General features: G+C 63.8%; 39 protein-coding genes, 1 tRNA gene and 1 pseudogene. 9 read left to right on the forward strand and 32 right to left on the reverse strand.

Going from position 1 to position 41,637, the window contains the following annotated elements; all coding sequences use genetic code 11:
* The 8 genes and pseudogenes from AX692_RS16865 to AX692_RS16895 form a co-directional block, all read right to left on the reverse strand.
* Nucleotides 1-181, reverse strand: a pseudogene (locus tag AX692_RS16865) (lytic transglycosylase domain-containing protein); the annotation flags it as partial.
* Complete coding sequence (locus AX692_RS16870) at nucleotides 169-690, reverse strand: S26 family signal peptidase (protein ID WP_017499958.1); 522 nt, start codon at nucleotides 688-690, stop codon at nucleotides 169-171. The gene AX692_RS16870 and the pseudogene AX692_RS16865, both read right to left, overlap by 13 nt.
* Complete coding sequence (locus AX692_RS19290) at nucleotides 683-994, reverse strand: helix-turn-helix domain-containing protein (protein WP_081095412.1); 312 nt, start codon at nucleotides 992-994, stop codon at nucleotides 683-685. Before AX692_RS19290 ends, AX692_RS16870 begins: the two co-directional genes overlap by 8 nt.
* A gap of 30 nt (nucleotides 995-1,024) precedes the next feature.
* Complete coding sequence (locus AX692_RS16875) at nucleotides 1,025-1,906, reverse strand: phytanoyl-CoA dioxygenase family protein (protein ID WP_017499960.1); 882 nt, start codon at nucleotides 1,904-1,906, stop codon at nucleotides 1,025-1,027.
* 5 nt (nucleotides 1,907-1,911) lie between these two features.
* Nucleotides 1,912-2,526: an acyl-homoserine-lactone synthase gene (locus AX692_RS16880; protein WP_017499961.1), complete on the reverse strand. Its 615-nt coding sequence runs from the start codon at nucleotides 2,524-2,526 to the stop codon at nucleotides 1,912-1,914.
* A gap of 92 nt (nucleotides 2,527-2,618) precedes the next feature.
* A complete protein-coding gene (locus AX692_RS16885; RefSeq protein ID WP_017499962.1) occupies nucleotides 2,619-3,365 on the reverse strand; it encodes a LuxR family transcriptional regulator in 747 nt (248 codons plus the stop codon).
* An 86-nt stretch (nucleotides 3,366-3,451) separates the two neighbouring features.
* Entirely contained in the window at nucleotides 3,452-3,778 is a 327-nt protein-coding gene (locus AX692_RS19295; protein ID WP_017499963.1) for a helix-turn-helix domain-containing protein, read from the reverse strand.
* 487 nt (nucleotides 3,779-4,265) lie between these two features.
* Complete coding sequence (locus tag AX692_RS16895) at nucleotides 4,266-5,411, reverse strand: CaiB/BaiF CoA transferase family protein (RefSeq protein WP_026108913.1); 1,146 nt, start codon at nucleotides 5,409-5,411, stop codon at nucleotides 4,266-4,268.
* A gap of 32 nt (nucleotides 5,412-5,443) precedes the next feature.
* On the opposite strand from AX692_RS16895, the gene AX692_RS16900 reads away from it, so the two are divergent.
* Nucleotides 5,444-6,493: a LysR family transcriptional regulator gene (locus AX692_RS16900; RefSeq protein ID WP_230959508.1), complete on the forward strand. Its 1,050-nt coding sequence runs from the start codon at nucleotides 5,444-5,446 to the stop codon at nucleotides 6,491-6,493.
* A 164-nt stretch (nucleotides 6,494-6,657) separates the two neighbouring features.
* On the opposite strand, the gene AX692_RS20625 is transcribed toward AX692_RS16900, so the two are convergent.
* The 18 genes from AX692_RS20625 to AX692_RS16980 all read right to left on the reverse strand — a co-directional run bounded on the left by AX692_RS20625 (nucleotide 6,658) and on the right by AX692_RS16980 (nucleotide 27,434).
* The gene (locus AX692_RS20625; protein WP_230959507.1) at nucleotides 6,658-7,683 is read right to left on the reverse strand and encodes a TonB-dependent receptor; all 1,026 of its coding nucleotides are present in this window, start codon (nucleotides 7,681-7,683) and stop codon (nucleotides 6,658-6,660) included.
* A 30-nt stretch (nucleotides 7,684-7,713) separates the two neighbouring features.
* Nucleotides 7,714-8,805: a TonB-dependent receptor plug domain-containing protein gene (locus tag AX692_RS20630; RefSeq protein WP_230959506.1), complete on the reverse strand. Its 1,092-nt coding sequence runs from the start codon at nucleotides 8,803-8,805 to the stop codon at nucleotides 7,714-7,716.
* 197 nt (nucleotides 8,806-9,002) lie between these two features.
* Nucleotides 9,003-9,905, reverse strand: a complete 903-nt coding sequence (locus AX692_RS16910; protein ID WP_011415065.1) for an SDR family oxidoreductase — start codon at nucleotides 9,903-9,905, stop codon at nucleotides 9,003-9,005.
* A 105-nt stretch (nucleotides 9,906-10,010) separates the two neighbouring features.
* Entirely contained in the window at nucleotides 10,011-11,156 is a 1,146-nt protein-coding gene (locus AX692_RS16915; RefSeq protein WP_011415064.1) for an acyl-CoA dehydrogenase family protein, read from the reverse strand.
* Nucleotides 11,157-11,193: 37 nt separating this feature from the next.
* Nucleotides 11,194-12,432, reverse strand: coding sequence for a thiolase family protein (locus tag AX692_RS16920; RefSeq protein ID WP_066542498.1), 1,239 nt, complete (start codon nucleotides 12,430-12,432; stop codon nucleotides 11,194-11,196).
* A 43-nt stretch (nucleotides 12,433-12,475) separates the two neighbouring features.
* Complete coding sequence (locus tag AX692_RS16925; protein WP_054525391.1) at nucleotides 12,476-13,270, reverse strand: enoyl-CoA hydratase/isomerase family protein; 795 nt, start codon at nucleotides 13,268-13,270, stop codon at nucleotides 12,476-12,478.
* Between the two features lie 66 nt (nucleotides 13,271-13,336).
* On the reverse strand, nucleotides 13,337-14,881 hold the full coding sequence (locus tag AX692_RS16930) for a class I adenylate-forming enzyme family protein (RefSeq protein ID WP_081095413.1): 1,545 nt from the start codon (nucleotides 14,879-14,881) through the stop codon (nucleotides 13,337-13,339).
* A gap of 129 nt (nucleotides 14,882-15,010) precedes the next feature.
* A complete protein-coding gene (locus AX692_RS16935) occupies nucleotides 15,011-16,645 on the reverse strand; it encodes a GMC family oxidoreductase (protein WP_081095414.1) in 1,635 nt (544 codons plus the stop codon).
* A 76-nt stretch (nucleotides 16,646-16,721) separates the two neighbouring features.
* Nucleotides 16,722-18,146 carry an aldehyde dehydrogenase family protein gene (locus AX692_RS16940; RefSeq protein ID WP_157228455.1) on the reverse strand — a complete coding sequence of 475 codons (1,425 nt, stop codon included), beginning with the start codon at nucleotides 18,144-18,146 and terminating at the stop codon, nucleotides 16,722-16,724.
* Nucleotide 18,147: 1 nt separating this feature from the next.
* Nucleotides 18,148-18,291, reverse strand: a complete 144-nt coding sequence (locus AX692_RS20340; protein WP_168196078.1) for a hypothetical protein — start codon at nucleotides 18,289-18,291, stop codon at nucleotides 18,148-18,150.
* 86 nt (nucleotides 18,292-18,377) lie between these two features.
* Nucleotides 18,378-20,921, reverse strand: a complete 2,544-nt coding sequence (locus AX692_RS16945) for a TonB-dependent receptor (protein WP_066114294.1) — start codon at nucleotides 20,919-20,921, stop codon at nucleotides 18,378-18,380.
* Nucleotides 20,922-21,425: 504 nt separating this feature from the next.
* Nucleotides 21,426-22,751 (reverse strand): tyrosine-type recombinase/integrase, encoded by a 1,326-nt coding sequence (locus tag AX692_RS16950; protein ID WP_081095415.1) that lies wholly within the window; start codon nucleotides 22,749-22,751, stop codon nucleotides 21,426-21,428.
* 190 nt (nucleotides 22,752-22,941) lie between these two features.
* Nucleotides 22,942-23,018, reverse strand: a tRNA-Met gene (locus AX692_RS16955).
* A gap of 109 nt (nucleotides 23,019-23,127) precedes the next feature.
* A complete protein-coding gene (locus AX692_RS16960; RefSeq protein WP_230959505.1) occupies nucleotides 23,128-23,706 on the reverse strand; it encodes a 2'-5' RNA ligase family protein in 579 nt (192 codons plus the stop codon).
* Nucleotides 23,670-24,635 carry an endolytic transglycosylase MltG gene (gene mltG / locus AX692_RS16965; RefSeq protein ID WP_073974837.1) on the reverse strand — a complete coding sequence of 322 codons (966 nt, stop codon included), beginning with the start codon at nucleotides 24,633-24,635 and terminating at the stop codon, nucleotides 23,670-23,672. The genes AX692_RS16960 and mltG overlap by 37 nt, the downstream gene beginning before the upstream one ends.
* Before the next feature lie 4 nt (nucleotides 24,636-24,639).
* Complete coding sequence (gene fabF, locus AX692_RS16970) at nucleotides 24,640-25,899, reverse strand: beta-ketoacyl-ACP synthase II (protein ID WP_073974838.1); 1,260 nt, start codon at nucleotides 25,897-25,899, stop codon at nucleotides 24,640-24,642.
* A 229-nt stretch (nucleotides 25,900-26,128) separates the two neighbouring features.
* Nucleotides 26,129-26,365 (reverse strand): acyl carrier protein, encoded by a 237-nt coding sequence (locus AX692_RS16975; protein ID WP_017666217.1) that lies wholly within the window; start codon nucleotides 26,363-26,365, stop codon nucleotides 26,129-26,131.
* A gap of 82 nt (nucleotides 26,366-26,447) precedes the next feature.
* Complete coding sequence (locus AX692_RS16980) at nucleotides 26,448-27,434, reverse strand: tetratricopeptide repeat protein (protein WP_073976970.1); 987 nt, start codon at nucleotides 27,432-27,434, stop codon at nucleotides 26,448-26,450.
* Between the two features lie 124 nt (nucleotides 27,435-27,558).
* Here AX692_RS16980 and AX692_RS16985 point away from each other — a divergent pair, with 124 nt between their 5' ends.
* Entirely contained in the window at nucleotides 27,559-28,578 is a 1,020-nt protein-coding gene (locus AX692_RS16985) for a histone deacetylase family protein (RefSeq protein ID WP_073974840.1), read from the forward strand.
* 11 nt (nucleotides 28,579-28,589) lie between these two features.
* Here AX692_RS16985 and aspS read toward each other — a convergent pair whose 3' ends face one another.
* Nucleotides 28,590-30,383: an aspartate--tRNA ligase gene (gene aspS / locus AX692_RS16990; RefSeq protein WP_073974841.1), complete on the reverse strand. Its 1,794-nt coding sequence runs from the start codon at nucleotides 30,381-30,383 to the stop codon at nucleotides 28,590-28,592.
* 186 nt (nucleotides 30,384-30,569) lie between these two features.
* Between aspS and rnd the strand changes: the two genes are divergently transcribed.
* Nucleotides 30,570-31,784, forward strand: a complete 1,215-nt coding sequence (gene rnd / locus AX692_RS16995; RefSeq protein WP_073974842.1) for a ribonuclease D — start codon at nucleotides 30,570-30,572, stop codon at nucleotides 31,782-31,784.
* A 10-nt stretch (nucleotides 31,785-31,794) separates the two neighbouring features.
* Entirely contained in the window at nucleotides 31,795-32,691 is an 897-nt protein-coding gene (locus AX692_RS17000; protein ID WP_073974851.1) for a hydrogen peroxide-inducible genes activator, read from the forward strand.
* A gap of 6 nt (nucleotides 32,692-32,697) precedes the next feature.
* On the opposite strand, the gene AX692_RS17005 is transcribed toward AX692_RS17000, so the two are convergent.
* Nucleotides 32,698-33,036, reverse strand: coding sequence for a hypothetical protein (locus tag AX692_RS17005; protein ID WP_073974843.1), 339 nt, complete (start codon nucleotides 33,034-33,036; stop codon nucleotides 32,698-32,700).
* 73 nt (nucleotides 33,037-33,109) lie between these two features.
* The gene (gene pgsA, locus AX692_RS17010; RefSeq protein ID WP_073974844.1) at nucleotides 33,110-33,718 is read right to left on the reverse strand and encodes a CDP-diacylglycerol--glycerol-3-phosphate 3-phosphatidyltransferase; all 609 of its coding nucleotides are present in this window, start codon (nucleotides 33,716-33,718) and stop codon (nucleotides 33,110-33,112) included.
* A 169-nt stretch (nucleotides 33,719-33,887) separates the two neighbouring features.
* Between pgsA and AX692_RS17015 the strand changes: the two genes are divergently transcribed.
* The gene (locus tag AX692_RS17015) at nucleotides 33,888-35,207 is read left to right on the forward strand and encodes an MFS transporter (protein WP_073974845.1); all 1,320 of its coding nucleotides are present in this window, start codon (nucleotides 33,888-33,890) and stop codon (nucleotides 35,205-35,207) included.
* A gap of 7 nt (nucleotides 35,208-35,214) precedes the next feature.
* Here the strand turns inward: AX692_RS17015 and AX692_RS17020 are convergent, their stop codons facing one another.
* Nucleotides 35,215-35,406 (reverse strand): hypothetical protein, encoded by a 192-nt coding sequence (locus AX692_RS17020; RefSeq protein ID WP_073974846.1) that lies wholly within the window; start codon nucleotides 35,404-35,406, stop codon nucleotides 35,215-35,217.
* A gap of 159 nt (nucleotides 35,407-35,565) precedes the next feature.
* On the opposite strand from AX692_RS17020, the gene AX692_RS17025 reads away from it, so the two are divergent.
* Entirely contained in the window at nucleotides 35,566-37,245 is a 1,680-nt protein-coding gene (locus AX692_RS17025; RefSeq protein WP_073974847.1) for a thiamine pyrophosphate-binding protein, read from the forward strand.
* Nucleotides 37,246-37,309: 64 nt separating this feature from the next.
* Here the strand turns inward: AX692_RS17025 and AX692_RS17030 are convergent, their stop codons facing one another.
* Both AX692_RS17030 and AX692_RS17035 read right to left on the reverse strand, forming a co-directional pair.
* Nucleotides 37,310-37,477 carry a general stress protein CsbD gene (locus AX692_RS17030; protein ID WP_073974848.1) on the reverse strand — a complete coding sequence of 56 codons (168 nt, stop codon included), beginning with the start codon at nucleotides 37,475-37,477 and terminating at the stop codon, nucleotides 37,310-37,312.
* 119 nt (nucleotides 37,478-37,596) lie between these two features.
* A complete protein-coding gene (locus AX692_RS17035) occupies nucleotides 37,597-38,004 on the reverse strand; it encodes an EVE domain-containing protein (RefSeq protein WP_073974849.1) in 408 nt (135 codons plus the stop codon).
* Nucleotides 38,005-38,186: 182 nt separating this feature from the next.
* On the opposite strand from AX692_RS17035, the gene AX692_RS17040 reads away from it, so the two are divergent.
* From AX692_RS17040 to AX692_RS17050, 3 genes are all read left to right on the forward strand, one after another.
* The gene (locus AX692_RS17040; RefSeq protein ID WP_073974852.1) at nucleotides 38,187-39,848 is read left to right on the forward strand and encodes a putative bifunctional diguanylate cyclase/phosphodiesterase; all 1,662 of its coding nucleotides are present in this window, start codon (nucleotides 38,187-38,189) and stop codon (nucleotides 39,846-39,848) included.
* A gap of 78 nt (nucleotides 39,849-39,926) precedes the next feature.
* Nucleotides 39,927-40,733 carry a diaminopimelate epimerase gene (gene dapF, locus AX692_RS17045; protein ID WP_073974853.1) on the forward strand — a complete coding sequence of 269 codons (807 nt, stop codon included), beginning with the start codon at nucleotides 39,927-39,929 and terminating at the stop codon, nucleotides 40,731-40,733.
* A gap of 32 nt (nucleotides 40,734-40,765) precedes the next feature.
* Nucleotides 40,766-41,637: radical SAM protein (locus AX692_RS17050; RefSeq protein WP_230960986.1), on the forward strand; the 872-nt coding region annotated here is incomplete at its 3' end.

Here is a 41,637-nt window from a genome sequence, read left to right on the forward strand (position 1 = left end):
CGTCCAGCACCGTGCGCCCGCCGCTCTCGGCGCGCATGACGCGCTCGATCCATTCTACCGGCACGCCGAAACGCGCCGAGGCTGCCTCGATATAGGGCCGCCAGTGAACGACCGACTGCGCGTCAGCCGGTGCCGCCGCCAGCAGCGCCAGGGCGGTGATGGCGACCCTCAGCCCAGCCACAGCAGTCGCACCTCGCCGATGACGTCGCCGCGCGATGTCGGTCCGAAATAACGCCCATCGAACGAATCCGGGCTGTCCATCAGCAGGAACAATGCGCCCGAACGCAACATCACGCAGCCATTCCACCACGGCATCGGACGGTCGCGGCCATCGGCTTCGCGGCGTTCGGCCACCGGGTGGCCGTTGACATAGATCTCCCGCCCGCGCGCACAGACGCGATCGCCGGGCGCGGCCGCGACGCGCTTGACCAGCGGGATATTGATCGGAATGTAGCGCCGCTCGGCGGCGAGCCGGCGCCAGCGGTCGGGCACCCGGACCAGCACCATGTCGCCCGATGCGATGTCCTGCCGTCCGCTGACGGCATAGAGACCGATCGGCGCGCTGGCCGATGCGTTCCAGACCAGCCACGGCGTTGGCGGCAGCGCGATCGTGGTCGCCAGCGCGGCCGCGCCGAGACCGATCAGCGCGGTGGGTTTAGCCGGCAGACGGGAGGGTAGCAGCCTAGCCATTGCCTCCCTCCCGCATGTTCGCGCGCGACCAGGCCTCGATATCGTCGATATGGTAGCGCCAGACGGTGCCATGCTTTCGGCACGGCGGGCCGCGCCGCTCCCGGCGCATCTTCTTGAGCGTGTCCCCCGCGAGACCGAGATGGAACGCGGCCTGCTTGGTTGTCAGAAACGGGCAATGCTCGCGTGCCCGCCGAGCGCGCTCCGCGGCCGACGACGCCGTGGCTCCACCGTCCACAGCGGATGAATCCGCCTCGATCCGTGTTCGCGCGCCGCCGCCTGCTTCGGGGTTTGGATCGTGTGTCATGAGTGCAGCGCCCGGTCCGACGAACCCGCGTTACCCGCCGATCAGGCCCGCACGCGCGGCTTCCTGTTCGGCGACATAGGCATCCAGCATGTCGGCCTGGCCGGGGAGCAGCGCGTCGATCGCAGGGAGGCCGTCGATATCGTCCCGGTGAAGCAGCACGGACGGGCACTGGCCTTCGACATTGCCGAGATTGGGGCGATGCTGGGCATAGCCGATGAGCGCGGCCAGATCGGGATCGAACGCTCGAGCGATGGCGGGCGGATAGACGAGATACTGATTCTCGAACGTCCGCAGCCATCCGAGGCAATAGGAGGTGATGACCGCGCGGCGCACATGATCGGACTGGTTAGCGCCGGCACCATGCAGGATCGATCCGAGGAACAGCAGCGCGGAGCCGGGTGGCATTTCGGCGGCGACCGGACGTGCATCGCCCGGTTGCGATGCCGCATCGTGATGGCTGCCCGGCCAGACCAGCGTCGCGCCACTCTCCAGCGTGAACGGATCGATCGGCCAGATGACGTTGATCTGATAGTGCATCCCGGTCTTGACGCCGCCCCAGAGATCCTGGTCGCGGTGCGGCACCTGCGCGAGCGCGCCGGGATGGATTTCGATCGCCTGGGTGAGGTTGAGAACGATACGATCGCACCATTCCCCGAGCACCGTTTCGGCGATACCGCGGATGATCGGGTGCAGCACAAGGCCGGCGATATGCCGTGAACGCCGCAACAACGCGCCAAAGCGCTTGGTGCGGGCTCCGTAGAATCCGCCTTCGCAAAAGGGCGTGGCGACGAAGCGCGGTGCGAGTTCGGCTTCGAGCGCGGTGATTAGCTCGGTCGGCACGGCGTTATCGACAATGACATAACCGTCGGCGAGCAGCATCGCGGCGAGGCGGGCGGGGTCGTGCATCGCCATTCCCTTCACGCGGCTCTTGCCGCCGCATCGGGAGTGATCGCACCCGGTACATAGATGCCGTTCGACGCCAGCAGCGCAGGCGTACCGGCGCAGATCTCGATGCGGAACGCTCCAAGGAACGCGCCATCGATGCGGCGCGCGGGGCCGAGCGGCGCTGCGCGCCAGCCCATCGCCAAAACCTCCTCGCGAAAAGCAGCGGTCACGACGCCGGTTAGCATGGTGATTCCGCTGCCGAGCGCATGATCGACCATCGCCGAGATGAGCCGGTTGCGGACACGCAGGCGTCCGGGGGCGCCCAATCGTTGCGGCAGGCAAAGTCGCGTAATCTCGCGAACCTGCTCCCCCCGGGGCGCATCGCACTCGCAGAGCGACGCGAAACGATCGGCGAGAAGATGTGCGCCCTCTGTCGATAGCAGCCGCATCGACCCCTGGTGAATGCAGCCATCGTCGGTGGCGATCAGATAGACCGCCTTGTCGCCGTCATAGCTGTCGATTTCATAGCGGCCGCCGACGACCGGAACATCCCAGCCCAGCAGATCGACGAACAGGGTCTTGCGGTCCTCGAACATCGAGGCGGCGCGCGCATCGGTAAGCGAGCACCCTTTGACAATATGGATCATGGCAGTAGCTCCCGTTCAAATTGAACAGTCGCGAAGGGAGCAGAGATGAAGGGCTCAAACAGTCGTCAATATTGAGGATGCGGCGATCCCGCTCAGAACCGCGGGACGATCTCCTCGATGCAGACGATTCCGCAGGCGAGCGCGATCGCCGGGAGCTGCGCGCGGGAATAGATTCCGAAATGTTCGCGCAGGTCACGCATGTAGGTGCGCACTGTCGTCGGGGCGATGTTCATCATGATCCCGATCTCGACGTCGCTCTTGCCCATCGCCGCCAAGCGAAAGCATTCGAGCCGCTTTGGGCTGAGATGGGGTAATTTCAGCGGGCGCGCCGGAAAGCCGTGCAAGCGCCGCGCCTCGGTAAACGCCTCGCTCGCCATCAGCGTCGCGATCCGGCAGATATGCGATGGCGGCAATTGCCCGTCGCGCGTTGCGAACGTACAGCATCCGGGCGGCTCGCCGGCGACGCCAATCGGAACGGTGAGGCCGTTGCGCAGGCCATGACGCGCGGCTTCGCGCACGATGCGCGCCTGTCGCCGCGTGAAGCCGCCCAGCAGTCGCTCCATTTCGTGCCAGCAGAACGCCCGGCTTGTCGAGCGCGCCGCGAGCAAGGCGGGATCGTCGCGGTAATAGCCTTCGGCGACGAAAACGTCGCCCCAGCTCTGGAAATTGTCCATGCGGAAATATCGCCCACCGGGCTGAAAGAAGGCCATGCTCTGGACGATCGCGAGCCATGGGAGGCCGAGCTGGCGTGCGGCGGCCTCGCTGCAACTGAACAGCTCGCGATCACTGTTCGCGCGCCTGGCCTGCTTAATATAGGCATCGAGGTCGCGAAACGGCACCGAGGGGCACTCCTTTCGACGCGCGCGTTGCGGGCGCGTCTATCGGGCGCGTGGTTCCAGCCCACGCGCGTGCAGCCCCCGATGATTTACTTGGTCTTGCTCGGCCGCCCCGTCGGCTTGTGCGGATGGCGCCGGAGCGTCACCGCCGGGCGCGCCAGTATCGCGCCGATTTCCAGTTCGTCGTCCGAAACGATCGAGATCGATATCCGGCCGGACAAGAGATAGACGGCATTAACGCCGAGTGCCTTCGCGAGCCGCTCCATTGCTTTCAGCGTCGGGCTCGACCGGCCATTTTCGATCGCACTCAGATAAGAGCTGCTCGTGCCCGCATCATGGGCGAGCGCTTCTTGCGTGATGCGCATCGCAAGCCGCAATTTCCTGAGATTCAAACTGAAGGACTTCGACGCATCCATAAGGGCGTAAGTTCACGCCCTGCGACCATTACTCCACACTGGATACAGGTTGGAGTTATTATCTATATTATTACGTTTTTACAAATATTTAAATGAGATTCCCGAACAACGCGCACTCAACTCTGATGCGGATTCTCAGGCGCGCCAAAAGACCGCATTCGGACGGTCGAATCGGTCGATGACCGAAGCCCTCACGCCAGGACATTGGCCGTGGACGCCGCAGTGGAAATCCCATCGGCGTCGTCACATCCGGGGCGAGCATTGATTTCAAGCGCCGAGCGAATCACGATGCGAACAACGTCCCGTGGACACGTCCGCAATCGCCGTTCCGGCGTGGCGTACAGGAATCATCGGATAGTTTGACGTGCCTGTGTGTCGTTGTCTCCTTTGATTTGAATGCAGCGCAGCGAAGCGGAGCGTCGCATTGGTTCATAGTTATGAAATCACCGTTCGTGTCGGGCCGCTGGCCGCCCACCATGCCAACCGACTACTCGCAACAGTCGGTTCTGGCGGTAATCCCGCAGCGGTCCGGTTTGCTCCAGCCCCGCCGAATTGTACTCGGATCTTCATGATGCAGCGGGATCGGTCCGGGGATCGGTAGTGACGAGCCCGAAAAACGTGGCGCCGGCATTGCCTGGAGGATATTGTCGATCTCCCGATAGACGCCTCGCGCTGCCATATGAGGATGGCGCGCCGCTTCGTCCGGATCAAGCACGGGGGCAAAGCAGGCATCGCTGCCTTCCAGCAGTGTGCGCCATTCTTCCCGTGTCCGCATGGCGAATATCTCGCTAAAACGCTGCTTGAGCTCGGGCCAGGCATCACGATCATAGCCGTCGTCAAAACTGCTATCGCCGGCCAACCCCAGCTTTTTGCAAAGCAGCGCATAGAACTTGGGCTCGAGTGATCCGACTGAGATGAAATTCCCGTCGGCGCACCGATAGGTCGAGTACCAGTGAGGGCCGTCAAGGATGCTGCAGCCGCGTATGCTGGCAACCTGGCCGGCGGCCTTCAGGCTCAGGAGCAAGTTCATCATGTGAGCGCTCCCATCGACGATCGCGGCGTCAACCACTTGCCCATTCCCGGTATCCCGCGCGTGCATTGCCGCTGCGAGGACGCCGATGGCCAAATAGAGCGCTCCACCCCCAATATCGCCTACCAGGCTTGGCGGCGCCATTGGCGGTTCACCGGGATGCCCAGCATACCAAAGGGCTCCTGACAGCGCGATATAGTTGATGTCATGGCCGGCCGCTTGGGCGAGAGGTCCCTGCTGCCCCCAACCCGTCATGCGACCGAATACAAGGCGGGGGTTACGCGCTAGGCAAACCTCGGGACCAAGGCCGAGCCTCTCCATCACCCCAGGCCGCATGCCTTCGATCAGTACATCGCCCCTTTGGACGAGATCCAGGACATGCGCGACGCCTTCGGGGGACTTCAGATCCAAGGCAATTACACGTTTCCCGCGGTTCACAATGGCGCCGCTGCCAAGATCGATATTTTCGGAGTTAGGGCTTACGCGTTCAATGACGACGACATCGGCGCCAAGGTCGGCCAACAGCATTCCGCAAAACGGCGCCGGGCCGATGCCCGCAATTTCGAGTATTTTGAGGCCTGCAAGCGGACCAGTTTTCGTCATTCAGGCATACCTGCGTCTGAGACCTTGGCGCTTTGATCCAGGCCGTTTCGCCGCTCCAGATTTCGAGACGGGTTGCAGTCGTGCTGGGCGGCAGTGTCGAAAGTAAGATTGGCAAAATGACCTTGATTCGCCTAATTCATTCTCTGGAGCAATTATTCCTGTGGGGCATGTCCATGCTCGATTCTCGCCTCAAGCATGCCGTCGCGGTTGGTCAGCTTCGTTCCTTCTCCAGGGCAGCGGATGCGGTTGGTGTCACGCAGTCGTCGGTGACCAAGAGTGTCGCTGAACTCGAACGGCATCTTGGCTATTCCCTTTTCCATCGGACCTCACGGGGCGCGATGCCGACAGAGGAGGGACGCGAATTTATTGATCGCGCAGCGCGCTTGCTTGCCGACGCAGCTGAACTACTCGGAGATACAGCCCGCCGCGCCGACGCCTATGCGGGCCCGCTTCGAATCGGACTGTTCCCAGGGTCAATCGACTGGTTGCTCACCCAACCTCTGGTTTCTTTGCTGCGGCGCCATCCGGCAGTGCGCGTCGAAGTCGTTTCGGGCAACAGCGAAAGGGGCGTGCGACTCCTGTCGCGCGGCGATATCGATGTCGCCTTTGGACTTGAAGCGGCCTTTGCACGCTGGCCGGAATTCAAGTGCGAGCGGGTCGCCTCGATCGAAATACTGCCTTTTGTGCGGAACAATCATCCCATTCTGGGGATAAACCCGACCAGCAAGGAGCCGCTGGTCCAGTTCGAATTCGTAGTGCCCTCATCTTCCGAACCCTACACATCGATCATTCAGCAGATGTACGAAAAAAGCGGTAAGCGTCCCGCTGACTGGATCCACATGACAGACTATTTTCAATTGGTTCGACGGATCGTTGCCACATCCGATGCTATCGGGATGGTTGCAAAACAGTTCACCGAGAACTCATGGTTTCGCGCCAATTTCGTGGCCTTGGAGGGAATCGGTTTATTCGATCCATTGACGCTTTGTTATGCTGTGCGTAGCCGCTGGCAGGTAAAACCGGCTGGCCGTGCGCTCGTCAGCCTTGTTCGTCAGGCATGGCGCACCGCATCATCGGATTAACGGCAAGGGGGCGGGGTGCGATCGGAAATCCGCTGCATCCGTCGCGATCAGCTAGAGCATTTCGCGCAGAAGTGGGAACCGGCTTTCCGGCAGGAAATGCTCTAGCAAATTGATCTTGGGCATTTTCCGAGTTGGCGGGTGATTCCACTCGCCTCGAAAATGGCCTAGAAGCTAATCGCCACTTCTCCGCCGATGACGCGCCCCCTGTTTAGCGGTGAAAGGCTTGCACCCGTGCCCCCGAAGGCCGCCGGCAAAGGTGTATCGCCGCCAATCGTCACCTCATTCAGGAGGTTTCGGCCATAGATGGAGAAGCGCCAGTGCTTGTTGTCGGTCGCCAATGTGAGGCTCGCATCGAGCATATCGGCGCCCTGAAGGAAGCCGACGTTGTTGTCGGTGAATGCCGCCTTGTCGCGATGCGTGAAGCTGACACGCGCCGTTGCTGTCCCCAATTCGCCAAGCTGCTGATCATAAGTCAGCCCCACGCCATAGGTCCATGGCGACAGCCTTGGCAATTTGAGCGCACGATCCACATCGTTGATGACGCCATCACCGCTGAGGTCGAACTGGACGTTGCGATACTGGCCATTCACGTAGCCGAGCTGACCCGAAATCACGAGGTTGGACAAAAGAAAAAACTGCCCCTCGGCCTCGACGCCTTTGATTGTGGCGTCGGCGGTGTTCCGTATGACCTGGCTGACGCCAAGCGGTCCGGGCAGGTTGATCTCGCGCTGCAGGTCCTTCATGCGATTGTAGAAGGCCGCCAGGTTGATCCGGTGGCGCCCGAATTGCTTCTTGGCGCCGAGTTCGAAACTGTCCTGGGTCTCTTGATTGAATGGCCCCGGCGGCACAGCGGGATCGGTGTTGCGCAAATTATATCCGCCGCTGCGGAACCCGCGCGTGTAAAGGCCATAAATCTGCGTGTCGTCATCCGGCTTCCACTGAAGGCCGATTTTCGGCGTAAACCCTCGCCATTTTGCCGCGTCGGCGAAATTGGTTGCACAGATCAGCGTGTCTAGATTGCAACCATTTGCGCGTAAGGCCGAGACCCGAACGGCTTTGCGTTCCCAACTATACCGCGCGCCGAGATTCAAGGTCAGCGTATCGGTGAAATGCCAGTCGGTCGAAGCAAAAATGCCCCATGTTGTCTGGTCTTGCGTACCCCCACCGGAAACGATCCGAGCACCGCCCAAAAGATTCCGCAGCTCGGCGTAACGAAGATCCTAGGAAAAATAGTATAGACCGGTTGTCAATTCGACGTCACCGAACCTTCCGGCATAACGAAGTTCGTCGCTGAGTTGATCCTGGTCGATTTCGAAAAAGGCATGAAAGAAGGACTGTGGTGTTCCATCGATATCAGCGCCCGCGGAGGATCGGAATTTCCGATAGCCAGCGATGTTGGTGAAGACGCCTTCGCCCAGACCGACATCGATGTTGGTTTCCACGATCGCCTGGTCCCATTTGGCATCATAGAAACCTGGGAAATTGATCGAAAACCTGAAGCTGTCGCGGGGAAACAGCGCGTGACTCTGGACAGGGGCTCCATCGCTTTCGACATCGCCATGCTCATAGCGGAGATCCATTCGGAAGCGGTCGCCACCCTTGAGCGAAAGTGCCGGGCGAATGATAAGGTCATGTGATTTACCGAAGCTGCGATTGTCGAAGCGGTTGCGAAACCAGCCATTGTCGTCGCTGTAGTAGACGGCCAATTTGGCAGCCAAAACGTCATCGACGATAGGTCCGGTAACCGTGCCGCTTACGGTCTTTTTCAGTCCCGTTTCAATGGATAGCTTGGCTTTGGCTCCAAAATCGAAGCTGGGCCGCGTGGTCCGCACAACCACGGCACCGCCGGTAACGTTGCGACCGAAAAGCAAGCCTTGCGGTCCACGCAGAACTTCGATCCCCTCAAGGTCGAAGTTGTCCAGCACGACACCAGCGTTGATGCCGAGGTAAATACCGTCAGTGAAAACGCCTACGGTGGGGTCGATCGATGGGATCGTGCTGTTGATGCCGAGGCCCCGGATAGTGAAATTGGCATAGCCCGGTGCCGTACCCACATCCTCGAGCTGGACGTTGGGAACGTCGTAGCTCAGACTTTGAAGATTCTGGACGAACTTGGCATCCAGCTGCGCTTCACCAAAAGCCGTGACCGCCATCGGTACTTTCTGCACGCTTTCGCCATAGCCCTTTTTGGTGGCGGTAACGACAATGTCCTCAGCCAGCGCTTCCGTGGCGCTCCCGGTTTGGTCGTTCGCCTGGGGCGTTGCTTCCTGGGCAAATGCTGTTCCCGAGCACAACAACGCGGCAGAAGCCAATAGACATCCTCTCATGGCTGATCCTCTCTTCCCAGGAGATATTGTGTAGTTCATGCCGTTTGGCGGCATTTGAGGGCCGTCGTCCAATTCAATTCGCTGCAGAACTATTCCTGCTGCTCATCGATATCTGGCGGCAGCACGACGCCATCGGCAGCCCGACGGCCGCTCAAAAATATCATGGTAATTCATCGGGTTGATTACGCTCTCAGCGCCCGTTCTACCGCCTCAAGGCTGTCATTCAGCCCGAGCGGGTGCTCGGCATCCGTGAAGTCGACAATTCTACCCCAGTGCCGGGCGACATCATCGAGCGTGAACGCCCTGTCCGCTCCGAAGGCGTGCCCAAGCGCGCGCTCCCACCTAAGCTTGGCGATATAGCCGGCTCCAACTTCAAAAAGCCCTTTGGTTTCGCTGCAATTCTCGTGCGCAAGCCAACCGACCAATGGACTGATCGCTTCCGCTCTGAGATTGGCGAGAAACTCTTGTGGAAAGGCAGTCGCGGTCATACGCGATGCGGCGATTGGGGCGATCGTATTAACCTGGATGTTTCTGGACCGCCCCTCCTCCGCCAGCGCGTTCGCAAGCCCCAATATTCCGAGCTTGGCTGCGGCATAGTTGGCCTGACCGAAGTTGCCGTAGATTGCGGCTGCAGACGTGGTCATGACGATGCGGCCATAGCCCTTGTCGCGCAGTATCGGCCATGCTGCCTGCGTCACTGCCCGCGTCCCATTCAGATGGACCCGCTGAAGCAGTGTCCAGTCTTCGTCGGTCATTTTGTGGAAGCTCACATCGCGCAGGATGCCGGCATTGTTGATGACGACGTCAACGGTTCCGAAGTTGTCAACCGCGGCTTGGATGATCAGCGCGCCCTCCTCGACCGACGCATAATTTGCCACCGCCTGACCGCCCGTGGCTCGAATTTCGTCGACCACATTGTCAGCGGCTGTGGAGCAGCTGCCGCTCCCTTTCTCGTCGCCACCCAGATCATTCACCACCACCTTGGCTCCGCGCCCGCCAAACATCAGCGCGTACTGGCGCCCAAGTCCGCCTCCGGCTCCGGTCACAACCACTACCCTGCCATCGAAACGAAGCTCTTCGTCCATCGCTTGTCTGCCTCTTTTACCTGAGCGACGCATCTGCGCATTTGATCCTGTGCGAGTCAGGCACGCGGCTCCATTTCCGTCGACGCTGTCGTTTTCGTCTGAGCCTTACCGAAAGGCTTGAATGCCGGTCAGGGCGCGCGAAACAACAAGCTTTTGAATCTCCGTCGTGCCATCGGGGATGGGGCAAATGATCGCCTCACGCACCAGCCGCTCAACGATGAATTCGCGGGTGACGCCGTTGCCGCCATGGATCTGAAGCGCATCGCGCGTCGCTTCGATCGCCATTTCGGTGGCGTACCACTTGGCCATCGAGCATTCCGTCTCTGCGCGCGTGCCCGCCTGGACGAGGGATATTGCCCGGTGCGTCAACAGACGGGCTGCGTCGATCTTGGTCGCCATGATGGCGATCTTGTCGGCGATCAGCTGATGGCCGGCGATCTTCTTGCCATGCTGCGCGCGATCGCGAGCGTACGCGATCGCCTCATCCATTGCTCGCCGTGCGATGCCGATACTCCACATCGCCATATGGCAGCGGGCAATCTCGAACACTTGCAACGTATTGCGCAATCCATCGCCGACCCGGCCGATCGTGTTTGCCACCGGTACGCGGCATTCGGTCAGGAATATCTGTGCAGTCGATTGGCCGTTGAGCGCCATCTTCTGGATATCGCGCACCTCATACTCACTCTCGTCACGATCGACCAGGATGTGAGTGACTTCATTTTCGCCAGTCTTGCACGTACAGATGAAGATGTCCGAGTAGGCTCCGTTGGTGATCCAGGTCTTTTCGCCATTGATGACCCAGAAATCGCCGTCTCGTACGGCGCGTGTCTTGATGGCGGCGACGTCCGAGCCGACATCGGGCTCCGAGATGCCGAGCGAAACGAACTTCTCGGCCGCGACGAGGTCGGCAAGATAGCGTTGCTTGATCGTCTCCGGGGCGAAGCGGCGGATGAGTTCTGCGCCAACCGCGTTGATGAAGCCGGGTATGGCCACATCGAGCGAGGAATAGGCGATCTCCTCGAAAATGAGCAGATGAGTGAGCCATCCCATATCAAGCCCGCCCCATTGCTCCTGATGCGGTGCGGTAATATGGCCATAGCCGGTCAGTGCTTGAGTCCATTCCTTCATGAGCGGTTTGGGGATGAATCGCTCCCCATGCCGGCGGATTTCCGGCTCAAGCTTGTTGTCGAGAAAGCGGCGGACGGTTTCCACCGCCATGCGTTGTTCATCGGACAGCTCAAAGTTCATATCGTGACCCCGTGTTTCCCTAGGCGCGCTCTGACAACTACCGGCCCAGGATCGTGACGGCGACCACCGCCTCTTCCACCCCGATGAAACCTCCGCCGTTCTGCGCGATCGCGAACCGGGCATTCGGAACCTGTCGATCTTCCGCCTCGCCGCGCAATTGCAGCGCAAGCTCGTAGATTTGGCCGAGCCCGGTGGCGCCGATCGGATGTCCCTTGCATTCAAGCCCGCCCGACGTGTTTACCGGAATACGCCCACCCAGCGCCGTCTCACCGCGCTCTGCCGCGAGTCCGCCCTCGCCAGGCGGCGTCAGGCCGAGCGCCTCGATTTCAATGATCTCGCCAACCGCCGTGGCGTCATGCACCTCCGCGACGCCAATATCTTCTGGCCCCACGCCGGCCATCGCATAGGCCCGGTTCGCCGCAAGGCGGCTGACATGGTGGTCATAATCAAAGGGATCGCGCGCGGCGCCGGTTTGCAGCACAGACGCCAGGATTCTTAGCGCCCTGTCCGGGGCTGCCGACAGTTTGCGCCGACCGGCTTCGCTGCAGATGATCGCAGCGGCGGCGCCGTCGCTGATCGGGGAGCACATCGGCAGTGTGAACGGGTAAACGATCGGAGGCGCAGCGAGTACACTTTCGACGGTATATGGGAGGCGATACTGGGCAAGCAGATTGCGCGTCGAATGCATGTGATTTTTCGCCGAGACGGCCGCGATTTGCGCTTGCGTCGAGCCGTAGGTCTTCATGTGCGCGCGTGCCATCGCGGCGTATACATCCATGAAAACGCTGTAAGGCTGACTCGATGTCGTTCCTTCCGGAACATCGACGCCATTGCCCATGGCCAGCAGCTGCGCGCGGCCCGACTCGGTTTCATGCACGTCCCAAGCGCCATCGAATGCACTGAACATGAGCGCCTTGTCGGGCGAGTACATCTTCTCCGCGCCGAGCGCGAGTACGACATCCGCTGCCCCCGATCGAACATAGGCGGCGGCCATGTGCAAGGCCGTGGAAGCCGTCGCACATGCGTTTTCGACATTCACCACGGGAACGCTTGAGATGCCCATCGCTCGCGCCACGATTTCGCCGCGGATCATGTCCTGGCCCTCCATATGCCCCTGGACGCAATTGCCGAAGAAGATGGCTTCGACATCGCCGGCGGTGCATCCTGCGTCGGAAAAGGCCTGCGACGAAGCTTCGGCGCAGAGCATTTTCAGGCTCTTGTCGAACTGTTTTCCGAACGGGGTCATCCCAACCCCCATGACGAATATGTCGGTCATTCGTTGATCCATTCTTCCAATGTGTTCCGCATCCGATCAGGTCTCACCGGTCGGAAAAATCGGGCTTCCGCTTCTCCCGGAATGCCGCCAGTCCTTCGACAATGTCGTTGGACAAGGCGTAAGCAGCCATGGCTTCGAGTTCCTGACGCAGCCCGACTTCGAGCGAGCTATCCTGCGCAGCGCGGACTAGCTGCTTCATGTAGGCGAGCCCTGGCCGGCTCTTTTCTGCAAGAGATTCTACCAGCGCTTGCGCTGCCGCAATGAGATCCTCGGGAGCAACCAGTTGGGTCACGAGTCCGGCTTCCTTCATCTCGGCAGCCGAGATGGTCCCGCCGGTCATCATCAGATGTTTCGCACGCGCTTCGCCGATCTTCCTAGGGAGTCGAACCGACCCTCCACCGCCGGGCAACAGGCCGTAATTTGCATGGGCGTCGCCAAATCTGGCCGGGTGCGCGGCAATGACGAGATCACAGCACAACACCAGTTCCAAGCCGCCGGCGAGCGTAAGGCCGTTGACCGCCGCAATTATCGGAAGGCGCGACGTCTCGATCCTGTTAAAAGCCTGACCGAGCCGCGGCAGAAACAGATTTAAGCGTTCGGCGAGAGTTTGTCCGCCTGTTCCATCGCCAATTGCGAGCAGATCCGCGCCAGCGCAAAACGCCCGTCCGGCGCCGGTAAGAATGCAAGCGCGCACCGTCGCATCTGCTTCCGCTGCCTCGATCGCTGCGGCGAGTTCCTCGGCCAAAGCCAACGACAGACTGTTCAACGCTGCCGGCCGGTTGAGGGTCACCCAAAGCGCTGGGCCGCGTTGCTCAACCAGGATGTATTCATAGTCCATTGCAGTCTCCCGCGCGCCGGCAGGCGGTCACCGGAATAGAGGATGTGGCTAGGATGGCTGCGTCGGTCATGCCCCCGAAATGCGCCGGTCCTGGCCCGCCCAATAGGGCTCTCGAAGCTTTGAACGAAGCACCTTTCCGACATTGCTCAACGGCAGTGGCTCGGCGGTAAAAACGACCTTGCTTGGCTTTTTTGCGGAGCCCAGACGCTGGCGCACCAAATCTATTATCTCGGTCTCCGTGATTTGTGCTCCGGGCTTGACACGCACCATTGCAAGCGGCGTTTCACCCCATTTTTCATGGGGCACGCCAAAGACCGCGACCTCGAGTACACCGGGATGGTCGGCAATTACGTTTTCGATTTCGGTGGGATAGATATTGAAGCCGCCTGACACGATCATGTCGTTGTTGCGATCGAGCAGATACAAAAATCCGTTTGTGTCGATCATGCCGACATCGCCGGTTTTGACCCAGCCATCTTCCATGCGCCGGGCGGTTTCCTCCGGATCGTTCCAGAATTCCTCCATCTGGCCATTTTCGAACCGTGCGACGATCTCGCCGGGCTCGTTTGGTCCCAGCACCTTTCCGTCCTCGTTACGGATTTCGATATCGGCGCCACTCATGGGACGTCCGACCGCCCGAATTGGGGCAGAACCTTCAAATTCGCCGAACCACTCGTTGGGCCCCATAGACGCGATGGGCAGGATTTCGGTCTGTCCATAGGCCGAATGAAGAACATGATTCCCGAATATCTGGCACGACTTGCGAAGCGTCGGCTCGGAGATCGGCGCTGAAGCACTCAGCAGAAACTTCAAATTCGGAAAGTGGCGGCCATATGCCCCGTCGTGATGCACTATGGCATTGAGCATGGTGGGGGCTACAAAGGCATGGCTGATCCGTTCCTGCTCGAGAGTGTCAAGAAAGGACGCTGGATCGAAGCCGTCCATCATCACGTTGCGGGCGCCGCAATACCAGGCCGGCACGAACAGGAAGCCCGATGCATGGGACAACGGGCCGACATGCAGAATGGCATCCCCTGGAGCCACTTGGGGGCCGATGCTCAAAAATGCGGCGGAGATCGTCATCCATGAACGGTGCCGATAGGCAACGCCCTTGGGTTTGCCCGTCGTGCCGCCGGTGTGGCGGATGACACAATAGTCCTCCGGCGCGACGACGGGATCGGGATCCCGGTCCGAGGCTGTCGCCAACCAATTCTCATAGTTGTGATCGCGGATAATGATCCGCTCAAGCGTCGGAGCTTGGGCATCCAGCCCCGCCAACTCCGAAGCCAATGCCTCATCGACCAGCGCCAACCGAGATCCGGTACTCGCGATCATATGGGCGTGCGCTTCACATCGGTTGCGCGCATAGAGAGGAACACGCGTATAGTTTCCAATGGCAGCCGCCAGTATGATGTCGGCGGCCTCGATGGAGTTCTTCTCCAGCGTAGCAATCCGGTCACCCGGTTGAAGGCCGCACTCCGCAAGAGCATTTGCGAGCTTCACGCCGCGCAACCAGGCTTCCGAGAAAGTCAACCGCCTGTGGCCGTGAACGAGAGCCTCTTGCTGGGCGAAATAACGTGCGGCGCGACGTATTTGCGTACGGACGTCCATCAGCCGCGCTCCTCTAAGGCGCTCGCCCACAATGGCGCAGTCGACACATAATAAACTGACATGCGATAGGCCTCTCCGGACTTCTTTTCGTAAGCATCTGTGTCTGCAGCATTGATCCAATCGTCCAATTCAATATTCTGCGATGCTATTCTTGCTGCTCATATTATCGTGCCGGATCATGTCGGCGGCTTTCTCGCCGATCATGATGCAGGTTGCATTGGTGTTGCCGTTGACGATTGATGGCATGATCGAGGCATCGGCCACGCGGATATTTGCGAGGCCGTGAACGCGCAGGCGGTTGTCGACCACCGCCATCTCGTCGGTGCCCATCTTGCATGTTCCCACCGGATGATAAGCATGATTGGCTTCTGCCCGGATATAGGCGTCGATCTCTTCATCAGTTTCAAGGTAGCGGTCAGGATAGAGAGGCCGTTTCATCATCGCCTTCATGCGATCCGAATGCAGGATCTCCTGCACGACACGGAAGGCATTGCGCAACGTCTTGAGGTCGTCGGGATGACTCAAGAGATTGAGGTCTATCTTGGGATCGGATTCGGGGTTTGAGTCATGTAAGGCAACCCAGCCGCGGCTCTTTGGGCGCCCAATATTGAGAATGATCGTATAGCCCCATTTCGTCATCAGCTTGTAGTCGCGCGCATGGTCGCGATAGGCGAGCGGCACGACATGGACCTGGCAGTCCGCCCGGTTCTGCCCCGGCGCGGATCGCAAGAAACCGCCTGCAGCCGTGGGCGGCGATGCCAGCCAGCTTTTCCTTTGCGTGAGATACTGGAATAGGTCTCGCACGGTCTTGAGCGCGCCAACGACATTGAGTGCGATCCCGAGCCGCTTCTTCGACTGGTAGACCAGCATCAGGTCAGGATGGTCGTGAAGATTCTGGCCGACACCGGGAATATCATGAATCACTTCGATTCCATGCTTCTCCAACTCATCACGCGGTCCGATACCGGAAAGCATCAACAGTTGGGGCGAATTATAGGCGCCGCCGCTGACAATGACTTCCTTTTCGCACGGGATCGTCTTCAACTGCCCGTCCTGGGAATACTCGACTGCCACCGCGCGGTTGCCCTCAAACCTGATACGATGGACGCGGGCATGTACTTCGACGCGGAGGTTGCCGCGCCTGCCCATCACCGGATCAAGGTAACACGCCTTCACGCTGGCGCGCTTCCCGTCCTTCACGGTAAACTGATAGATGCCGACACCTTCCTGGCTGGCACCATTGAAGTCCGGATTGGCTGGATGGTCCAGTCCAGTCGCCGCCTCGATGAAAGCATCATAGACATCGAATTCGCGCTTGCCGTTGGATACGTGAAGCGGTCCCGACGAGCCGTGAAACTCATCCTCACCGCGCTCATTATTCTCAGCCTTGCGGAAATAGGGCAGGACATCGTTGTAACCCCAGCCGTCGTTGCCGAGTTCGGCCCAGTGGTCGAAATCCGACCGGTCGCCGCGGATATAGACCATCCCGTTCATACCGCTCGATCCACCCAGCATCTTCCCGCGCGGATTGTAGAGGCGGCGGTCGTTGAGCGCCTTTGAAGGGTCGGTGTTGAACCGCCAGTTGAGCGTATTGATCCGATAGTCTTGGATCAGCGCCGCAAAAGCGCCGGGCGTGGACACAAGCGGCGAGGTGCCTGGGCCGCCTGCCTCGAGCAGGCAAACGGTGACATCGGGGTCCTCGGACAACCGGCTGGCGATAACGCCGCCCGACGACCCACCTCCAATAATTACATAGTCAGCCATTTGCTTCCCTTGTCATTCGACCCATGCTGGCGACCCGGCGTCATGCAACATGCCAGCATCAACCGCCGCAGCCACGTCAGAGGATCTTTTCGAAGATGTTGAGTAGTCCTTCGGTCTTGCTCGAATAGGGTGGCAGAAGTTGACCAAGCAGGCTGAGTTTCGGCTGAGAGAACACCGGCTTGTAATGAGTGAAGCGCTCGAAACTGGCGACGCCGGTATAGGCACCGATGCCGCTCTGTCCGATGCCACCGAAAGGCAGCCGGCGCTGGAAGACGTGCATGACCGTGCCGTTGAGAGTCACGCCGCCAGCGTGCGTTTCGGAAATGATCTTGCGCCGTTCCTCACTTTCGTCGCCAAAATAATAGAGCGCCAGCGGGCGCTCATGCCGGTTTACGTAGCGAATGAGCTCGTCTTCGGAGCGATATGGCATGATCGGCAGGATCGGTCCGAAAATCTCCTCCTGCATCATCGCCATGTCATCGGTAACGTCGAGAACCGCCAACGGCACGATCCGATGCCGTTCAGGAAGCGTTCCATCGCCGTTGTCCGAGAGGTTGAGCACCGTCGCGCCCTTGGCTTCGGCATCATCGAGCAAACCTTGGAGCCGCGCGAACTGTCGGTCATTGATGATACTGGTGAAATCGGGGTTGCTTGCCGCGTTGGGGTAGCATTTGGCAACCTGAGCGCGGAGTGCGGCGACGAAGCTTTCCATCTGATCGACATGGACGAAGGCATAGTCAGCGGCGATGCAGGTCTGGCCGGCGTTGAGCAGCTTGCCGAACACTAAGCTTTCACAGACTTGTGCAAGCGATGCACCCTTGCCCACGATGGCAGGGCATTTGCCGCCAAGTTCCAGAGTAACAGGTGTAAGGTTGGCAGCCGCCGCTTCATAGACTTTGCGGCCAACCGCGGGTGAACCGGTGAAGAGAATATGGTCGAAAGGTAGGGCCGTCATCGCCTGTGCCATGTCGGGCCCGCCCTGGACAATCGCGAATTCCTCTTCGGCGAAATACCGGCGCACAAGCCGCTCGCTGGCTTCGGCGGCGTTGGCGGAAACTTCGCTCGGCTTTGCGATCACGCGGTTGCCGGCCGCCAATGCACCGGCCGCGCCAACGAATATGGTGCCGAGCGGATAGTTCCACGTGCCGAGAACGCCCACCACACCTAGGGGCTGGGGGACCAGGCGCGATGAACCGGGAAGGCCGAAGATGTCAGTCTTCACCCGCCGCGGCCTCAGCCACGTCTTCAGATTGCGGCGCGCAAATTTAATTTCCGATATGCCAAGCATCAGGTCGAGCAGGATAGTCTCGTAGCGGGATCGAATGCCGAAATCGGCGGCAACGGCATCGACCAATTCGTCTCTGTGCTGCTCAAATATCCGGCCAAGGCGCCCGAGCAGGTCCATGCGTTCTTCGTAGCTGCGCGAAACCTGCTCACGCGTCCCTTCGCGTTGGGTCGCGAAAATTCGTTCCAGCTCAGTTCTGTTCCGAGACGCATCCACGTTAAATCGTCCGGAGGCGCGCTGGCCGCTCGGCGCTGCTCGCCTGGGCGGTGCTTTCAGCTGCGCCGATCTCAGTGATCACAGCGCGCTCGATTCTGTACGCCGTGCCGATGAATGAGGGACCGTTGCCGGTGGAACGCATCATGGATACTCCTCGGTCTGAAAGTCAGGTCGAAAAAATCGGGGGCAGCGGGCGGGAGAGGATGCCCGCCGCCCCCGTCGCAGCAGCGATCAGAACTTGACTGTCGCCTCGACGCCATAGGTCCGGGGGAAGCCGCGGTTCAGATAATCGAGCCCGAACACGTTGATGTTCAAGCCATAGGTGTAATAATATTCGTCGAACAGGTTCTTCGCCCACAGGCTGACCGACACATTCTCGCGTTCGTAGGTCAGCCTGCCATTGACCAGCCAATAGCTGGGATTGCCGCAGGAAATGTCGGGGCCGGCGAGCGTGATGTTCGATCCCGGCGGCGGCGCATCGCAGGGATCCTGGCCGTAATTGCCGAACGGATCGAAGAAATAGCGGCCGGTATAGGACGCATCGCCGCGCAGCGTGACCTTGTTCTTGCCATCATCCAGGACCGTCCAGTCAGATCCCAGGCGGAAGCTGAAGCGCGGCGCATTGGGAAAGGGATTGCCGTTGACGTTCAGCGTCGGACTGGACGGATCGGTCGGATCGATCACATTGCCCTTGTAGCGGCTGTTGAGATAGCTCAGCGACCCATCCAGCCGCAGCCGGCCGGTTGCCTGCCAGGTCAGCTCCGCCTCGCCGCCGAACAGCCGCCCGTCCGAACTGCGGGTGAAGGTGGTCGCGCCGACCACCTGGGTCACCTGATGGTTCGAATAATCGTAGTAGAAACCGGCCAGGTTCAGCTGCACCCGCCGGTCGAACAGCCGGGTCTTGAGGCCCAGCTCATAGGCGTTCACCTTTTCCGGCTGGATGTAATAGACCTGGTTGACGCCCTGATAGGCAAGGCCGTTGAAGCTGCCGCTGCGATAGCCGCGGCTGTACTGGGCATAGCCCAGGATATCGTCGGCAAAATCATAGCTGACATTGACCCGGCCGGTCAGCCGGTTGGCATCGCGCCGCTGTTCCAGCGGGGTAAGGTTCGGGTTGTACGGGTTGCTGTACGGGATCAGGTTGACCACCGGCGTGGCGCCGTCCAGCCCGTAGATGAACGTGCTGCCGTTCAGATAGTTGACCTCGTCCCAGGTATAGCGCGCGCCGACCGCGATGGTCAGCTTGTCGGTCGCCTTCCAGGTCACATCGCCATAGACGGCGATCGACGGCCGCTCGATATCGTAGCGCTGTTCGCCCAGGATCGGCGTGAAGGGCGGTGCCCCGGCACCGGCACAGGCCGCCGAGAACGCGCCGCCGGCGCCGCCATTGCCGGTATTGTTGATGGCGATGTCGGTCTGCAGCGCGACCAGCGAGCGCGCGTCGAGAAAGCCGTTCGGATTGATCTCCACCGGCGCGCAGAACCCGGCATCGCCCGGCTGAAGCGTCGGATCGAGCGCGAAGGCGGGCAGGAAGCGGATCGCATCGGGCGTGCCGATCGCGGCGTTGTTGAAATTCCCGGGCAGTCCGGCACCCAGCAACAGCGGACGGAGCACCCCGAAAAAGTCCGGATAGTTGACCGTCTTGACCTTGTCCCGGCCGTAGTAAAAGCCGCCGATAATGTCGAAGCTGTCATTGGTGTAGCTGAAGCGCAGGTCCTGGTTGAAATTCTTGCTGGTCGAGGTGAAGCCGATCGAGCACAGATCGGCGGGGCCACCGTCGCAATCGTCGGGATTGTTGATATAGTCGCCGGTGTCGAAGCCGGTGATCGACGTGATCGAAAAGGCGTCGGTCACATCCCAGTTGACGGTAAAGGCCACGCCCTGGGTCTTGCTGACATTGCGGCCGATCCGGTCGACCGCCACCTCGTCTTCGCCCAGCAACCGGCCGCCCAGGAACGGCTGCGGATCGAACCGCGAATAGCCCAGCGCGTCCTGGCGTCCCGCCAGCTGGCCGCCGGCATAGGGCGCGGTGCCCCAGGGATCGTCCTTGGCGGCGTACAGTTTCAGGTTGATGTCGACATCGGGATCGGGCTGCCAGCGGATCGAGAGGCGTCCGCCGATCGTGTCGGTGGTGCCCAGATCGCGTTCGTTGCCCGGCAGGACGTTGCGTTGCCAGCCGTCGCCCTCGGCAAACGTGCCGGCGATGCGGACGCCCAGCACGTCCGGCACCAGCGTCGCTTCGGCCGCACCCTGCAGCGTGAAAGTCTGGTAATTGCCATAGCCGGCGGTGACATAGCCGTTGGAATCGCGCAATTCGGGCTTGCGCGTGAAGAAGCTGATCGCGCCGCCGGTGGTGTTGCGGCCGTACAGCGTGCCCTGCGGACCACGCAGCACCTCGACCCGGTCGATATCGTACAGCTGCAGGCCATGACTGGCGCGGAAGCTTTGATAGACCTCGTCGACATAGACCCCGACCGGCGAAGCGGTCGATGCCGAAAATTCGTTCGCCACCGAAATCCCGCGCAGCGCGAAATTGGGCTGGGTGCGGCCATAGGGCGTGGTCACCTGCAGGCTGGGAATCGCGCCGACCAGATCGGAGGTTTCGGTGATGCCGCGCGATTGCAGGTCGGCGCCGCCGATCGCCGAGACCGCCGCCGGCACATCCTGCAAATTCTGTTCGCGCTTCTGCGCCGTGACGACGATTGTCTCAAGGCCACCTTCCTGCGCCTCGGGCTTTTCGCCCTGCGATGCAGCGTCCTGGGCATGTGCCGGCACTGCAAGCGCACACGCGATCGATAGCGCGGTGGCACAAAGCAAATTTGTCCTAAAGGCTGTGACCATGACTGTCCTCCCCACGGCATTTTTTGATTTGGCGCCATTTGCCGCGCCTTGGGGCTCATCGTCCAATTCAATTTGTTGGCGAACTATTCCTCCCACTCATTGATTAAGGACTGATGAGCCTGCACCGCTGACGCTTCGTGGCGACGCAAATAACCCCATATATTTCATTGAATTAGTCACGCTGAGCGCGTCCATCGGGACGGATGCGCGCGTTCTGCTCGCCCCAATCGAGCCCTTCCAGACGATGTATCGGCGTAATTGGCGGTCCCGGCGGTTTCCCTTGTCGAGTTGCAAGGGGAATCAGCTATGATGAGATGTAGTGAGATACGGTTTCTTGGAGTTCATTCTACTATTCGCGGATGCATCTAAGTAGCTGATATTTCTAACAACTATGGCAGAAAACCGCGCCTCTAAATCGGCGGTTCTGACTTTTGAGGCTCATCGCGAAGCCGCCCGAAGGGGGCGTTGCCAATACGGCTGTCTCTGGTCGCTTGGTGGCAGGTGCTGGATGGGAGCGGAACAGCGCATGAATTGTGAGAACTCGATAGGATTCTTCTCGACATTCGACACTGCGGTTGCCGCGTCGATCACGTCGGCCCAGTCTTGGAGCATCCGCCTTCGCGGTGTGAGATAGAGCGCACTGTTGTAAGCGCCGCGCACCTCATCCTCGTCCTCGTGAGCGAGCGCCATCTCGATCCAATCCGGCTTGTAGCGTTCGGCTTCGTTCGCCCAGGTCGAGCCGAGCCCCCTAAACCCATGTACCGTCTGCCGATGGAGATACCCCATCCGATAACAGGCATAGATCATGGTGTTCTCGGAAATAGACTTTCCAGGCTTGGCTCCGGGAAAGAGGAACGCATCGTTCGTCGCCTGCAAGCGGCGCTGAACGATCATTGCGGCCTGGCGGGACAGCGGAACAAGATGCTCACGTTCCATCTTCATGCGCTCCGGCGACAGACGCCATAGCGGGTTCGGTCCATAGAGATCCTCGAACTCGTCCCTGGCCGCGAAGCGGGTTTCGCTGGTTCGGACCCATGTGAGCAAGGTGAACAGCAGCGCGTCACGGGTGATCTCGCGGCGGCGCGGCGTGTCCTCGCCGTCATAGGCGAAGATCGCTCGCACCAGCTTCGGAAACTCCGCGAGCGGCACGCGCGCCATGTGCCTGACGGGCGGCTTGGGCTTGAGCGCATCGTTGAGGCCGAGCGTCGGATCGATGGTCGCCCAGCCGCTCGCGATCGCGAAGCGATAGATCTGGCTGACGTTCTGCTTGAGGCGACGGGCGATATCGAGGGCGCCGCGCGCTTCGACCGCGCGGATCATCTCGAGAATCTCGGGCGGGTCGATTTCCGTGATCGGACGCTTCCCGATGACCGGAAAGACGTCGCGCTCCATCCGGTTGATGACGCGCAGGGCATGGGCCGAGTCCAGCCCTTCAATACGATTGGCGTGCCAGGCCCGCGCAATCTCTTCGAACAGCTTGAGCGCGGCCCTCTGCTTCTTCGCCCGCTTCCTGGCCTCGGCGGGGTCCTCACCCTGATCGAGCAGCCGCTTGGCTTCGGTCCGCTTCTCGCGGGCGATCGCCAGCGTGACGGTCGGATATTTGCCGAAGCTCAGCAGTTTTTCCTTGCCGTCGAAGCGGTATTTCAGGCGCCAGAGCTTCGATCCGTTCGGCTGGACGAGCAGGTGCAGGCCTTCTCCATCGGACAGCTTGTAGGGGCGCTGCCGCTTGGTGGCGTATTTGACCTCAAGTTCTTTCAAAGCCATCTGGGGGTATCGCCTGTTTTGGGGACAGCCGAAAAATACCCCCAAAATACCCCCAATCCAAATCGCCGTGGGTGGCCGCAGCCGGTCGCACCGGGACGCCGGCGTACGCAACGGGACGCGAAAAATATTTGATTTTCCTCGAAAAATGTCTGCCAGTGGCCTCAGTGGGTCACTGGTGGACAATCCGGGTTGGTAGCGGAGGAGGGACTCGAACCCCCGACACGCGGATTATGATTCCGCTGCTCTAACCGGCTGAGCTACTCCGCCCCATGGGGCAACCGGCGCTGGCGGGCCGGATCGGACACGGGTCTTCCCCGTGCGAGGCGCGCCATTAGGGCGGTGCGGGCGCGGGGTCAAGCCCCGTTGCAAGCGCGCCTCACAGCCGCGCGCGTCCGCGGAAGGCGCAGGTCTTGATCTCTTCCCACGGCCCTCCGCAATAGCGGTGCAGCGCGAGCGCGGGGAAGGTGAAGGCGCCCTTGGCGACCCACGGCGCAAGCAGCGCCGGGAGCGTTGCCTGGAGCGCGCGCGCCTCCTCCTTGGTCACCTTGTTCTGGATCGTGATGTGCGGGCGCGGCTCGTAAAGATCCTGAGTGGTGAGGCTGCCGCGGAAATGCTCGGCCACCCCCGCGCGCAGGGCGAGCAGCTGCGGTGCAGCGAGCGCGATCGCGGTGCCCTTGCCCAGATCCATCACCCCCTTCACCGCCCCCTCGGGCGCGGCGAATTCGGCGGCGAGCCGGGGGAGGTAGTTGCGCAGCTCCTCGAGCAGCGAGGGCGCGAAGGCGTGGAACAGCGTCACGTGCGCGTGGAGATGGTTCTTCTCGGACGGATAATGCGCGCGCCGGAGCCCTTCGGCGAAGGCCTGCAGATCGCGCGGCAGGACAGCGGTGAGGATGAAGGGCTGCGGAATCGCCCTACCCCCTACATCTCTCCCCGCTCGCGGCGGATCGCGTACCACTTGGCGACATTGGCATTGTGCTCGGCCAGCGTGTCGGCGAACCAGTGCCCCCCCGTTCCGTCGGCGACCATGAACAGCGCGGCCGTCGTCTCGGGGTTCATCACCGCCGCGATGCTGGCGCGGCCGGGGTTGGTGATCGGCCCCTCGGGCAGGCCCGTGCGGGTATAGGTGTTGTAGCCGTTGACCGCGGCGATCTCGGACTGGTTGATCCGGCGCCCGAGCGGCTTGCCCCTGGTGATCGGGTAGATGATCGTCGGGTCGGCCTGCAGCTTCATGCCGGTGCGCACGCGATTGGAATAGAGCCCGGCGACCATCCGGCGCTCCTCGGGCTTGCCGGTTTCCTTCTCGACGATCGAGGCGAGGATCAGCGCGTCGCGCATCGTGTCGACCGCGATGCCGGGGCTGCGCTTGGCCCATTCCTCGGCCAGCGCGCGGTCCATCGCCGCCTGCATCTGTTCGACCAGCTTGGCGCGCGGCTGGCCGCGCTCGAAGCTGTAAGTGTCGGGCAGGATCGAGCCTTCGGGCGGCACCGGGATCTCGCCTGTGAGCAGTTCCTCGCCCATCAGCCGTTCCCACACGAGGATCGAGGGCATGCCTTCGGGGATGGTGACGAAGCGGCGGATCACGTCGCCCGACTGGAAGGCGGCGAGGATGTCGCCCTGGCTCATGCCGGGGGTCAGCAGGAATTCGCCTGCCTGGATCGGCGCGTCTGATCCGAAAATGCGGGCCTGGAGCGTAAAGCCGGAGGCCGAGGTGATCAGCCCCTCGGCCTCGAGCTTGGCCGCGACCGTGCCGACCGAGGCGCCTGCGGGGATCGTGAAAGGCGTGTCCTTCGTGATCGTCGCCGATCCGAGGAAGGTCCACGCCAGCACCAGCCCCGCCGCGGCAAGGCCCAGCACCAGCAGCACGAGACCCCGCAGACGTGTCACGGTGTCAGCCCAGCTTCTGCATGATGATCGAGGCGTTGGTGCCGCCGAAGCCGAAGGAATTGTTGAGGACCGCACGCACTTCGCGCTTCTTCGCCACCAGCGGCACGAGGTCGATGCCTTCGGTGCCTTCGTCGGGATCGTGGAGGTTCAGCGTCGGCGGCACGATCCCGTCGCGCATCGCGAGGATGCAGAAGATCGCCTCGACCGCGCCCGCGCCGCCGAGCAGGTGGCCGATCGCGCTCTTGGTCGAGGACATCGACGCGCCGCCGAGATCATCGCCCAGCACGCGCTTGATCGCGGCGAGTTCGATGGTGTCGGCCATGGTCGAGGTGCCGTGGGCGTTGATGTAGTCGATGTCGCCCGGGCCGAGGCCGGCCTTCCTGAGCGCCATGCGCATCGCCAGTTCCGCGCCGCGGCCCTCGGGGTGCGGGGCGGTGACGTGGTAGGCATCGCCCGACAGGCCATAGCCGGTCACTTCGGCATAGATCTTGGCCCCGCGCGCCTTGGCCCGCTCGTATTCCTCGAGCACGAGCACGCCCGCGCCCTCGCCCATGACGAAGCCGTCACGGTTCCGGTCATAGGGGCGGCTGGCTTCCTTGGGCCGGTCGTTCATGCTCATGTTGAGCGCGCGCGCCTGGGCGAAGCCGGCGATGCCGAGCGGGTTGACGGTGCTTTCCGAGCCGCCCGCCAGCATGATGTCGGCATCGTCGGCCATGATCATCCGCGCCGCATCGCCGATCGAGTGCGCGCCGGTCGAGCAGGCGGTGACAACCGCGTGGTTGGGCCCCATGAAGCCGTACTTGATCTGCACCTGGCCGGTGATGAGGTTGATGAGGCGTCCGTGGACGAAGTGCGGGCTGACGCGCCCGGGCCCGCGTTCGTGGAGGTTGACGCTCTCGATCTCGATCCCCGGCAGGCCGCCTATCCCTGAACCGATCGAGCAGCCGGTGCGCTCCTTTTCGGCCTGGGTCATGTCGGTGAGGCCGGCATCTTCCAGCGCCTGCCCTGCGGCATCGATGCCGTAGACGATGAAGGGATCGACCTGGCGCTGCACCTTGTGATCGACACGCTTGTCGGGATCGAAGCCCCAGGGGTGATCCTTGGGCTTGACCTCGCAGGCGATGGTGCATTTCTGGTTCGAGGTGTCGAAGCGGGTGATCTGCCCCGCCCCGCTTTCACCGGCAATGAGGTTCGCCCAGGAGGTCTCGACGTCGCCACCAAGAGGGGTGACAAGACCAAGGCCGGTAACAACCACACGGCGCATTCGCATTCTCCGCAAGAGAGCCGGCTGCCTGCGACAGGAGGCCGGATCGTAAACAGGGGCCGGCACACCAGATGGCGCGGGGCTCCGAAATAGCAACAGGCCCAACCCCCGAAGGGCTGAGCCTGTTTAGGCCCTGATCCGTGCCTCGGCAAAGGGATTGCCGGAAAATCGACCCGCCTTTTCCCCCGAGGGACGGCAGGCAGGCGCGGACACCGGGGCGGCTTGGACCTTAGCCCTTGTGTTCTTCGATGTACTTGGTGGCGTCGCCGACCGTGGTGATCTTCTCGGCCGCATCGTCGGGGATTTCGACGCCGAATTCCTCTTCGAAGGCCATCACCAGCTCGACGATATCGAGGCTGTCCGCGCCGAGATCGTCGATGAAGCTCGCATCCTGGGTGACCTTGTCCGCCTCGACGCCGAGATGCTCGACGACAATCTTTGCCACCCGGTCGGCAGTATCGCTCATGGTATTCCCTCTTGAAACTGGGGTTAGATAAGTCGCCCCCGCCCTAATGAAGGGCTGCGCGATGCGCAAGTGGGCATGACGTTCAGCGTGGCTCGTCGCCGTAACGAATGGAAAGCTGCCGCTCGGCACGGCGGCGCGAGGCGATCCGGGCAAGGCCCTCCTGCGGCTCGAGCTTGCGCGGGCTGATCGCAAGGGCATCCTGATACAGGCGCTCCGCCGCCTCGAGATCGCCCTCCCCCTCCCGGCACAGGCCGATGTTGAAGAGGATGGTGACGCTTTGCGGGTTGTTCGGCTGCAAGGCCTCGAAGGCGCGGCAGGCCCCGGCAACGTCGTTCTTGGTGAGCTTGAGCGCGGCGCGGAAGGCGGTCTGGTCGGGCTTCGACATCCCCTCGCGGCTTTCGAGCACCCGGATCGTGTCATAGCGCTGGATCGGCGCGAGATCGATGCGCACCGCCTCGGCGAACTGGCGGGCGAGCTCCTCGGCCATCGAATCGACCGGGGGGCTGCCCTCCTCGTCCTTGCAGAAGCGGCGGCTGGTGACGAGCTGGTCGCCCTTGCCGTAGAGCAGCTCGCCCTCGCGCGAGACCAGCCGCACCTCAGGCCGCAAGGTCACCTCGCGGGCGCGGCAGGGGATGTCGACCTTCTTTTTCTCGATGCACTTGTCGCGTTCGTCCCGGGCGGCGCATTCCTCGACCTGCTTGGTGCCGTCGTCGCGGTCGCGCCACGAGAGCTCGGCGATGCCGCGCATGACCGCGTCCGCGTCGCCGCGATAGGCGGCCGGGTCCGCGTCGCGGTCATAGGTGTAGGTGGTGCCGCGCGGGGGCTCCGAGAAGGTCAGCTCGAACCACGGACGCCCCTCGATCACCGCCCCGCGCAGCGCGCTGTCGATGGCGAAGGCGAGCCGCTCGCCGCCGCGTCCGGCAAAGCCCGAGATGGCGATCGAGCGGGCGCGCGAGGGCGCGTCGGTGCCCGCGGCATAGATGCCCTCGACCGGCAGGGTCTCGGCCTGCACCCCGCCCGCGCAGCCCAGCCCTGCCAGACCCGTTCCGATCATCACCCAGAATCGCATTGCCGCCCCCTTGCCTCCCCTGCTCGACCGCCGATGTCGCAGCCTTCACCGCTGCAAACAACCAACATTCGTCGCCGTGCCGCGCATCTTGCCACGCCGGGCCAGCCCATGCCAAGCAGGCCCGATGCTGACCTTCGCCTCCCCGCGCCAGACGGCGCATGATCCGGCCCGCGAACTGATGAATGGCGGGTGGATGAACCATGCCGAAACGCCCGCGCGCTTCGCATCGATGCTCGCCGCCCTGCCCGGCGAGGCGCGCGCGCCGGCCGATCACGGCCTTGCTGCGATCCTTGCCGTGCACGATCCCGATTACGTCGCGTTCCTCGAGTGCGCGCACGCGCAGTGGCTGGCCGCCGGGCGCGAAGGCGATGCCATCGGCTATGCCTTCCCGGTGCGCGGGCGGCGGCCCCTCACCCTCGACCGGATCGACGCCAAGCTCGGCCGATACGGCTTCGATGCAGGCACGCCGATCACGGCGGGGTCGTGGGAGGCGGCCTATTGGGGCGCGCAGGCGGCACTGGGCGCGTTCGAAGCGGTCGCGGCGGGCGAGGTGCGGCAGGCCTTCGCGCTGTGCCGCCCGCCCGGGCACCATGCTGGGGCGGATTATTACGGCGGCTATTGCTACCTCAACAACGCCGCGATCGCCGCGCGGGCGGCGGCGTATCGGGGCATGGGGCCGGTGGCGGTGCTCGATGTCGACTACCACCACGGCAACGGCACGCAGGATATCTTCTACGAGGACGCGGAGGTGCTGTTCGTTTCGATCCACGCCGATCCCGTGATGGACTACCCCTATTACTGGGGCCACGCCGACGAACGCGGAGCGGGAGCAGGCAAAGGCGCGACGCTGAACCTGCCGCTGGCGCGCGGGACGATCTGGGCGGGGTATGAGCGCGCGCTCGGCACGGCGCTGGCGGCGGTCGCCGCCTTCGCTCCGCGCACGCTGATCGTCAGCTACGGCGCAGATACCTTCGCGACCGATCCGATCTCGCACTTCAGGCTCACGACCGATGACATGCACCGCATCGGCGCCGGGATCGCATCGCTGGCCCTGCCGACCGTCACGGTGATGGAGGGCGGCTACGATGTCGCGGCGCTGGGCCGCAACGTCGCCGCCTTCCTCGCCGGGCTGGAGGGCGGTTAGGCCCCCTCCCCTCAGCCAGCCGTCGGCTTGGCCTGCGGCTCGACCACCCGCAGGTGCAGCTCGCGCAGCGCCCGGGGCTCGGCCGGGCTCGGCGCGCCCATCAGCAGGTCCTCGGCGCGCTGGTTCATCGGGAAGAGCGAGATCTCGCGCAGGTTCTTGGCGCCGCACAGCAGCATAATGATCCGGTCGACCCCCGCGGCCATCCCCCCGTGCGGCGGGGCGCCGTACTGGAAGGCGCGGTACATGCCGCCGAAGCGCTCCTCGACATCGCCCTGCGAGAGCCCGACGATCTCGAAGGCCTTGACCATGGTTTCGGGCTTGTGGTTGCGGATCGAGCCCGAGGCGATCTCGTAGCCGTTGCAAACGAGGTCGTACTGGAAGGCCTTGATGGTCAGCGGGTCCTGCCCCGTCAGCGCCTCGATCCCGCCCTGCGGCATCGAGAAGGGGTTGTGGGAGAAGTCGACCTTCTTCTCGTCCTCGTTCCACTCGTAGAAGGGGAAGTCGACGATCCAGCACAGCGCGAAGCGGCTTTCGTCGACGAGGCCGAGTTCCTCGCCCACGCGGATGCGCGCGGCGCCGGCGAGTTTGGCCGCGTCAGCTGCCTTGCCGGCGGCGAAGAACAACCCGTCGTTCTCGCCGAGGCCGAGTTCGGCGTAGAGTTCCGCCATCCGGTCAGGCCCGTGGTTCTTGGCGATCGGGCCGCCGAACTCGCCACCCTTGCGGGTCACGTAGCCGAGGCCCGCATAGCCTTCCTTGCGCGCCCAGTCGTTCATGTCGTCGAAGAACTTGCGGCTCTTCTCGTGGGTCGCGGGCGCGGGGATGACGCGCACGACGCCGCCCGAACCAACGATCTTCTCGAACAGACCGAAGCCCGACTGGGTGAAGTGCGAGGAGACGTCCGAGATAATCAGCGGGTTGCGCAGATCGGGCTTGTCGCTGCCATACTTCAGCATCGCCTCGTCATAGGGGATGCGCGGGAACTCGCCCGCCGGGGTCACCTGCTTGTCGCCCGCAAACGCCGCAAAAGTGCCCTGGATGACGGGCTCCATCGTCTCCCACACCTCTTCCTGAGTCACAAAACTCATCTCGAGGTCGAGCTGGTAGAACTCGCCCGGCAGACGGTCGGCGCGGGGGTCCTCGTCGCGGAAGCAGGGGGCGATCTGGAAATAGCGGTCGAAGCCCGCCACCATCAGCAGCTGCTTGTACTGCTGCGGCGCCTGCGGGAGCGCGTAGAACTTGCCCGCGTGGATGCGGCTCGGCACGAGGAAGTCGCGCGCGCCTTCGGGCGAAGACGCGGTGAGAATGGGGGTCGAGAACTCGTTGAAACCGGCTGCGTTCATCCGCGCGCGCATGTCGGCGATCACCGCCACGCGGGTCATGATGTTCTTATGCAGGGTCTCGCGGCGCAGATCGAGGAAGCGGTACTTGAGGCGGATGTCCTCGGGGTAAGGCTGCTCGTCGGCGACCGGCATCGGCAGTTCTTCCGCCGCGCTCTGCACCGTCACGCCTTGGGCGAACACCTCGATCGCGCCGGTCGCGAGGTTGGCGTTGACCGTCTCGGCCACGCGCGCCTTGACCTCGCCCTCGATGGTGACGACGCTCTCGACGCGCAGGCTTTCGAGCACCGGCAGTGCCGCACTGTCGCTGTCGGCGACGATCTGGGTGATCCCGTAATGATCGCGCAGGTCGACGAACAGCACACCCCCGTGGTCGCGCTTGCGATGAACCCAGCCCGACAGGCGGACAGTCTCGCCCACGTGATCCGAAGAAAGCTGTGCGCAAGTATGCGTGCGGTAGGGGTGCATCTAAACTCTTGTCCTGTTGGCGGCTATGACGCTAGGGCGCGCAGGCGCGTTCGGAGCCCGGGCTCCGCCGTCGGCGCGCTAACAGGGCAAGCCCGCCACTTTGTCAAGCCACGCATGGCAAGGGGGTCGGACATAGTGGGATCGATCCCGAGGGCGGCACTCCGCCCGTTTTGAAGCAAGAAGAACATGAAAATCCATCCGCTGATCACCACCACCGAGGCCCTCTCCGACCTCTGCGAACGCCTTGCGAAGTCCGATTTCGTCGCGGTCGACACCGAATTCATGCGCGAGAACACCTATTGGCCCGAGCTGTGCCTTGTGCAGATCGCCAACAGCGAAGAAGCCGCCGCGATCGATCCGATGGCCGACGGGATCGACCTTGCGCCCCTGCTCGACCTGCTCACCGAGAACGAGGACGTGCTCAAGGTCTTCCACGCCGGGGGGCAGGATGTCGAGATCATCGTCAACCTCACCGGCAAGACCCCGCACCCCATCTTCGACACCCAGATCGCGATGATGGCGATCAGCCAGTCCGAACAGATCGGCTATGCCAACCTCGTCGAGACCTGGGTGGGCCTCACCATCGACAAGGGCGCGCGCTTCACCGACTGGAGCCGCCGCCCGCTCACCGACCGGCAGATCGAATATGCCATCGGCGACGTCACGCATCTTGCAGGAATCTTCCCCAAGATCCTGAAGAAGCTGGTCAAGACCGGGCGCGGCCTGTGGCTCGATGCGGAGATGGAGAAGCTCGCCGATCCGTCGAACTACCTCACCGATCCCGGCGTCGCCTGGAAGCGCATCCGCCAGCCGGGGCGCAATCCGCAGGTGCTCGGGCGGATGAAGGCGCTCGCGGCCTGGCGCGAGAGCGAAGCGCAGCACAAGAACATCCCGCGCGGCCGGATCATGCGCGACGAGACGCTGGCCGACATCGCCAGCCACCCGCCCAAGACGCAGAGCGACCTCGCCAAGGTGCGCGGGCTCTCCCCGGCGTGGAAGGACAACGACATCGGCAAGCGCCTGATGAAGGTGCTGGCCGAGGCCGAGCCCCTGCCCAAATCCGAGATGCCCGAGAAGATCAAGCAGGGCGCACCGCTCGGCAAGGAGGGCGCGCTTGTTGCCGATCTCTTGAAGCTCCTGCTCAAGATCCGCGCCCGCGAGATCGACGTCGCCCCGCGCCTGCTCACCCGCGCCGACGAGATGGAGGCGCTGGCGGCGGGCGTGCGCAAGCTGCCGGTGCTCGAAGGCTGGCGCTACGAGGTGTTCGGCAAGGACGCCCTTGACCTCGTCGAGGGCAAGCTCGCCTTCGCGGTCGAGAAAGGGCGGCTCAAGATGACCCATATCGATGATGTGGTGGTGCCCGAGCCGGCGCCCGAAGCCGATCCGCTGGCGGCGGAATAGCGCGCGGGCCGTGTCCACTTACCTCCCCACTATCAAGCAGTTGCAATATCTCGTGGCGCTCCACGAGCACGGGCATTTCGGCAAGGCGGCCGATGCCAGCTTCGTGTCGCAGTCGACGCTCTCGGCCGGGATCCGCGAGCTCGAATCGCTGCTTGGGGTGACACTGGTCGAACGCTCGCGCCGGGTGGTGCGCTTTACCGCGCTCGGCGAGCAGGTGGTGGCCAAGGCCAACCGGCTGCTGCGCGAGGCGGAGGAGCTCGCTGATCTGGTGCAGGCCGCAGGCAAGCCGCTGGTGGGCGAGTTGCGCATGAGCGTCATCCCGACCATCGCGCCCTTCCTGCTCCCGCGCATGCTCCCGCGCCTGAAGCGCGAGCGGCCCGAGCTCAAGCTGATGCTGCGCGAGGAGACCAGCCACGACGCGCTCGAATCGCTGAGCCACGGGCGGGTCGATTGCGTGCTGCTCGCCCTGCCCTTCGACACCGGCGACGCGGCGATCGCGCATATTGCCGACGACCGGCTGTTCGTCGCCTTTCCCAAGGATGACCCGCGCGATCCGCCCGCGACCATCAAGCCCGCGATGATCGATCAGGGGCGGCTGCTGCTGCTCGAGGACGGCCACTGCCTGCGCGACCATGCGCTGGCTGCCTGTAGCCGCTCGGAGCTGCGCGCCAGTGCGGCGATGATCGGCACGAGCCTGCACACGCTGGTGCAGCTGGTCGACAACGACCTCGGCCTCACCATGCTTCCCGAGATGGCGCTGAAGGCGGGCATCCTCGCCGGCACGCAGGTGGTCGCGCGCCCGGTCGACAGCCCCACCGCCAAGCGCGAGATCGTGCTGGCATGGCGCAAGAACAGTCCGCGCGAGGCCGATTTCCTGCTGCTGGCCGAGGAATTGCGGGCGGGTTGAACCCGCTCAGCACTCCACCAGAACGAAGCTCATCGCGAGGGTCGCGGCCATGGCGATGCGCATGCGGCGCGAAGGCGCTGCCAGCGCCGGGCAGGCTGCGGGCTCGGCCGCGCCTCGGACGTCATAGGCCGCCAGCATTGCCAGCTCGCCAAGCTCGCGCCGCTCCATGTCACCCACCATCCCGTGCACATCCTCGGCGAGCAGTTCGGCATCCCCGATCAGCGCCGAGGCGCGGGTGAAATCGCCGCGCGCCAAGGCATCACGCGCTTCTCGCTGAAGGCGCCGCGCGTGGTTCGCCAATTGTCCGACAAAGTCGCCGTCACGGCGTGTCGATTCCGATCCCATGCGCCAAGGTGTAACCCGATGCCGCCCCCCGCTTCCAGTGCGAAACGTGCAAGCGTCCGGGCGACGTTGCGACTCAATCCATGTGCTTGAGGCCGACGCGGAGGTAATCCCAGCCGGTGATGCAGGTCAGCACCGCGGCGGTCCACAGCGAAACGAGGCCGACAAGGTGCACCCAGCTCTGCGCGATCGTGGCGCAGGCCTCGCCCACCGACTGGCACGGCTGCCCGTGCACGGCCCCGCCGAGGATCAGCGCGCCCAGTGACACCAGCTGGAAGGTGGTCTTCCATTTGGCCAGCCGCGACACCGGCACCGAGACCTGGATCCCGCCCAGAAACTCGCGCAGGCCCGAGACCGCGATCTCGCGCACCAGGATCACCAGCCCGGCGATCACGTGGATATCGCCCGCATAGGGACCGCGCAGATAGCCTTGCGCGGTCAGCACCAGAATCACCGCCGCCACCATGATCTTGTCGGCGATCGGATCGAGGAAGATCCCGAGCTTCGAGACCGTCCCCTGCGCGCGGGCGAGGTAGCCGTCGAAGAAATCCGTGATCGCGATCACGCAATAGAGCACGAAACCAACAAGATAGCCCGCGCGCCACTCGGGCCACCACAGGAAGAAGGCCAGCAGCGGCACCGCGAAGATGCGGCTACAGGTGAGGATGTTGGGCAGGCTCGACATAGGTTTCCCCCGCCCCCTCTAGCCGCTTGCGGCCCCGCGCAAAACCCCTGCTCGGATAAACCCGCCCGGCAGGCCCGCCTCCGCCGCCGCACGGTTTGCGGACTTGTGAAACCGCGCCCCCGCGCTATGTCGCTCGTAACTCGAAGGGAAGCCCCAGCGTAACACCCGCATGACCACATCGCTCCAACTCATGGGCAAGCGCCGCTTTGCGCCGCTGTTCGTCACCCAGCTGCTCAACGCGCTCAACGACAATCTCTACAAGAACGCGATGGTGCTGTTCATCGTGTACCAGCTCTATGATTCGCCCGAGATGGAGACGCTGGTGAGCGGGGTGGCGACGGCGCTGTTCGTGCTGCCCTTCGTGCTGTTTTCGGCAACCTCGGGCCAGCTGGCCGACATGCGCGACAAGACCGGCATCATCCGCTGGATCAAGTTCGCCGAGATCATCATCATGGCGGGCGGCGCCGCCGGGCTGCTGCTCGCCGCGCAAGGCATGATGGTCGAGACCGTGGCGATCCCGCTGATGTTCGCCGCGCTCTTCGCGATGGGGGTCCATTCGACCTTTTTCGGCCCGATCAAATACGCGATCCTGCCCCAGCATCTCGAGGATCACGAGGTGCTCGCGGGCACCGGGCTGGTCGAGGCGGGGACCTATGTGGCGATCCTCACCGGCATGATCCTCGCCGCCGTCCTTACGGTGGGCCAGAGCACGGTCGCGGTCATCGCCATAGCGCTGGTCGGCTATGCGGTGTGCCGCTTCGTCCCGGCCGCCCCGCCGCAGAGCCGCGACGTGACGGTCGAGTGGAACCCGATCCGCGCCTCGCGCTCGCTGGTCGCCTTCTCGATGCGCAATCTCGAGCTGCGCTACGCGGTGCTGGCGATCAGCTTCTTCTGGGCGATCGCGGCGATCCTGGGCGTGCAGTTCTTCCCGCTCGCCAAGAACGTGCTGCTCGCCGACAAGCAGGTGGCGATGGTGATGCTGGTGGCCTTTTCGGCCGGCATCGCGATCGGATCGGTGGCGATCAACGCGCTGCTCAAGGGCGAGATTTCCGCGCGCCACTCGCCGGTCTCGGTGCTGGTGATGGGAGCGCTGCTGATCGGGTTCTACCTGATCTGCCGGATGTGGGACTTGCAGCCTTCGGGCGAGCTGTTCACCGTGACGGAGTTCCTCGCCCAGCCGCTCGCGCTGCTGCTGGTCGCCAACCTGCTGCTGATCGCGGTGGCGGGCGGCATGTTCGTGGTGCCGCTCTATGCCTTTCTGACGACGCGGGTGGAAAAGTCCGAAGCCTCGCGCTCGGTCGCGGCGAACAACTTCATCTCCTCGGTCTTCATGGCCACGGGAGCGGCGATCGCCGGCGTGCTCGGCTTCCTCGGCATCCCGCTGGCCGAGCAATTGCTGCTGAGCCTCGCGCTGTGCCTGCTCTCGGCTCATCTCGCGCGCAAGCTCTACCGGGTGGAAACGCGGCGGGTTGCCGCCGCTGCCGCCTAGGGGTTCCTCAGATGATGAAGGCGAACACCGCGAGCGTCACCGCGACATAGGTGCTGGCGACGCCGCGCACGTCGTCGATCGTCAGCCGCCATAGGCTCTCGGCCGGGATCGGGATCAGGTCGCGCTTGACATGCGGCGGCAGACTCATGCGGAACCAGTGGCGGGCGGTCTCATCGGTGAGAACCAGGCTGCGGCGCATCTTCGCGAGTCTCCGGGTGGCAGGTCGTGCCAGTTTTAAGACTTTCTTAACCTTTGGAAACGGTTTGCGGCAGGTGTGTCGCAGCGTGGGACAGGGCGCGTTTGCGCCGCCCCGCTCTCGGCGTTAGAGCCGCCCGCAGACGACGGGAGAGTTTTTGCCATGACCGATTCCACCCGCAGCGCAGCCGCCCTGCTGGTCGATTGCCTCGCCGCCCAGGGGTGCGAGCGGATCTTCACCGTGCCGGGCGAAAGCTTCCTCAGCGTCCTCGATGCACTGCCCGACCGGCCCGAGATCGCGGTCGTCACCTGCCGTCAGGAAGGCGGGGTCGCCTTCATGGCCTGCGCCGACGGGGCGATGACGGGCGCTCCGGGAATCGCCTTCGTCACCCGCGGCCCGGGCGCGACCAATGCGTCGATCGGCCTCCATGTGGCCCATCAGGATTCGCAGCCGATGATCCTGTTCGTCGGCGATGTCGCGCGCGGGGCGCAGGGGCGCGAGGGGTTCCAGGAGGTCGATTTCACCGCCTTCTTCTCGCCCATCTGCAAGTGGGCGGCGCGGATCGATGATCCGCTGCGCATCCCCGAATACATCGCCCGCGCCCATGCGACCGCGATCAGCGGTCGGCCCGGGCCGGTGGTGCTGGCCCTGCCCGAAGACATGCTGGTCGAAGAGGTGCCCGCGAGCCTCGCCCCGCGCCCGCAGGCGCTGCGCCCGGCGCAGGCGGTCTGCCCCGACGCGATGCGCGCGCTGTTCGACATGATCGCCGATGCGGCGAGCCCCATCGCGATCATCGGCGGCGCGGGGTGGAACGCCAAGGCGCGCCACTACTTCCAGCAATTTGCGGAAGGGATCGGACTGCCGGTGGCGACCGCCTTCCGCCGTCAGGACGCGATTGCGCCCGAATCGCCCGTCTATGCCGGCAACCTCGGCTACGGGCCGAACCCCCAGCTGGTCGAGCGGGTCAGGAATGCCGACCTCGTGATCGCTGTCGGTGCAAGGCTCGGCGAGGCGACGACCGACGGCTACACCGTCCCCACGCTCGAGCACCCCGGCCAGACGCTGGTCCACATCCACCCCGACCCCGAGGAACTCGGCCGCGTCTACCGCACCGACCTCGCGTTGTGCTGCGCGGTCGACGAATTCGCCGAATGCGCGGCGCTGTGGGATCATTCCGACATCATCCCCTTCGATGCCGGGGCCGAGGCGCACGCCGAGTGGCTCGCCTGGTCCACCCCGCAACCTTCGGACGCGGCGATGGACCTTGCGGCCTGCGTCGGTGCGATGCGCGCCATGCTCCCCGCCGACACGATCATCTGCAACGGCGCGGGCAATTTCGCCGGATGGTGGCACCGCTACTGGCGCTACCAGGCCTATCCCGGCCAGCTCGCCCCGACCTGCGGCGCGATGGGATATGGCGTCCCCGCCGCGGTTGCTGCCGCGCTGCGCTTCCCCGAGCGAACGGTGGTTGCCGTGGCGGGGGACGGGGACTTCCTGATGAACGGACAGGAACTTGCCACTGCCGCGCAATATGGCGCGAACCTCATCGTGGTGGTGGTCGACAACGGCGCCTATGGCACGATCCGCATGCACCAGGAGCGCGAATATCCAGGCCGGATCTCGGCAACCGCGCTCGCCAATCCCGATTTCGCGATGCTGGGCGCAGCTTACGGGGCGTGGAGCGCGCGGGCGACGACCACGGCGGAATTCATCGCCGCGCTCGACGAGGCCAGGGGGCGCAGCGGCATCCGCCTGATCCACGCGCTCACCGATCTCGAGCGCATCGCAGCGAGCGGCGCGACCATCTCCGGCCTGCGCGCGCGGGCCAATCGCACCGCCTGACGCGCGAAAGGGCCGCCCCTCGCAAAAGAGGAGCGGCCCTTCGGCTTTTCAGACGGGCAGTCGATCAGGCGCGGTTGACGACGCCCTTGACCTCGCCCTTGAGCCGGTCACCCTTGCCTTCGACTTCCTGCTTGCGGCCCTCGGCACGGGTCTCAGGGTCGGCCGAGCGCTGCTTGGCCTCGCCGATCGTTTCCTTGACGGCGCCCTTGGCCTTGTCGTTGAATTCACCCATGATAACCTCCTGTGTTAAACCAATGTATTTAGTGGTTTTTCACAAGATTTACGGGCCTGGCGCAGCTTCGTTCCCCAATCCGGGGCAAACGGTGGCCGCAGCGCGGCAGGCGCCGGGATTCAGGCTCCCGCCATCTCCCGGATCACGGCCCATTCCTCCGGCGTCACCGCGCACACCGAAAGGCGCGAGAGGCGAATGAGCTGCATCTCTGCCAGCCGCGGCTCGGCCTTGATCGCCGCGAGCGTCACGGCCCGCGGGAACTTCTCCTTCGCCTTGAGCTTCACCGCCGCCCACTTGCCGGTCTCGTCGGTCGGATCGCCGATGCCGGTGACGGTGATCTCGGCGATCCCGACGATCTCGAGACCCTCGCGGCTGTGATAGAAGAACGCCTCGTCCCCCGGCTGCATCGCCATCAGGTTGTTGCGCGCAAGATAGTTGCGCACCCCGTCCCACGTCCCTTCGCCCTCGGCGACAAGATCGTCCCAGCTGTATTTGAAGGGTTCGGATTTCATCAGCCAGTAGGCCATTTTACGCGCGTGCTCCCATGCGAATGACGCGCCCCGATAGACCGCCGGGCGGCCGCTCGCCAAGCCCTGCCGATTAACCCGATGTTTAGCGCAATCTGCGATGAACCGCCGATAGAGGGCAAGGGGCACGCTACGGGATCTCCCTGCTCCACGGCTGCATGGCGAGGCAAGAGGCGACGGTCTTGACGGAGCACGAACCAGACAATCCGCTCGGAGCGGCCGAACGCGACATCATCGCCCTCGGAATTGCCACGGCCTCGATCATCCTGCTGGTCGGCACCGGGGGCACGGTGATGCCGCAGGTGATGGCCGTGCTGACCGGCGACGGAGACGCGCCCAACGTCATCCTCGTCAATGCCCTGCTGCTCAACATCGCCTTGGTCATCTTCGGCTGGCGGCGCTACCGCGAACTCACCCGCGAGATCGAGGAACGTCGCCGCGCCGAGGCCCGCGCCCGGCTGCTGGCGGCCACCGATCCGCTCACCGGCTGTCTCAACCGCCGGTCGATGTTCGAGGCAACCGAGGAACTGCGCGCGCGCGCCGCGATCCGCGGAGAGGCGATCGTCTATTGCATGATCGATCTCGACAATTTCAAGCAGATCAACGATATGCACGGGCATACGGCGGGCGATGCGGTGCTGGTGATGCTGTGCGAGCGGGTCCGCGCACTGCTCCCGCGCGAGGCGCGGCTGGCGCGGCTGGGGGGCGACGAATTCGCCTTCGTCATGCCGTTCCCGGCCGGCCACGCCGACCGGGTCGACGATCTCGTCATCCGCCTGTTCGAAAGCCTCGCCCAGCCCTTCCGCATGCCCGAGCTGACGGTCGACCTGACCCTGTCGATCGGCCTTGCCGCCGATCACGACGCCGATGGCACGATCGGCCCGGTGGTCGATGCTGCCACGCTGATGCACCGCGCGGACATGGCGCTCTACCACGCCAAGAAGCAGGGCCGGAACCGCTACTTCTGGTTCGAGCCCAGCATGGAAAGCGAGCTGCGCTTTCGCAACCAGCTCGAAACCGGCATCCGCCGCGGCCTCGCGCGCGGCGAGTTCGTGCCCTTCTACGAACAGCAGGTCGATCTCGACACCGGCGCGCTGGTCGGCTTCGAGATGCTCGCCCGCTGGCGCTCGCCGCAGCTCGGCCTCATCAGCCCCGAAATCTTTGTGCCGATCGCCGAGGAGATCGGCCTCATCAACGAGATGTCGGAACGCCTGATCGAACAGGCCCTTGCCGACGCGCGCGAGTGGGACGACCGGCTCACGCTCTCGGTCAACATCTCGCCGGTGCAGCTGCGCGACCCGTGGTTCGCCCAGCGCATCCTCAAGAAGCTGGTCGCCGCCGGCTTCCCGCCGCAGCGGCTCGAGATCGAGATCACCGAGAGCTGCCTGCACGAGAATATCGGCCTCGTGCGCTCGATGATCATGTCCCTGCGCAACCAGGGCGTGCAGATCGCGCTCCACGATTTCGGCACCGGCTATTCGAGCTTGGAGCAACTGCGCAGCCTGCCCTTCGACCGCATCAAGATCGACCGCAGCTTCGTGAGCGAGCTCAAGGCACCGGGTGGCAGCTCGCGGCTGGTCGAGGCGATCGTCTCGCTGGGACGCGGGCTCGATCTGCCGCTGACGGCCGAGGGCGTGGAGGACGAGGAAATCCTCAAGGCGCTGAAGTCGATGGGTCGGCTCAAGGCGCAGGGCTATTTCTACGGCCTGCCCGAGGACTCCGAGGCTGTCCGCACGCGGTTGCGAGCGGCGGGGATGCTCACGGGCAATGGCGGCGCGGGCGTGCCAGCAACCCGCAAGGCCGGCGAGGACGCACAGGCGCTCCACCGCATCGCCCGCCCCTGAACCCGCCCGGGGACTGGACGCGCGGCCCCTGCGTGCATAGATGCTCGCCCAGTGAGCGAGACCATTCCTTTCATCAAGATGCACGGGCTCGGCAACGACTTCGTGGTGATCGACGCGCGCACGGCCGCGCTGCCGGGTGCGATGACCGCGGCGATTGCCCGCGCCCTGGCCGACCGGCGGACCGGGATCGGCTGCGACCAGCTGATCCTGCTCGAGCCGAGCGAGGCGCAAGACTTCCGCGTGCGGTTCTTCAATGCCGATGGCAGCGAGGCCGGAGCCTGCGGCAATGGCAGCCGCGCGGTGGCCCTGCTCCACGGAACGCCTGCGACGGTCGAGACCGGCGGCGGGCCGATCGCGCTCGAACCGCTGGAAGCGGGCGCGCGGGTCGACATGGGCGCCGCGCGATTCGACTGGGAGGCCATTCCGCTGGCCTACCCGATGGACACGGCGCGCATGCCGGTCGGGTGGGAGACGCTCGAAGGCCCGATGGCGGTCAATGTCGGCAATCCGCACGTGGTCTTCTTCGTCGATGACGCCCTTGCGGTCGAGCTCGAGCGGCTCGGGCCGGTCATCGAGCACGACCCGCTGTTCCCCGAGCGTGTCAACGTCAATGTCGCGAGCCTTGCGGGGCCCGACCACCTCCACCTGCGCGTATGGGAGCGCGGCGCCGGCCTCACCCGCGCCTGCGGCACCGGCGCCTGCGCCACTGCGGTCGCGGCGATCCGCCGCGGGCTGGTGCGCAGCCCCGTGCGCGTCACCCTCCCGGGCGGCGACCTCGTGATCGCGTGGGAGCCCTCCGGCACCATCGTGATGAGCGGGCCGGCCGCGACCAGCTTTCGCGGCACCTTCGCCTGGGACGACTACGCAGCGGGCGCTGCAACTTGAACGCGCCCACGATCATCAGTCTGGGCTGCCGCATGAACATCGCGGAGAGCGAGCGGATGCGCGCGATGCTGGCGGGCGAGGACGATCTGGTCGTGGTCAATTCCTGCGCGGTCACCGCCGAGGCGCTGCGCCAGACCCGGCAGGCGATTCGCCGCGCGCGCCGCGATCACCCGCAAGCGCGGCTGGTGGTGACGGGCTGTGCGGCGGAGATCGACCGCGCCGCGATCGGCGCGATGGATGAGGTCGACGCGCTGGTCGCCAACGCCGCCAAGCTCGATCCGCGCGCGTGGAACGTGCCGGGCGAAGCGCCACCCCTCGCCCCGGCCCGCACCCGCGCCTTCGTCGCGGTGCAGAACGGCTGCGATCATGCCTGCACCTTCTGCGTCATTCCGCAAGGGCGGGGCGCGAGCCGGTCGCTGACGGTGCCGCGGGTGCTCGGCGAGATCGGGGCCCATCTGGCGGCGGGCGCGCGCGAGGTGGTGTTGACCGGCGTCGATCTCACCTCCTGGGGCCATGATCTGCCCGGTTCCCCGCGGCTCGGCGCGCTGGTCGCAGCGATCCTCGCGGCCTTCCCCGCCCTTTCCCGCCTGCGCCTTTCATCGGTTGACGGGATCGAGATCGACCCGTTGCTGTTCGACCTCCTCGCGGGCGAGACGCGGGTGATGCCGCACCTCCACCTCTCGCTCCAGCACGGGGCGGACCTGATCCTCAAGCGCATGAAGCGGCGGCACCTCAGGGCGGACGCGGTTGAACTGGTGGCGCGGCTGAAGGCGCTGCGCCCGGAGATCGCGGTGGGGGCGGACCTGATCGCCGGCTTCCCGACCGAGACCGCGGCGCACCATGCCGAGAACCTCGCCATCATCGACGAACTGGACATCGTCCACGCCCACGTCTTCCCCTACTC

Origin of the sequence: Erythrobacter donghaensis, assembly GCF_001557325.1 — a bacterium.
GTDB lineage: Bacteria > Pseudomonadota > Alphaproteobacteria > Sphingomonadales > Sphingomonadaceae > Erythrobacter > Erythrobacter donghaensis_B.

Excerpts from the sequence above, each read along its gene's own strand:
- AX692_RS16910 (WP_011415065.1), bottom strand. The coding sequence starts at position 9,905 with ATGGACGAAGAGCTTCGTTTCGATGGCAGGGTAGTGGTTGTGACCGGA.
- AX692_RS17025 (WP_073974847.1), top strand. The coding sequence starts at position 35,566 with ATGACCGATTCCACCCGCAGCGCAGCCGCCCTGCTGGTCGATTGCCTC.
- AX692_RS16975 (WP_017666217.1), bottom strand. The coding sequence starts at position 26,365 with ATGAGCGATACTGCCGACCGGGTGGCAAAGATTGTCGTCGAGCATCTC.
- AX692_RS19290 (WP_081095412.1), bottom strand. The coding sequence starts at position 994 with ATGACACACGATCCAAACCCCGAAGCAGGCGGCGGCGCGCGAACACGG.
- AX692_RS16930 (WP_081095413.1), bottom strand. The coding sequence starts at position 14,881 with ATGGACGTCCGTACGCAAATACGTCGCGCCGCACGTTATTTCGCCCAG.
- AX692_RS16985 (WP_073974840.1), top strand. The coding sequence starts at position 27,559 with ATGCTGACCTTCGCCTCCCCGCGCCAGACGGCGCATGATCCGGCCCGC.
- rnd (WP_073974842.1), top strand. The coding sequence starts at position 30,570 with ATGAAAATCCATCCGCTGATCACCACCACCGAGGCCCTCTCCGACCTC.
- AX692_RS16935 (WP_081095414.1), bottom strand. The coding sequence starts at position 16,645 with ATGGCTGACTATGTAATTATTGGAGGTGGGTCGTCGGGCGGCGTTATC.
- fabF (WP_073974838.1), bottom strand. The coding sequence starts at position 25,899 with ATGCGCCGTGTGGTTGTTACCGGCCTTGGTCTTGTCACCCCTCTTGGT.
- AX692_RS16875 (WP_017499960.1), bottom strand. The coding sequence starts at position 1,906 with ATGGCGATGCACGACCCCGCCCGCCTCGCCGCGATGCTGCTCGCCGAC.
- dapF (WP_073974853.1), top strand. The coding sequence starts at position 39,927 with ATGCACGGGCTCGGCAACGACTTCGTGGTGATCGACGCGCGCACGGCC.
- pgsA (WP_073974844.1), bottom strand. The coding sequence starts at position 33,718 with ATGTCGAGCCTGCCCAACATCCTCACCTGTAGCCGCATCTTCGCGGTG.
- AX692_RS20340 (WP_168196078.1), bottom strand. The coding sequence starts at position 18,291 with ATGATGCGTTCCACCGGCAACGGTCCCTCATTCATCGGCACGGCGTAC.
- AX692_RS16950 (WP_081095415.1), bottom strand. The coding sequence starts at position 22,751 with ATGGCTTTGAAAGAACTTGAGGTCAAATACGCCACCAAGCGGCAGCGC.
- AX692_RS17020 (WP_073974846.1), bottom strand. The coding sequence starts at position 35,406 with ATGCGCCGCAGCCTGGTTCTCACCGATGAGACCGCCCGCCACTGGTTC.
- AX692_RS17035 (WP_073974849.1), bottom strand. The coding sequence starts at position 38,004 with ATGGCCTACTGGCTGATGAAATCCGAACCCTTCAAATACAGCTGGGAC.
- AX692_RS16920 (WP_066542498.1), bottom strand. The coding sequence starts at position 12,432 with ATGACCGACATATTCGTCATGGGGGTTGGGATGACCCCGTTCGGAAAA.
- AX692_RS16925 (WP_054525391.1), bottom strand. The coding sequence starts at position 13,270 with ATGGACTATGAATACATCCTGGTTGAGCAACGCGGCCCAGCGCTTTGG.
- AX692_RS19295 (WP_017499963.1), bottom strand. The coding sequence starts at position 3,778 with ATGGATGCGTCGAAGTCCTTCAGTTTGAATCTCAGGAAATTGCGGCTT.
- aspS (WP_073974841.1), bottom strand. The coding sequence starts at position 30,383 with ATGCACCCCTACCGCACGCATACTTGCGCACAGCTTTCTTCGGATCAC.
- AX692_RS17030 (WP_073974848.1), bottom strand. The coding sequence starts at position 37,477 with ATGGGTGAATTCAACGACAAGGCCAAGGGCGCCGTCAAGGAAACGATC.
- AX692_RS16880 (WP_017499961.1), bottom strand. The coding sequence starts at position 2,526 with ATGATCCATATTGTCAAAGGGTGCTCGCTTACCGATGCGCGCGCCGCC.
- AX692_RS17015 (WP_073974845.1), top strand. The coding sequence starts at position 33,888 with ATGACCACATCGCTCCAACTCATGGGCAAGCGCCGCTTTGCGCCGCTG.
- AX692_RS16980 (WP_073976970.1), bottom strand. The coding sequence starts at position 27,434 with ATGCGATTCTGGGTGATGATCGGAACGGGTCTGGCAGGGCTGGGCTGC.
- AX692_RS16895 (WP_026108913.1), bottom strand. The coding sequence starts at position 5,411 with ATGACGAAAACTGGTCCGCTTGCAGGCCTCAAAATACTCGAAATTGCG.
- AX692_RS17005 (WP_073974843.1), bottom strand. The coding sequence starts at position 33,036 with ATGGGATCGGAATCGACACGCCGTGACGGCGACTTTGTCGGACAATTG.
- AX692_RS16915 (WP_011415064.1), bottom strand. The coding sequence starts at position 11,156 with ATGAACTTTGAGCTGTCCGATGAACAACGCATGGCGGTGGAAACCGTC.
- AX692_RS16870 (WP_017499958.1), bottom strand. The coding sequence starts at position 690 with ATGGCTAGGCTGCTACCCTCCCGTCTGCCGGCTAAACCCACCGCGCTG.